Here is a 57,671-nt window from a genome sequence, read left to right on the forward strand (position 1 = left end):
ACTCCGACCACGCCGGTGACCACCGTCGATGCCGCCTTCGCCAAGAGCACTTGCACCGCCATCATCGCGCCTTTCTGTGGGTTTTCCCGACGTTAACATCCAAATATTGCGATATCAACATGTATTTGCCGGGCCCTGGCAACCCGCCCGTCGAAGGTCCACAAAATGCCAGTTCCGGCCGCGTGTCGCCGTACATTTGAGCACCCTCGCGGCGCCATACAGGGGTCGTCTGCGGAGGTAGATGCGCGGGATATACGGCCTGACCTCGCTGGCGGCACGCGGTGCGCGGTCGCTGTACAGTGGCTGTTCGGTGATTCCGTCGTCCCGGATCCCGCAGCACGAGCGGCGCGATGGGTTCACCGCGGCCACGTGTCTCGAGGAGGGGCGAGTCATGGATTTCGGGAGTTATCCCCCGGAGGTCAACTCGGCTCGGATGTTTGCCGGTGCCGGATCGGGACCGTTGTTGGCCGCGGCCGAGGCGTGGGCTGCGCTCGCCGCCGGACTGAACTCGGCGGCGGATTCGTACCGCACTGTGGTGTCGGGATTGACCGCCGGTCCCTGGTTGGGGCCGTCGTCGGCGTCGATGAGCGCTGCGGCCGCGTCGTATGCGGCGTGGTTGCGCGTCACCGCTGCACAGGCCGAAGAAACCTCCGCTCAGGCCAAGGCCGCGGCAGCTGCCTACCAGGCCGCGTTCTCGGCGACGGTTCCGCCGCCGATGGTGGCGGCCAACCGCAGTCAGCTGATGACCCTGATCGCGACCAATGTGTTCGGGTTGAACACCCAGGCGATCGCGGCCACCGAAGCACAGTATGGGGAGATGTGGGCCCAGGACGCGGCGGCGATGTACGGCTATGCAGGCTCGTCGGCCTCGGCGACCGAGCTGACGCCGTTCAACCCACCCCCGCCGACCACCAACCCGGACGGCGTGGCCAACCAAGCCGCCGCCGGCCAGGCCACCATCGCGGACGGTGCCGCCCAGCGAGCCTTCTCCGCGGTGCCCAGCGCGCTGCAGAGCGCTGCGGCGAGCCCGGCAGCGGCCGCGGAGGACCCGTTGCTCCTGCTGGGCGTGCTGGCCGATCTGTCCGCCATCACCTTGGGCGTATCGGCGGCCGCCGCTACCCTTGCTATCGGCGTGCCTGCCGGTGTGCTCGGGGTAGTGAACTTCGGGGTGGCCATCTACGCCACCCTGGTGGGTCTGCACACCGACGAGATCCTCAGCGGCTGGAATGGCGTGGAACCCTTTCCGAGCACTGAGCCGGCGCCAGTGAAGCCGTTCCCGGCGCCGCTGCTCAACTTGCCGGCGGGCACGGTGCCGCCGCCGAGGCTGTCGGCCGGTCTGGGTGAGGCGAACGCCGTCGGGGCGTTGTCGGTACCGCCGGCGTGGACCGTTGCCACCCCGTCGGTGCGTCCTGTCGCGTATACGCTGCCCTCGCTGAGTGAATCGGCGGTGAGCGCAGCACCGGCGGCGGGAGGCGCTTCGGCCGGCACGATGGCCCAGATGGCACTTGCGGGCATGGCCGGACGGGCCATGGCCGGAACCGTCGGCGCCGGTCGGCGCGGCGGCAAGGAGGCCAAGAACGCAGCCGGATCCGCTCGCGCCAGAACCGCTGGGACGGCTGGAGCCGCCGGTGACAAGGCGGCGATCGGCGAAACCCGCGATGGCCCCAACGACAAGCCGCGGGCTGTGGTCACCGGCGTCGCGGCCGAGCTACGCGAATTCACCAAGCTCCGCGACGAGGGGATCTTGACCGAGGAGGAATACACCGAGCAGAAGAACCGCCTGCTCGGTCGCTGAACCATCCGTCGGGCGACTCCGGTGGTCATCCAGAAGAGGTATGTGCAGCAGTGGATTTCGGCATCTATCCGCCGGAGATCAACTCCGGTCGGATGTATACCGGTCCGGGCCCGGGGCCGATGCTGTCAGCTGCGCAGGCCTGGGAAAGCGTGGCCGACGCTCTCTACACGACGATCTCCGGATACCAGTCGGCGGTGTCGGAACTCACCGAGGGGGCTTGGTCGGGTCCGTCGTCCGCGGCGATGAGCGCAGCGGCCGGGTCGTATCTGGACTGGCTGAGTACCACCGCTGAGCGGGCTGAGCAGACCGCCGCTCAAGCATGGACGGCGGTCGCCGCCTACGAGGCGGCGTTCGCAGCCACGGTGCCGCCACCGGAGATCGCCGCCAACCGCAGCCTGCTGGCAGCGCTGGTGGCGACCAATTTTCTGGGACAGAACACACCGGCGATCGCGGCCACCGAAGCGCTGTACGCGGAGATGTGGGTGCAGGACAGCCTGGCGATGTATAACTATGCAGCGTCGTCGGCAGCCGCGGTCGTGCTGACTCCGTTCACCCCTCCCCACCAGAACACCGACGCGGGCGCGACGGCCGGCCAAGCCGCCGCGATCAGCCAAATCGGCACCTCCGCCGGCAATGCGCCAGGTTCCATATCGGTTGTGCCGCAGGCGTTGTCCGCGATGGCGGTACCGGCCCAGTTCGAACAGTTAGAACTCCTCAGCCTGCTCGCGTTCCTTTTCACTGGGCCAACCGAAGCAATGTCCCTTTTCGGGGTCCTACCTACCGAGGTGCTCGGTTCCTTCGCGGAGTTACCTTTTGCCGCGTTCAGCGCCATTTCGAGTATCGATGACGATGAGACATTCAGCGGCTGGAACGGGGTGGAGCCCTATCCGGGTACCGGGCCGGCACCAGTGGAGCCGTTCCTGGCGCCCCTTCCGAACCCGCCCCCCGGCGGTCTCCCCACCCCGACCCTTTCAGCGGCGTTCGCGCGCGCGAACATGGTCGGGGGATTGACGGTACCGCCGAGCTGGACCCAGGTCGCCGCCGAAGTACGTCCGACCGCACTGATGACACCGCTGGCGAACGCGAACGCCGCAGCGGCGGCAGCAAGATTCGACATGGCAAACACGTTGAACCCGATGGGAATCGGCGCGATGGCCGGGCAGGCGATGGCCGGCCCGTCGGCTGTCGCCGACGGTCAGAAGAATGGCAGCGCGGCGCGGCTCACCGGTAGCGCCGAGGATGCACCGGCCGAGGACGTCGAGGTCTTGCCCGCTCCGCGGACCGTCATGACCGGCGTCGCCGCCGCGATCCGCGAGATCGCCGTGCAGCGCGCCGCTGGACTGTTGAGCGAACAGGAATACGCCGAGCAGAAGAAGAGCCTGCTGGAAATCTCGTTCGGCCAGTAGGTCCGCCGCTATGCCGTCCACCCCGCCCGTCGAGGGTGCACGAAATGTCGGTTGCACCGGGGGGTCGCGGCACATCTGCGCACCCTCGCCGAAAGGGCTAGAGGACCCGGGTGACCTTTTCGGTCTCGATGCGGCGGTCCCGCGCACCGGGGTCGGGGTTGGCCACCTGTACCAGCGACGCGCCCACGGCCAGCACCGCCAGCAGGCCGTCCACCAGCTGCTCGGGCCGTTCCCAGGACGCCGTCGACAGCACCCGGTCGGTCGCGGTGATGCCCTGCATCGCCGCCGATTGCGCGCATGCGGCCAGCAGTTGGGCGGCCGACTGCCCGGCCAGCGCCGGACCGGGGTCGGGTTCGGGCACGATCTGGTCGCCGTGCACCCGCACCGCGGTCGCGTAGTCGGTGACGCCGATCGGCAGGCCGGGGGCGGGCTGGCCGAACGGGTCCAGCGACAGCACCGCTACCTCACCGCCGGAAGCCGCCTCGTCGGCCTCCTCGAGCCGGTCGGACGTGCACAATGCGAGGTCGGCCGGTCCCTGCAACGCCACCTCGGCGCCGATCCACCACACCCCGAACACCACTGCCGCGGTCTGCCAGTGTGCGGGCAACAGCACCGCCACGCGGGAGTGCGGCCCCGCGCCCATCTCGTCGCGCAGCAGGTTGGCCGTCTTGGCGGCCCAGTTGGCCAGCGTCACCGCGGACAGCTCGATGCGCTCACCGCTGGCATCGTCGTAGTAGGTGATGCGCGGGCCGACCGGGTCGGCGCGCAGCATCGGGTCCAGGATCGCCGCGCTGAGCGTCAGTTGATGCACTCGGGGTTCTCCGAGCCCGCGGTCAGGATCGGCGACGGAGCCGGAACGGTGGAGTTCGGGGATCCGGCGTTGGACACGCGGGCCTGCTGAGTGACGGTTGCGCCGTCGAGTCCCGAGCCCGGCCCGGTGTAGTCGTTGGCCAGCACCACCCGGACCGATCCGGCCGGTAGCGACGAGTCGGCGACGACGGGCAACCCGCCCAGCAGTTTGGCGACCTCCTGGGCGCCCAGGTCGTCGGTCTTGGCCGCCCGCACCTGGCTGCCCTTGACGTGCCCGCCCTCGTTGTTGCCGACGGTGCCGGCGGTAAAGCCCTTGGCGCTCAACACATCCGACACCGCCGATGCCAGCCCGTTGATGTCGGTGTCGTTGACGACGTGGGCGGTGGTCTTGGCGGGGGTGTAGGCGATCTCCTCGGTCTTGCCCTGATCCTGTTCGTGCAGCAGGCCGGCGACCCAGTCCTGGACCTGGTGTGCGTCCACCCGCACCACGCTCTGCATGCCGTCGTCGCTCCACCCGGCGCCGTCGAGGACCGGGATGGTGGCGAACGCGACGTTGCCGCCGGCCAGCTTCTGCAGTTGCCGCACGAAATCCATGATGTCCCAACCCGAAGAAAGCACCACCGAACGCTGGACGGCGGCCTCCAGCCGCTTCAGCGTGGCCGGGCTGGACAGCGTCTTGCCGGAGATCACCCGGTGGGCCAGCGAGGCCATCACCGCCTGCTGGCGCACCACCCGGTCCAGGTCGCCGCGCGGCAGCTCGTGGCGCTGCCGGACGAAGCTGAGCGCTTGCGGGCCGTCCAGCCGTTGCCGGCCGGCCGGGAAGTCGGCGCCCGAAAGGGGTTCGTAGACAGGCTCTTTGAGGCACACCTCGACGCCGCCGAGCGCGTCGGCGATCAGCGCGAAGCCGAGCAGGCCGATCTCGGCGTAGTGGTCGACGGTGACGCCGGTCAGGTCGGCGACGGTCTTGATCAGTGCCTCCCGCCCGGCCTGGGTGCCGGCCGCCGCGGCTTCGGTGGGCGAGGCGCCGGCCTGCACCAGGCTGACCCGCTTGGTCTCGCGGGTCTGGCCGTAGACGCCGTTGATCTTGGTCTTGCCCAGGTTGGGCGCCTGGACGTAGGAGTCGCGGGGGATCGAGATCGCGGTGGCCGATTTCCCGTTGTTGGGGATCCGGATCAGGATGATGGTGTCGGTGTTGGTGGCTTCCTCGTCGCCGGCCCGCAAGGATGCCAGTTCCTCGGCCGAGAGCGGGTTGCCGTGTGCGTCGGTGCGGCTGTCCAGACCCACCAGCAGGATGTCGATCGCGCCGTCTTCGGCCCCGCTGCCCAGCGCGGGCGACGACATGTGAAAGATGCCGTCCTCGAAGGATCGGACGTTGCTCCAGGCCACCCCGGTGCCGAGCACGACGATCACGGCCATTGCCGTGCAAATCACACGAACCACACGAGCCACACTCTGCGCAGGCATCACTGTAGGTTACTTGCGCAACAGCCGCTTTCCGGTTAGCCGGACCCGGCGTGCCAGACTCGATCCCGTGGCGAGCAGGGTGGTGATCACCGGGGCAGGTGGGCAACTGGGCAGTCTGTTGACCGCGCATGCCACCGGCGACGGCCGCGACGTGCTGGCCAGGACGTCGTCGGAATGGGACATCACCGACCCCACCGCGGCCGACGAGATCATCCGGACCGGCGATGTCGTCGTCAACTGCGCGGCGTACACGAACGTCGACGGTGCCGAAACCGACGAAGCCACCGCGTACGCCGTCAACGCGACCGGACCCGAACATCTGGCCCGCGCCTGCGCGCGCACCGGCGCCCGGCTGATCCACGTCTCCACCGACTACGTGTTCGACGGCGATTTTCACGGTGCCGAGCCGCGACCCTACGAGCCCGCCGACCCGACCGCACCGCAAGGCGTCTACGCCCGCAGCAAGCTCGCCGGCGAACAGGCCGTGTTCGCCGCGCTGCCGGAGGCCGTCGTGGTGCGCACCGCGTGGGTCTACACCGGCGGCGTGCAACGCAGCGACTTCGTCGCGGTCATGCAGCGCCTGGCCGCCGGGGATGGCCCGATCAAGGTGGTCGACGACCAGGTCGGCACGCCGACCTATGCGGCCGACCTGGCCGGCGCATTGCTGGAACTGGCCGACAGCGAGGTGAGCGGCCGGCTGCTGCACATAGCCAACGAGGGGATCGTTTCCCGGTTCGAGCAGGCCAGGGCGGTGTTCGAGGAGTCCGGCGCCGACCCGCAGCGGGTCAATCCGTGCGGCACCGACGAATTCCCCCGGCCCGCGCCGCGGCCGCCCTACTCGGCGCTGTCCAGCCGGGAGTGGGCCGCGGCGGGACTGATGCCGTTACGGCCCTGGCGCACGGCGCTTGTCGCGGCTATCACAGCTGCTTCGGGCCTTGGTTCGACCGATCGACCGTTACCCTCGACGCGTGACTGACGTTCTGCCGGTCGTGGCGGTGACCTATTCCCCGGGTCCGCACCTGGAGCGGTTCCTGGCGTCGTTGTCGCTGGCCACCGAGCGTCCGGTCAGTGTGCTGCTGGCCGACAACGGCTCCACCGACGGCACCCCGCAGGCCGCCGTCATGCGCTATCCCAACGTGCGGTTGCTGCCCACCGGGTCCAACCTCGGCTACGGGACCGCGGTGAACCGCACCGTCGCCAAGCTCGCTCAGCGTGACGAAAACTGGGTCGACGAGTGGGTCATCGTCGCCAACCCCGACGTGCAATGGGGACCCGGCAGCATCGACGCGCTGCTGGAAGCCGCCACCCGGTGGCCGCGGGCCGGCGCGTTCGGTCCGCTGATCCGCGACCCGGACGGATCGGTCTACCCCTCGGCGCGTCACCTGCCCAGCCTGATCCGCGGCGGTATGCACGCGGTGCTCGGTCCGGTCTATCCGCGCAACAGGTGGACGCGGGCCTATCGCCAGGAGCACCTGGAGCCCAGTGAGCGGCCGGTGGGCTGGCTGTCGGGGTCGTGCCTGCTGGTGCGGCGCGCGGCGTTCGAACAGGTCGGCGGGTTCGACGAGCGCTACTTCATGTACATGGAGGACGTCGACCTCGGCGACCGGCTCGGCAAGGCCGGCTGGCAGTCGGTGTACGTGCCGTCGGCCGAGGTGTTGCACCACAAGGGTCACTCCACCGGCCGTGACCCGGCCAGCCATCTGGCCGCCCATCACCGCAGTACCTATATCTTCTTGGCGGATCGGCATTCCGGATGGTGGCGGGCTCCGCTGCGCTGGACGCTGCGCGGGTCGCTGGCGGTGCGTTCGCGCGTGATGGTGCGCAGCGCACTGCGCCGGTCGCGCAAGTCGTTGCGGCGGGAGCTGGCAGAAGGGCGGCGTTGAGATGGCGACCCATCAAGTCGACGCGGTGGTGCTGGTCGGCGGCAAAGGGACCCGGCTACGACCGTTGACGTTGTCGGCGCCCAAGCCGATGTTGCCGACGGCAGGGCTGCCGTTCCTGACCCATCTGCTGTCGCGGATCGCGGCCGCGGGCATCGAGCACGTGGTGCTGGGTACCTCCTATCGGGCCGAGGTGTTCGAGGCCGAGTTCGGCGACGGCTCCAAGCTGGGGTTGCAGATCGAGTACGTGACCGAGGAGAACGCGCTGGGCACCGGCGGTGGCATCGCCAACGTCGCCGGCAAGTTGCGCCACGACACCGTGATGGTGTTCAACGGCGACGTGCTGTCCGGTGCCGACCTGGGCCAGCTGCTGGAGTTCCATCACGGGCATCAGGCCGACGTGACGTTGCATCTGGTGCGGGTGGGCGACCCTCGCGCGTTCGGTTGCGTGCCCACGGACTCCGACGGCCGCGTCACCGCCTTTCTCGAGAAGACGCAGGATCCGCCGACCGACCAGATCAACGCCGGCTGTTATGTGTTCGGGCGCGACGTGATCGACCGGATTCCGCGGGGCCGGGAGGTCTCGGTGGAACGTGAGGTGTTCCCGTCCCTGCTCTCGGCCGACGACGTCAAGGTGTGCGGGTACGTCGACGCCACCTATTGGCGCGACATGGGCACGCCGGAGGACTTCGTGCGTGGTTCGGCGGACCTGGTGCGCGGGATCGCGCCGTCCCCGGCGCTGCACGGGCAGCGTGGTGAGTCGTTGGTGCACGACGGCGCCGCGGTGGCGCCGGGCGCGCTGCTGATCGGCGGCACCGTCGTCGGGCGGGGTGCGGAGATCGGCCCGGGGGCGCGGCTGGACGGCGCGGTGGTCTTCGACGGCGTCAAGGTCGAGGCCGGCAGTGTGATCGAGCGTTCGATCCTCGGCTTCGGCGCCCGCATCGGTCCGCGGGCGCTGATTCGCGACGGCGTGATCGGTGACGGTGCCGACATCGGCGCGCGCTGCGAACTGCTGCGCGGCGCGCGGGTGTGGCCGGGGGTCTCGATTCCCGACGGCGGAATCCGGTACTCGTCCGACGTCTAGTTGTTGTGGCGAGCAGACGCAAAAGCCCCCTGAAACGGCCGTTTCAGGGGGCTTTTGCGTCTGCTCGCCGCACTGACGTGCGGCGCGCTGAGGCGCGGTCCACCAGGTACTTCAGGGCGTGATCGGTGCCGTCCGGCAACGCCTCGGCCGGCCACCACTGCAGGTCGTCGGACTCGTCGCTGAGCACGATCTGAGCCCCGGCCGGTGCATGGGCCACGAACTGCAGATCCACGTGCCGGGTCGGCACGCCCAGTGAGCAGGTGACCGGATGCACGTGCAGCGCAACGAGTTCGGGGTCCACGCGCAACCCGTCGACGCCGGACTCTTCGGTGGCTTCGCGCAGTGCGGCGGCCAGGATGTCGGTGTCCTCGGGTTCGCAGTGCCCGCCCAGTTGCACCCAGCGGCCCAGCCTGGGGTGCAGGGTGAGCAGCACCCGTTCGCCGCTGTCGTCGAACACCAACGCCGAGGCGGTGACGTGGCCCGGTACACATTCGCGCACGCAGGAGTCTTCGCGGGCCAGCACGAAGGTCAGCACGGCCTGCCGAAGCGCATCCTGGGCGGGGTCAGGTGTCTCCCAACCGCCCAGCAGTTCGATCACCGAGTCCCGGAGGTTCATCGCGCGCCTCGTCTGTCAAAACCCGCGCCGGCGGAGGTCTTCACTTGCGGATCAGCAGGTCGTCGACCGGGACCGGGTCGCGCAACCCGGCGGGCTCGGCCGGGTACCCGATGGCGATCGCGCCCAACGGTTCCCAGTCGGCGGGCAGCCCCAACTCGGCGCGGACCAAATCGGCGGCGAAGATCGTCGACCCGATCCAACAACTGCCGACTCCACGCACCGCCAGCGCGACCAGCAGCCCCTGCACGGCAGCCCCGACCGCGACGGTGAACATGGTGTGCTCGGCCTCGGTGCGCGCGGCATCGGGATAGCTGTGGGCGCCGTCCGGCACCAGCATGGGAATCACGACTTCTGGTGCGTCATAGAGGATCTGGCCGCGCGAGACCCGGCGGTCCACCGCGTCGGCGGGTCTGCCGTCGGCGGTGAGGTCCGCGCGCCACTTGTCCTTCATCCGGTCCAGCAGCCGGGTTCGGACCGTGGCGGTCTGCAGCCAGACGAACCGCACCGGGCGGGTGTGGTGGGGCGCCGGGGCGGTCAACGCCTCGGCGACGGCGGCTTCGACGAGTTCGGGTGGCACCGGCTGGTCGCTGAACTGGCGGATCGAACGACGCGACAGCTGCGCCTGACGACGGCCGAGATCCAGCGCCTCGGCGGTGCCCAGCCAGAACAGGTCCTCGGAACCGGCGCGCACCAACTGCCGCGCGCTCGAACCGTCGTCCACCGGGTCCAACCCGCGCACCACCGCGACCGGCATCGCGGTCAGCTTGCCCTTGACCAGGTCGGCGGCGGCGGCCACCTCGTCGGCGACGGCGATCTCGGTCACCACCAGATCGTTGCCGTACCGGTCGGCAGCCCCCGAATAGTTATGCAGCACAGCAATTCCCGCGCTGCCGATGGCGGCGTCGATCTGACCGTTGCGCCAGGCGCGGCCCATGGTGTCGGTGATGACGACGGCGACGGTGACGCCGAGCCGCGCGCGTAACCCGGCCCGCAGCGCGGCCGCGCTGCCGTCCGGGTCGACGGGCAACAGCGCCAATTCCGAACGGCCGACGTTGGATCCGTCCACCCCGGCGGCGGCCTGCACCAGGCCCAGCCGGTTCTCGGTGATCAACGTACGCTCCTTGCGGGCCAGCACCCGCACCGCTTCGCCGTCGACGAGCTTGCGGCGCAAGGTGTCTCGGCGCTCCGGATCGAGGGGTGCCGGAACCAGCCGGCCCTCGCATTTGGACACGACCTTGCTGGTGACCGCCAACACGTCCCCGTCGCGCAGCCACGGCGCCGCCGCGGCCAGGGCGGCACTGAGGTCGTCACCCGGACGGAACTCGGGAAGCCCGGTGACAGGCAGTATTTCGATCGCAGTCGCGGTGCCGTGCTCACCCGCCGGCGGCAGCGCCGGTTCGAAATGAGGACCGGGCCCGCTCACACCGCCACGCCCGCCAGATCCAGCCCGGCACGCACCATCTCGGCCGTCGCTGCCGGATCGCTCATCAACAACGGTATGGAACGCACGGTCACACCGTCGATTTCGGCGGTGTCGCCGTCGTGCACCAACCAGTGATCCAAGATCCCGGTGCCTCGGCGGGCACCGTAATACCGACCCACCGCCTGCGCGGTGCTATCCACACCGATCACCGAAAGGCAGGCATCGGCCATGCCGCGCAACGGCTTTCCCCCGATGATCGGTGAGTATCCGACGACTGCGGCGCCGGTGGCCCGCAGCGCGGCCCGGATGCCCGGCACCGCCAGGATGGCGCCCACGCTGACCACCGGATTGGACGGTGCCAGCATGATTACGTCGGCCTCACCGATGGCCGCCGTCGCTTCGGTTGTGGCGCTGGCCTTTTCGGCTCCGACGAAAGCGAAGCTGTGGGTGGGTACCTGGGCACGGTAACGCACCCACCACTCCTGGAAGTGAATCGCCCGCCGGGTCCCGGCTTCGGGGTCGGTGATCACCACGTGCGTCTCGCAGCGGTCGTCGCTGGCCGGCAGCAACCGTGCGCCGGGTTGCCAGCGGTCGCACAGCGCCGCGGTGATCTGCGACAGCGGGTAGCCGGCGTTGAGCATCTGAGTGCGAACCAAATGGGTGGCCAGGTCCCGGTCACCCAGGCCGAACCAGTCGGGCTGCACGCCATAGCGCGCGAGTTCCTCTTTGGCATGCCAGGTTTCGTCACGGTGACCCCAGCCGCGCTCCGGGTCCACCCCGCCGCCCAGGGTGTACATGCAGGTGTCCAGGTCCGGACAGATGCGTACGCCATGGATCCAGGCGTCGTCACCGATGTTGACCACGGCGGTCAGTTCATGCTCGGTCTGATCCGATCGAGCAAACTGCCCAAGGCCGAGCAACTGCTGCACGCCGAGCAGGAATCGGGCGCCGCCGACCCCGCCGACCAGCACGGTGACCTTCACACCGCAGGACAGTACCCGCCCCCCGAAACCGGGATCTCCTCGGTAACCACTGTGGCACAAGGGACTTGTGATACTACTGTGTCCGACACGCCCATGTGGCCGAACAACAGAAACGCCGAAATTCGATCACGAGATGGTATGGAAATGCGGCGAAGTGCTTGACCAGGGTCACCCGCCCGTGTCTAATCACATCAGTGTCATTTCCCGGTTGGCCGGCCGGTTCCGGTGTCGCAGACCGAGATTCGATCACTTGTTCGAATTGGGCATCTGTACATCAGAACAGTGGGAAACCATTTCATTCTCTATGCGAGGAGGCGGGGTCATGTCCTATGAGCACCTTCGGGGCGTAATGGGAGGCGTGCCGCACACCAACTCCGGCTCGGCCGTGACACATCTGCCGATGCCGACGGCACCGGTCCGTCCTCATCTCAGCGTCGTCCCGGATGCGCCCGCCGTATTCGAGCCCGAGCCGCTGCCGGAAGTCCCTGCCGACCAATGGCAGGACAAGGCGCTGTGCGCGCAGACCGATCCCGAGGCCTTCTTCCCGGAGAAGGGCGGCTCGACCCGCGAGGCCAAGAAGATCTGCCTGGGGTGCGAGGTCCGTCATGAATGCCTGGAGTACGCGCTGGCGCACGACGAGCGCTTCGGCATCTGGGGCGGCCTGTCCGAACGGGAACGCCGCCGCCTCAAGCGCGGCATCATCTGAGCCGCCCAGGCCAAGATCAGTCGTCGATCGTCGGGTCGATGACCGAGGGCTCCACGTCCAGATAGATGGCCACCTGCGCCACCAGGATCTCGTGCAGCAGGTCGCCGAGTTCGATGGTGTCCTTGGCTCGTCGCTCAATTGGCTTGCGAAACAACACGATTCGGGCCCGCGTGGCGTTGCCGCGCACGTCGACTCCGGCGGGAATCAGACGGGCCAGCGCGATCGGCCCGTCGGCGATCACCTCGGGCGGCCACTGCACGCTGCCGGGATCCTTGGCGGCGATCCGTGGGATCTCGTCGACGGCGACGTCCAGTTCCGACACCCGGTCCTGCCAGCGCCGCTCGATGGGTTCGTAGGCCTCGAGCACCGCCATGTCGAACCGCTCGGCGCGGCTGCGCCAGCCCGGCACCGTGGGCGGGAGCAACGGACCGCGCAGCTCGCGACCCCGCCGTCGGGACCGGTGCCCGGACGTCCCGGTCCAGCCGCCCCCCGGCCGACCACTGCGGCCGGAGCCGCGGGAATCGCTCACGCGCCGATGGTAACGGTTACACATCGGACCCCGCGTGTCCGGCGCTTCAGCGACGTTTACCCGCGATAGCCTTTCGAGCGTGAACGTACCCCGTCGCTGCTGCCGGCCCGGGTGTCCGCACTACGCAGTGGCAACGCTGACGTTCGTCTACTCGGACTCCACTGCGGTGGTCGGACCACTCGCCACCGCGCGGGAACCCCATTCCTGGGACCTGTGCGTCGGCCATGCCGGTCGCATCACCGCCCCGCGTGGCTGGGACCTGGTGCGCCACGCCGGCCCGCTCAATTGCGAGCCCGCCAATCCCGACGAGGACGACCTGGTGGCGCTGGCCGACGCGGTACGCGAGGGTGCCGTGGCCCGCGGAACTGCGATCGTCAACGGGTTCAGCACGCGCACAGACGGATACGACGGATACGACGACGTCCCGCGCGCCAACGGCGATCATCTGCATCCGGCCGGAGCGCACGCCGCGCCGAGCGGGTCCGTGTTGGCCCCGCCGGAACACCGGTCCGGACGCCGGCGTGGACACTTGCGGGTGCTGCCCGACCCGGCTGACTAAGGCGTCCCGATAGGCTGGCGGCCAAGAGTTCACGTCGTCAGGAGCGCTGCAGAATGTCATGGCCCGCGGAGGCTGTCCACCGTGTCATCAAGGCCTACGACGTTCGCGGACTGGTGGGCGAAGAGATCAACGAGCCGTTCGTCGCCGACGTCGGCGCCGCGTTCGCCCGGCTGATGCGCGGTGAGGGCGCCGGCCAGGTGGTGATCGGCCACGACATGCGTGACAGTTCCCCGTCGCTGGCGGCCGCGTTCGCCGACGGCGTCACCGGCCAGGGCCTGGACGTGGTGCGGATCGGGCTGGCCTCCACCGACCAGCTGTACTTCGCGTCCGGCCTGCTGGACTGCCCCGGCGCGATGTTCACCGCCAGCCACAACCCGGCGGCCTACAACGGCATCAAACTGTGCCGCAACGGCGCCAAACCCGTCGGCAAGGACACCGGACTGACGTCCATCAGCGAGGACCTGATCGCCGGGGTGCCGAACGCGCAGGACCGGCCGCGCGGGTCGGTCAGCGACAAAGACGTGCTGGTCGAGTACGGGGTGTACCTGCGTTCGCTGGTCAACACCGCCGACCTGCGCCCGTTGCGGGTGGCGGTGGACGCCGGTAACGGCATGGCCGGGCACACCGCCCCGGCAGTGCTGGGCGCGATCGGCTCGATCACGTTGCTGCCCTTGTACTTTGAGCTCGACGGCACGTTCCCCAATCACGAAGCCAACCCGCTGGACCCGGCGAACCTGGTGGACCTGCAGGACTTCGTGCGCGAAACCGGCGCCGATATCGGGCTGGCGTTCGACGGCGACGCCGACCGTTGCTTCGTCGTCGACGAACGCGGCCTGCCGGTCTCGCCGTCCACGGTCACCAGCCTGGTGGCCGCCCGCGAACTGGGCCGCGAGATCGGCGCCACCGTGATCCACAACGTGATCACCTCCCGCGCCGTGCCCGAGCTGGTGGCCGAACGTGGCGGCACACCGCTGCGCTCGCGGGTCGGTCACTCCTATATCAAGGCGCTGATGGCCGAGACCGGCGCGATCTTCGGCGGCGAACATTCGGCGCACTACTACTTCCGCGACTTCTGGGGCGCCGACTCCGGCATGCTGGCCGCGCTGTACGTGCTGGCGGCCCTCGGCGAGCAGCACCGACCGCTCTCGGAGCTGACCGCGGACTATCAGCGCTACGAATCCTCCGGTGAGATCAACTTCAAGGTCGCCGACGCACCGGCCTGTGTGGACGCGGTGCTCAAGACGTTCGGCAGCCGGATCCACTCCATCGATCACCTGGACGGGGTGACGGTGGACCTGGGCGACGGCAGCTGGTTCAACTTGCGCAGTTCCAACACCGAACCGCTATTGCGGCTCAATGTGGAGGGGCGCAGCATCGAGGATGTGGACGCGGTGGTCGCACAGGTCAGCGAAAGGATCGCGGCCCAGGGCGCCCGGTCCGGGGCCGGTACGTGAACGCCGTCGGGGCGATCGACCTCGAGGACGCCGACGGCCTGCTCGCCGCCGACCGGGACGGCCTGTTGCGGGCGGCGTCGATGGCCGGCGCGCAGGTGCGCACCGTGGCCGCCGCGCTGGAGGAAGGTGACCTGGATCCGCTGCGCGGGAACGACCGTGCGCGCAGCGTGATCTGGGTGGCCGGCCGCGGTACCGCCGAGACGGCGGGCGTCCTGCTGGCTTCGACCCTGACCACCGCCGCCGCCTCGCCGATCGTGCTGGCGACCGAGGCGCCGCCGTGGGTCGGGCCGCTGGACGTGCTGATCGTGGCCGGGGACGACCCCGGTGATCCGGCGCTGGTCGGCGCGGCCGCGACCGGGGTGCGCCGGGGCGCGCGGGTGGTGGTGGCGGCGCCGTACGAGGGTCCGCTGCGGGACTCGACGGCCGGCCGGGTCGCGGTGCTGGCGCCGCGGCTGTGGACGCCGGACGGGTTCGGGCTGTGCCGGTACCTGGCCGCCGGTCTGGCGGTGCTGCAGACCGTGGACCCCAGGCTGGGATTCGACCTCGCCGCGCTGGCCGACGAACTGGACGCCGAGGCGCTACGCAACAGCGCCGCGCGCGAGTTGTTCACCAATCCGGCCAAGACGCTGGCCGCGCGGATGACCGATTGCCGGGTCGCGTTGACCGGAGACAATGCCGCGACGCTGGCGCTGGCCCGGCACGGCAGTTCGGTGCTGCTGCGCAACGCTCAGCAGGTCGTCGCGGCCACCGGGCTGGCGGACGCGGTGACCGCGCTGCGCCACGGACCCGACGCTTACGGCAGCGTGACGGACGCGCTGTTCCACGACGAGCAGATCGACGGGCCGCTGCCGCAGCGGCTGCGGGTGCTGGCGCTGACGCTGAGCGCCGAGCGCACGGTCGTGGCCGCCCGGGTGGCCGGGCTCGACGACGTGTATCTGGTGGGGGCGCAGGACGACTCGGGTGTCACGACCACGCCGACCGCCACCCAGCGCGTGGAGGAGCAACTGGCAGTATTGGCCGTTCGGCTGGAAATGGCCGCGGTTTACCTGCGACTGGCACGGGGATAGAAGACGGTGGACTTGCTACGCGGAGCCTTGCGCACCTACGCCTGGGGATCGCGCATCGCCCTCGCCGAGTTCACCGGGCGGCCGGTACCGGCCGCGCATCCCGAGGCCGAACTGTGGTTCGGCGCCCACCCCGGCGACCCGGCCTTCTTGGAGACCGCCGACGGTGAGACCTCGTTGCTGGTGGCACTGACCGCCGACCCGGACGGACAGCTGGGCGCGGCGTCGCGGGCGCGGTTCGGCGACGTGCTGCCGTTCCTGGTCAAGGTGTTGGCCGCCGACGAACCGCTGTCGTTGCAGGCTCATCCGAGCGCCGCGCAGGCGGTCGAGGGATATCTGCGCGAAGAGCGACTGGGCATCCCGGTGAACTCGCCGGTCCGCAACTACCGCGACACCAGCCACAAGCCGGAGTTGCTGGTGGCGTTGCAGCCGTTCGAGGCGCTGGCCGGTTTCCGGCAGGTGGCACGCACCCGCGCGCTGCTCCAGGCGCTGGCCGTCTCCGACCTCGACCCGTTCATCGACCTGCTCGGTGACGGATCCGGCGACGGATCCGACGACGGATCCGGCGACGGATCCGACGACCAGTCCGACGCTGACGGCCTGCGCGCGCTGTTCACCACCTGGATCACCGCACCCCAACCCGACCTCGACGTCCTGGTGCCCGCTGTGCTCGACGGCGCCATCCACTACGTCAGTTCCGGCGCAACCGAATTCGCCGCTGAAGCCCGGACGGTGCTGGAGCTGGGGGAGCGCTACCCCGGCGACGCCGGCGTGCTGGCCGCGCTGCTGCTCAACCGCATCAGCCTGGCCCCGGGTGAGGCGATCTTCCTGCCGGCCGGCAACCTGCACACCTACCTGCGCGGCTTCGCGCTGGAGGTAATGGCCAACTCCGACAACGTATTACGCGGCGGACTCACCCCCAAGCACGTCGACGTGCCGGAGTTGCTGCGGGTGCTGGACTTCACCCCCACCCCCGAGTCGCAACTGCGCCCGCCGGTCCGCCCCGACGGGCTGGCGCTGTGCTATGAAACCCCGGCCGAGGAGTTCGCGGTCGCTTTGTTGGTGCTCGACGGCGACCAGCTGGGCCATGAGGTCGACGCGCCGTCCCGGCATGACGGTCCGCAGATCCTGTTGTGCGCCGAGGGATCGGTGACAGTGCACGCCAAGTCCGACACCCTGATCCTCGATCGCGGCGCCGCCGCCTGGGTGGGCGCCGACGACGGTCCGATCCGGCTGTCCGCCGAGGCGCCGGCCCAGCTGTTCCGCGCTACCGTCGGGCTGTAGCCGGGCGCCGACGCTGCCGCTGTTCGCCCAGCCAGAGCCGCATGTTGTGCGCGATGGTACGACCCAGTATCGACGGCGACGGGATCATGTACAGGCTGTCGAGCAGGGAGAATCGACGCAGAAACCATTCTCCCAGAACGGGATTCGTCTCCGCGGCGCCGAGGAACTGCTCGAACAAGCCGCCCGCCGCGCGATACCACCGTGGTTCGGGGTCCATGACGGCGTGGTGGAACGTCACGTCACCGATGGCGTTCATCATCCACACCGGGAACGTGGTCTTGGCGGTGAGGCGACTCAGTTCGGTGGCCAGATCTTCCTCCGGTGATTCCAGTGCCCGGCGCAGATGCCCGGCCTGCAGCGACGTCATCGTCATGCCCTGGCCGAACGTCGGGTTGAAGCTGGCGACCGCGTCGCCGATCGGCACGATTCCGGCCGGGAAGCGCTCCAGCTTGTGATAGCGCCGCCACCGGCTGACCGGAAAAGCATGGAAGGCCGGTTCGCCGACGGGTTCGGACTGCGCCAGCGCGGCGTTGAAATGGTCGGGTAACAGCTCTTTGGCCAGCCCCAGCATCTCGGGAAAGGTCCGCGGCGGTTTGGCATGCCCCACCCCGAAGGTGGTCAGCACCCAGGTGCGGTCCTCGTAGAACAACATGCCCAGCCCGAGCGGTTGGTCGTGCGAGGCGCCGGCCACCACCACCTTCTCCTGGATCAGGCCCTCGGGCATCCGGAAGCGGTGAGTGGCGTAGTTGATGCCGATGTCCACGGTCGCCTCGGGTGCGCGCTCGTAGCCCCACTGGGTGAGCCACACCGGTAGCCGGGTGCCGCGTCCGGCCGCGTCGACGACGAGATCGGCCTCGACGAATTCGGGGTCCTCTCCCGGTTCCCGCGGATCCAGCAGCACGCCCGTCACCCGCTGTAACGGGGGCTCGAACCGTGGCTCGGCGACGGGGCGCTGCACGATCTGGACGTTGTCGATGGCCGCGGTGCGTTGCCGGATCTGCCATTCCAGGTGCGGGCGACTCGGCACGTAGGCGGTGAACTCGTCACGCAGCGTGTGGCCGGTGCCCAGCACGTGACCCGCCGCGCCCAGATGGATGCAGTCCGGGCGGTTCTCCAGCATCGGCACACCGGCGGCGACCATGTCCTGCAGCAGACCCGGATAGAGGCTTTCGAACTCGTTGGCGCCGCGGGCCATCAGCAGATGCAGGTGCTGGTCCTGGGGGACGGTGGCGCGGTTGGCGGGTTCGCTGGGCAGGTCGTCGCGTTCGAAGACCGTCACCCGCGAATAGAAGTCGGACAGCACCCGCGCCGCGCACAGCCCGGCGATGCTGGCGCCGATGACGACTGCGTGATTTCTGTTCCCTGCGCTCCCCACCATCTGGGCAGAGTACCCAGTACTGTCCGGTCACAGAACGCACCGCGGCGCTTTGAAGGGAACGGGTCGGATGGCGAATCGCTGGCGCACGAAAACGGTCGAGCAGTCGATCGCCGACACCGACGAGCCGAGCACCCGGCTCCGTAAGGACCTCACCTGGTGGGATCTGGTGGTCTTCGGCGTCTCGGTGGTGATCGGGGCCGGCATCTTCACCGTGACCGCCTCGACGACCGGCGACATCACCGGGCCGGCCATCTGGATCTCGTTCTTGATCGCCGCGGCCACCTGCGCGCTGGCAGCACTGTGTTACGCCGAGTTCGCCTCGACCCTGCCGGTGGCCGGCAGCGCCTACACCTTCTCCTATGCCACCTTCGGCGAACTGCTGGCCTGGGTGATCGGCTGGAACCTGGTGCTGGAACTGGCCATCGGTGCCGCCGTCGTCGCCAAGGGATGGTCGAGCTATCTCGGCACGGTGTTCGACTTCGCCGGGGCCACCGCCCATTTCCGCTGGTTCAACGTCGACTGGGGTGCCCTGCTGATCGTCACGCTGGTGGCGGTCCTGCTGGCGCTGGGCACCAAACTGTCCTCGCGCTTTTCCGCCGTGGTGACCGCGATCAAGGTCTCGGTGGTCATCCTGGTGGTCATAGTCGGGGCCTTCTACATCAAGGCGGCCAATTTCCAGCCGTTCATCCCCGAACCGGAAACCCAACACGGCGGGAGCGGTCTGGACCAGTCGGTGCTGTCGATGCTCACCGGCGCCGGAGGTAGCCATTACGGCTGGTACGGCGTGTTGGCAGGCGCGTCGATCGTGTTCTTCGCGTTCATCGGCTTCGACATCGTCGCCACCATGGCCGAGGAAACCAAGGAGCCGCAGCGCAACGTCCCCCGCGGCATCCTGGCGTCGCTCGGTGTGGTGACCGTGCTCTACGTGGCGGTGTCGATCGTGCTGTCGGGCATGGTCTCCTACACCGAACTCAAGACGGTGAACCATCATTCGGCGAACCTGGCCACCGCGTTCCAGGCCAACGGCATCTACTGGGCCAGCGGCATCATCTCGGTGGGCGCGCTGGCCGGGCTGACCACGGTGGTGATGGTGCTGATGCTCGGCCAGTGCCGGGTGCTGTTCGCGATGGCGCGCGACGGGCTGCTGCCGCGCGGCCTGGCCAAGACCGGCAAACGCGGCACGCCGGTGCGCATCACCGTGCTGGTCGCTGTCGTGATCGCCGCCACGGCCTCGGTTTTTCCCATCGACAAGCTCGAAGAGATGGTCAACGTGGGCACGTTGTTCGCGTTCGTGCTGGTGTCGGCCGGCGTGATCGTGCTGCGCAGGACGCGTCCCGACCTGGAACGCGGGTTCAAGGCGCCCTGGGTGCCGCTGCTGCCGATCGCGTCGGTGTGCGCGTGCCTGTGGCTGATGCTCAACCTGACCGCGCTGACCTGGGTGCGGTTCGGTGTGTGGCTGCTGATCGGGGTCGTCATCTACCTCGGCTACGGGCGCCGGCACTCGACTCAGGGGAGCCGCAGCTAGACAAATCCGATCAATTTGGACAGTTGCTTTACAAAACAGCGCTCTGTGTCTAGACAGGAGACGCAGACTGCCGTAATGTCCAATCTCAACGTGGGGTGACACACAAGGAGGTTTGGAATATGACCACACACATCGACGCCCTGAGCGCGGAAGCGCCGGCGACACAGTGGCGCGACAGGAAGCGCTATCTGTGGCTGATGGGGCTGATTCCGCCGACGATGCTGTTCGTGATGCTGCCGATCGTCTGGGGTCTCAACCAGCTGGGCTGGCACACCGCGGCGCAGGTGCCGTTGTGGATCGGGCCGATCCTGCTGTACATCCTGTTGCCGATTCTCGACCTGCGGTTCGGGCCGGACGGGCAGAACCCGCCCGACGAGGTGATGGAGCAACTGGAGAACGACAAGTACTACCGCTACTGCACCTACATCTTCATCCCGTTCCAGTACGCCAGCATGATCCTGGGTGCCTACCTGTTCACCGCGTCCGATCTCAGCTGGCTCGGCTTCCCTGGTTCTGAAGGCGGACTGGGCTGGCTGGGCAAGATCGGCGTCGCGCTATCGGTGGGTGTGCTCGGCGGCGTCGGGATCAACACCGCACACGAGATGGGGCACAAGAAGGACTCGCTGGAACGCTGGCTGTCCAAAATCACCCTGGCGCAGACCGCCTACGGGCACTTCTACATCGAGCACAACCGCGGCCACCACGTGCGCGTCTCCACCCCGGAGGACCCGGCGTCGTCACGGTTCGGCGAGACGTTCTGGGAGTTCCTGCCGCGTAGCGTCATCGGCAGCGCCCGCTCCTCGGTGCACCTCGAGGCGCAACGCATCCGCCGGCTCGGCAAGAGCCCCTGGGACCCCCGGACCTACCTGTCCAACGACGTGCTGAACGCCTGGGCGATGACCGCGGTGCTGTTCGGGGTATTGATCGCGGTGTTCGGTGTCAGCCTGGTCCCCTTCCTGATCATCCAGGCGATCTTCGGATTCTCCCTGCTCGAAGCCGTCAACTACCTCGAGCACTACGGCCTGCTGCGGCAGAAGAACCCGAACGGTCGCTACGAGCGGTGCGCACCGGTGCACAGCTGGAACTCCGACCACATCGTCACCAACCTGTTCCTCTACCACCTGCAACGGCACAGCGACCACCACGCCAACCCGACCCGGCGCTACCAGACGCTGCGCAGCATGGCAGGGTCACCCAACCTGCCCAGCGGGTACGCGTCGATGATCGGGCTGACCTACTTCCCGCCGCTGTGGCGCAAGGTGATGGACCACCGGGTGCTCGAGCACTACGACGGCGACATCACCAAGGTCAACGTGCAGCCGCGGCTGCGGGAGAAGTTGCTGGCCAAGTACGGAGCCCCGAAGGAACTCGCGGCATGACGGTTTCCAGCACCTACAAGTGTCCGGTGTGTGACTACGTCTACGACGAAGCCAAAGGCGATGCCAGGGAAGGGTTTCCGGCCGGCACGCCGTGGGACCAGGTTCCCGACGATTGGACCTGCCCGGACTGCGCCGTCCGAGAGAAGCCCGATTTCGAACCCGTCCAAGGTTAGGAGCAAGACCATGAACGACGACTACAAGCTCTACCAGTGCGTGCAGTGTGGTTTCGAATACGACGAGGCGCTGGGCTGGCCGGAGGACGGCATCGCTGCCGGCACCCGTTGGGACGACATCCCCGAGGACTGGAGCTGCCCGGACTGCGGCGCGGCGAAGTCGGACTTCGTGATGGTGGAGGTGGCTCGCCCATGATCGGCACCAACTTCGTGGCCAAAACAGCTATGGTCGCGCCTGTGAAGCGGATTCCGTACGCCGAGGCCTCCCGGGCCCTGTTGCGTGAGTCGGTGCTGGACGCGATGCGGGACCTGCTGCTGACCCGCGACTGGTCGGCCATCACGCTCTCGGACGTGGCCCGGGCCGCCGGCATCAGCCGGCAGACCATCTACAACGAGTTCGGCTCCCGTCAGGGCCTGGCCCAGGGTTACGCCCTGCGTCTGGCCGACCGACTGGTCGACACCGTCAAGGCGGCGCTGGAGGCCAACATCGGCAACATCTACGAGTCGTTCCTGCAGGGTTTCCGCGCCTTCTTCGTCGAGACGGCGGCCGACCCGCTGGTGATCTCGCTGTTGACCGGGGTCGCCAAGCCGGATCTGCTGCAGCTGATCACCACCGACAGTGCGCCCATCATCACCCGGGCGTCGGCGCGGTTGTCCACGGCGTTCACCCAGACCTGGCTGGCCACCAGCGACGACGACGCGAACGTGTTGTCCCGGGCGATCGTGCGGCTGTGCCTGAGCTACGTGTCGATGCCGCCGGAGTCCGACCACGACGTCGCGGCCGACCTGGCCCGGCTGATGACACCCTTCGCGGAGCGGCACGGGGTGAACCTGGAATCCTGACAGTCCCCCAGTTGGGTAGGGGTATACCGACGGGCGGCTACAGTGGCTGAGGATCAAACCTCGGCGCTGTAGCCGCCTGCCTTTTTCACAAGCCCGCACGAAGGATGAAACACGACCATGACCACGACCGAAAATTCGCTGACCCCCGACGTCGTCAACGGCATCGATTTCAAGGTCGCCGACCTGTCGCTGGCGGATTTCGGCCGCAAGGAACTCGACCTGGCCGAGTACGAGATGCCCGGCCTGATGTCGCTGCGCCGGGAGTACGCCGAGGTGCAGCCGCTGAAGGGGGCCCGCATCTCGGGGTCGCTGCACATGACGGTGCAGACCGCGGTGCTGATCGAGACCCTGACGTCGCTGGGCGCTGAGGTCCGGTGGGCGTCCTGCAACATCTTCTCCACCCAGGACCACGCGGCCGCGGCCGTCGTCGTCGGCCCACACGGCACGCCCGACGAGCCCAAGGGTGTCCCGGTGTTCGCCTGGAAGGGCGAGACGCTGGAGGAGTACTGGTGGTGCGCCGAGCAGATGCTCACCTGGGAGGGCGAGCCGGCCAACATGATCCTGGACGACGGCGGCGACGCGACCATGATGGTGCTGCGCGGCATGCAGTACGAGAAGGCCGGTGTGGTCCCGCCCGCCGAGGAGGACGACTCCGCGGAGTGGAAGGTCTTCCTGAACCTGCTGCGTAAGCGCTTCGAGACCGACAAGGAGAAGTGGACCAAGATCGCCGAGTCGGTCAAGGGCGTCACCGAGGAGACCACCACCGGCGTGCTGCGGCTCTACCAGTTCGCCGCCGCCGGCGACCTGGCCTTCCCGGCGATCAACGTCAACGACTCGGTGACCAAGTCCAAGTTCGACAACAAGTACGGCACCCGGCACTCGCTGCTCGACGGCATCAACCGCGGCACCGACGCGCTGATCGGCGGTAAGAACGTGCTGATCTGTGGCTTCGGCGACGTCGGCAAAGGCTGTGCGGAAGCCGCCAAGGGTCAGGGCGCGCGGGTGGCCGTCACCGAGATCGACCCGATCAACGCGCTGCAGGCGCTGATGGAGGGCTACGACGTGGTGACCGTCGAGGACGCGATCGCCAACGCCGACATCGTGGTGACCTCGACCGGCAACAAGGACATCATCACCCTCGAGCACATGAAGGCCATGAAGGACCACGCGATCCTGGGCAACATCGGCCACTTCGACAACGAGATCGACATGGCCGCGCTGGAGCGCTCGGGGGCGACCCGGCTCAACATCAAGCCGCAGGTCGACAAGTGGACCTTCGGCGAGACCGGCCGCTCGATCATCGTGCTCTCCGAGGGCCGGCTGCTGAACCTGGGCAACGCCACCGGGCACCCGTCGTTCGTGATGAGCAACAGCTTCGCCAACCAGACCATCGCGCAGATCGAGCTGTGGACCAAGAACGACGAGTACGACAACGAGGTGTACCGGCTGCCCAAGCACCTGGACGAGAAGGTGGCGCGGATCCACGTCGAGGCGCTCGGCGGGAAGCTGACCAAGCTGACCAAGGAGCAGGCCGAGTACCTCGGCGTCGACGTCGAGGGCCCGTACAAGCCCGACCACTACCGCTACTGAGCCCGGTCGCTCTATCGCGAGCGTCACGCCAGCGTGGCAACCGACACCGAGCGTCACGCCAGCGTGGCAACCGACACCGAGCGTCACGCCAGCGTGACGGCCGACACCGAGCGTCACGCTAGCGTGGCAACCGACACCGAGCGTCACGCCAGCGTGGCAACCGACACCGAGCGTCACGCCAGCGTGGCAACCGACACCGAGCGTCACGCCAGCGTGACGGCTGACCGGCGGGCGGCGCGGTGCTGATCGCGATCGAAGGCGTCGACGGCTCGGGCAAGCGGACGTTGACCGAGGGCCTACGCAGGTCCTTCGAGGCGGCCGGCAAGTCGGTGGCCACGTTGGCGTTCCCGCGCTACGGGCGCTCGATCACCGCCGACCTCGCGGCCGAGGCGCTACGCGGAGCCCACGGCGACCTGGCCGAGTCGGTATATGCGATGGCGACGCTGTTCGCGCTCGACCGCGCCGGGGCCGTCGGGGAGATCCAGGGGCTCACCGCCGAACACGACGTGCTGATCCTGGACCGCTACGTCGCCTCCAACGCCGCCTACAGCGCGGCGCGCCTGCATCAAGACGCGACCGGCGAGGCGGTGGCCTGGATTAGGCAGATCGAATACGAGCGCCTGGGGCTGCCGCGCCCGGACTGCCAGATCCTGCTCGCTGTACCCGCCGAACTCGCCGACCAGCGCGCCCGCAGCCGCGCCGAACAAGACCCGCAACGGGCCCGGGACAGCTACGAACGCGACGACGGACTGCAGCGGCGAACCGGCGCGGTGTACGGGGAGCTGGCCGCCGCGCAGTGGTGCGGACGCTGGCTGGTGGTGTACGCCGACGTCGATCCGGAGGCCTTGGCGGCCACTTTGACCGTCGTTTAGCACAAAATCGCCTCGATTTGTCCTCATCAATCACGAAACGCCCGTGTGGCGCGACAGTTTTGTCCTGATCTGGTGACACCATGGAGGCCATGAGGCAAAGGATTCTGGTCGTCGACGACGACGCTTCGCTGGCCGAGATGCTCACCATCGTGTTGCGTGGGGAGGGTTTCGACACCGCGGTGATCGGTGACGGTACTCAGGCCCTGACCGCGGTGCGTGAGTTGCGCCCCGATCTGGTGCTGCTGGACCTGATGCTGCCCGGCATGAACGGCATCGACGTGTGCCGGGTGCTGCGTGCCGATTCGGGGGTGCCGATCGTCATGCTGACCGCCAAGACCGACACCGTCGACGTGGTGCTGGGTCTGGAATCCGGCGCCGACGACTACATCATGAAGCCCTTCAAGCCCAAGGAGCTGGTGGCGCGGGTGCGGGCGCGGTTGCGCCGCAACGACGACGAGCCGGCCGAGATGCTGTCCATCGCCGATGTCGACATCGACGTGCCGGCCCACAAGGTCACCCGCAACGGCGAGCAGATCTCGCTCACCCCGCTGGAGTTCGACCTGCTGGTCGCGTTGGCGCGTAAACCGCGCCAGGTGTTTACTCGTGATGTGCTGCTCGAACAGGTGTGGGGATACCGGCACCCGGCGGACACCCGCCTGGTGAACGTGCACGTCCAGCGCCTGCGCGCGAAGGTCGAGAAGGACCCCGAGAACCCGACCGTGGTTCTGACCGTTCGAGGAGTGGGATACAAGGCCGGACCTCCGTGATCCCGGCTTGGAGAGCGCGGCGTAGGTGATCTGGCGCTCCCCGCGACGTAGTAGAGGCCGTTGGGGGCGTTCGGGACCCCTGCCCCGCGGTATGAGCGCGTTGAGTCGCGCCGTCGCCGTCGTCTGGCGTCGATCGCTGCAGCTGCGCGTGGTCGCCTTGACCATCGGTCTTTCGCTGGCGGTGATCCTGGCCCTGGGCTTCGTCCTCACCAGCCAGGTCACCAACCGGGTGCTCGACATCAAGGTCAAGGCCGCGATCGACCAGATCGAGCGGGCCCGCAACACCGTCACCGGGATCGTCAACGGCGAGGAAACCCGCTCCCTGGACAGCAGCCTGCAGCTGGCCCGCAACACGCTGACGTCCAAAACCGATCCGGCCTCCGGCGCCGGGCTGGCCGGCGCTTTCGACGCGGTGCTGATGGTGCCCGGCGACGGCCCGCGGGCCGCGTCCACCGCCGGGCCCGTCGATCAGGTGCCCAACGCGTTGCGCGGCTTCGTCAAGGCCGGTCAGGCCGCCTACCAGTACGCCACCGTGCAGACCGACGGCTTTTCCGGGCCAGCGCTGATCGTCGGGACGCCGACGTCGTCGCGGGTGGCCAACCTGGAGCTGTACCTGATCTTCCCGCTGGCCAACGAGCAGGCCACCATCTCGCTGGTGCGCAGCACGATGGCGACCGGCGGCGTCGTGCTGCTGGTACTGCTGGCCGGCATCGCACTGCTGGTCTCCCGTCAGGTGGTGAACCCGGTGCGCTCCGCGTCGCGGATCGCCGAGCGGTTCGCCGAAGGGCATCTGTCCGAGCGGATGCCGGTGCGCGGTGAGGACGACATGGCCCGGCTGGCGGTGTCGTTCAACGACATGGCCGAGAGCCTGTCCCGCCAGATCACCCAGCTCGAGGAGTTCGGCAACCTGCAACGCCGCTTCACCTCCGACGTCAGCCACGAACTGCGCACCCCGCTGACCACGGTGCGCATGGCTGCCGACCTGATCTACGACCACGCCGACGACCTGGACCCGACGCTGCGGCGCTCCACCGAGTTGATGGTCAACGAGCTCGACCGGTTCGAGAGCCTGCTCAACGACCTGCTGGAGATCTCCCGCCACGACGCCGGGGTGGCCGAGTTGTCCGTCGAGTCGGTCGATCTGCGCACCACCGTGAACAGCGCGTTGGGCAATGTCGGGCACCTGGCCGAGGACGCGGGCATCGAGTTGCTGGTGGACATGCCGACCGAGGAGGTGATCGCCGAGGTGGACGCGCGCCGGGTGGAACGCATCCTGCGCAACCTGATCGCCAACGCGATCGACCACGCCGAGCACAAGCCGGTGCGGATCCGGATGGCCGCCGACGAAGACACGGTCGCGGTCACCGTTCGCGACTACGGCGTCGGGTTGCGCCCCGGCGAGGAGAAGCTGGTGTTCAGCCGGTTCTGGCGCTCGGACCCGTCGCGGGTGCGCCGCTCCGGCGGCACCGGGCTGGGACTGGCGATCAGCATCGAGGACGCGCGGCTGCACCAGGGCCGGCTCGAGGCCTGGGGAGAGCCCGGCGAGGGCGCCTGCTTCCGGCTGACCCTGCCGTTGGTGCGCGGGCACAAGGTGACCACCAGTCCGCTGCCGATGAAACCGATCCCGCCCACCTCCGGGCAGCCCAGCCCCCAACCGTTGACCCCGACGGGCCCGCAACCGATCACCCGCCACCGCGAGCCCGCGGAGTGGAGCGTGTGATGCGTACGATCCTGGCCCTGCTGATGACCGCTGTGGTGCTGGCCGGATGCGCGAGCGTGCCCAGCTCCTCGGCCCCGCAGGCCATCGGCACCGTCGACCGCCCGGCGCCGTCGAACCTGCCCAAACCCACCCCGGGCATGGACCCCGACGTGTTGCTGCGCGAATTTCTCAAGGCCACCGCCGACCCGGCCAACCGGCACCTGGCGGCGCGCCAGTTCCTCACCCAGTCGGCCTCCAACGGCTGGGACGACGCCGGTAGCGCGCTGCTGATCGACCACGTCGTGTTCGTGGAAACCCGTGGCGCCGAACGGGTTTCGGCGACCATGCGGGCCGACATCCTGGGTTCACTGTCCGACGTCGGGGTCTTCGAGACCGCCGAGGGGCAGCTGCCGGACCCGGGCCCGATCGAACTGGTCAAGACCCCGGGAGGGTGGCGCATCGACAAGCTGCCCAACGGCGTCTTCCTGGACTGGCAACAGTTCCAGGCCACCTACAAACGCAACACGCTGTACTTCGCCGACCCCACCGGCAAGACGGTGGTGCCCGATCCGCGCTACGTGGCGGTCTCCGACCACGACCAGCTGGCCACCGAGCTGGTGTCCAAGCTGCTGGCCGGGCCGCGGCCGGAGATGGCGCACACGGTACGCAACCTGTTGGCGCCGCCGCTGCGGTTGCGCGGTCCGGTGACCCGCGCCGACGGCGGCAAGAACGGCATCGGCAAGGGTTACGGCGGCGCGCGCATCGACCTGGAGAAGCTGACCACCACCGACCCGCACAGCAGGGCATTGCTTGCCGCGCAGATCATCTGGACGCTGGCCCGCGCCGATATCCGCGGCCCGTACGTGATCAACGCCGACGGCGCCCCGCTCGACGACAGGTTCGCGCAGGGCTGGAACACCTCCGACGTCGCGGCCACCGACCCGGGGGTGGCCGACGGCGCCGGCGCGGGTCTGCACGCCTTGGTCAACGGGTCGTTGGTCGCGCTGGACGGACAGCAGGTCACCACGGTGCCCGGCGCGTTCGGGCGGATGGGCGACCAGACCGGGGCGGCGTTGTCGCGCAGTGGGCGGCAGGTGGCGTCGGTGGTGACGTTGCGCCGCGGCGCCCCGGACATGGCCGCGTCACTGTGGATCGGGGATCTCGGGGGTGAGGCGGTGCAGTCCGCCGACGGGCACAACCTGTCGCGGCCCAGCTGGTCACTGGACGACGCGGTGTGGGTGGTGGTCGACACCAACAACGTGCTGCGCGCGATCCAGGAACCGGCGTCGGGCCAGCCGGCGCGCATCCCGGTGGACTCCACCGCGGTGTCCAGCCGATTCCCGGGCCCGATCACCGACCTGCAGCTGTCCCGCGACGGCACCCGCGCGGCCATGGTGATCGGGGGACAGGTGATCCTGGCCGGTGTCGAGCAGACCCAGGCCGGCCAGTTCGCCCTGACCTATCCACGCCGGCTGGGCTTCGGTCTGGGTACCTCGGTGGTGTCGTTGTACTGGCGAACCGGCGACGACGTCGTCGTCACCCGCAACGACGCCACCCATCCGGTGTCCTACGTCAATCTCGACGGGGTGAACTCCGACGCCCCGTCCCGCGGCCTGCAGATCCCGTTGTTCGCGATCGCCGCGAACCCGTCCACGGTGTATGTGGGCGGCCCGCAGGGCGTGCTGATGTACTCGGCGTCGGCCGCTGAATCCCAGCAGGGCTGGTCGGAGGTGGCCGGCCTGATGATCGGGGGAGCGGCCCCGGTCTTACCGGGGTAATCACGGTAGATGCCGAAGGTTCCGTTCCTGCGTTGGGATGACCCGTTCCGCGCCCTGGAGGCGCTGGCGTCGCTGTGGTCGTCCACGGGGTTGCCGGCAGTGGGCGCGCAGGCCGCCGCCGTGCCCTACAAGACGTTGTTCGCCACGCTGCAGCAGCTACTCGTCGGCAAGGAACTGACGGTGCGCATCGGTGAGCACGACGTGGTGCTCACCGTGACCGAGCTGGAGTCCGACCTGGACCCGCAGGGTCTCCCCGTCGGTCAGCTGGGCGAGGTCCGGGTGGCCGCCCGCGACATCAAATGGGACGACAACCGGCTGCAGAGCGCCGTTGCCGTGCTGCACAACGTGCACATCCGGCCCGGGGTCCCGCCGATGGTGGTGGCGGCCCCGGCAAACCTGTCCTCCGAGCTCTCCGAAGAGGTCTTCGACGACGTGTTGCGCCAAGCGGCGCCGCAGTTGCGCAGTGAGTTGGGTGAGCACGGGACCGCGCGACTGCGCTGGGCGCGGCAACCGGCGCTGGGTGGTCTGGAGGTCGACGCCGACGTCACCGGGAACACGTTGTGGCTGCGCCCTCGTGCCGTCGTCGCCGGACACCGCAGGTGGAAGCTGCCGGTGCGGACCCCGTCCTACCGGGTGCCGTTGCCGGAACTGCCGCTCGGCCTGATGATCACCGGTGTCGAGCTGTCGCCGGACGGTCTGCGGGTGTCCGGACTACTGCCGGAATGGCGCATGGAGCTGCCGCTGCGGGCGCTGGAGGAGCTGATCACCCGGCTGAGCCAGGGCGCGCTGAGCTTCAGCTGGCCGTCGCTGTGGTGGGGTTCGGACTGATCGAAGTCACCGTTCGGCCAACCCGAGGTCACGGCACGGCGCGAGCTGCGTATCGGTTCGGCAACTGATGTTTGCCCAGGTCTGGGCGGTCGATACGGTTCGGGGACCATCGGGCACGAGCAAGGAGAAACAGGCATTGCGGAGCTTGGAGCGATTCAGCGTTGCGGTTGCGGTCAGCGCCGGGCTGTGCGGAGCCGCCTTGGCGCTGAGCCCGGACGGCTCGGCCACGCCGTTGCGGACCGGCGGTGCCGGGTGCGTCGACCAGCTGACGGGAGTGGTCCCCGCGGCGCCGATCGCGCCGATGGCCCTGCCCGGACCGGTGGCCGGGGCGGTCCCGGTGGTGCCGGTGGTGCCCGCCGCGCCCCCGGTCCTACCGCCGGTGCCGGTGGCGCCGGTGGTGCCCGCCGCGCCGATCGTGCCGGTCGCCGGGGCGGGCGCGCTGCCCGCCGACGGGGTGCCCGCCGCTCCGGTGACCAAAGCGGCCGGCACGGGCAAGGGTGCGCCGATGAGTGCGCCGCCGGCGCAGGCCGCCGCGCCCGTGGTGCTGCCCGGCCCGGCAGCGGAACCTCCGGCTGCGCCCATCCCCGCCACGCTGACCGGTTCGACCATGGCGGCCGCCGGTTGTGCGGCCATCCCCGGCCTGGCGCGCTAACGCGGGCTACGAAGGCGGCAGCTGACGCACCTTGTCGGCCTCCTTGTCTCCCGCTCTGCTCACCCCCTGTTCCACGATCACCGGGTCACCGACGTTGACCGTGTCGAAATACCACTCCGCGTCGGCGGGACTCAGGCTGATGCAACCGTGGCTGACGTTCTCCAGGCCCATCGCCGGAACCGCCCACGGAGCCGAGTGCACGAACAGCCCCCGGTTGGTGATGCGCACCGCGTAGTCCACCTTGAGCTGGTAGCCGTCCGGGTCGTCGACGGGGATGCCCACCGAACTCGAATCCATGATCACCGAGCGCTCTTTGGCGAGCACGCTGTAGGTGCCCACCGGGGTCGCGAACTCCGGCCGGCCCATCGACGCCGGCAGCACCCCTTCCTCACCGAAGTGCGGCCGGTGGTGCGGCGCCGGCCGCGGGCCCGCCGCTGCGTCGTCGATGCGCACGGTGAACGTGTGATTGGTGATGTCGGCCACGCCGACGACCTTCGGGCCGGTCTGGAACTCGGTGCGCAGGCCGCCCACCGACAGCATCACGGTGCTGTGGGCCGGCCAGTAGCGGTCCGGAACCCATTGCACGACGTTGCGGTCGAGCCACTCGAACCTGCCGGACATCGCCGGCACCGACTTCACCTCGATGGCACGCTCGGTCGCCTGCCGGTCGGTGACGGGACCGCCGAACGTCACCACCAGGGGATGCGCGACACCCACCACCGCCCCGCGCGCGGGTAGCACCGAGGCGATGTCGAGGTGGGCCTGCTCGTGCACTGCCGTCAGCGTCACGCCGGCTTGCCCGGTGCACACCGTCGCGGTGATCCCGAGGATCACGACCAGTGACCGTATTGCCGCCCGCATCGTGCTCTCCCAACATTCGAGTCTGTCGTCGCTCGGATCGTAGGGCGCGCCGCAACGGCGAATAGGTAAGCGCGCGTGCGCTTTCGGTCAGGGTTTGATTACAGCTCGGTCTCCGGTCGGGACATGTCAGACCCGGTGGCCAGACTGGCGTGGTGCTCGACCTCGTGTTGCCGCTGGAGTGCGGCGGCTGCGCAGCGCCCGGGACGCGCTGGTGTGCGGCGTGCGCCCGCGAGCTGTCGGTGGCCGCCGGGGAACCGCAGCTGGTCAGTCGGCGGGTGGATCCCGACGTGCCGATCTTCTCGCTGGGCCGCTACGCCGGCGCGCGGCGGCAGGCGATCCTCGCGCTCAAGGAGCGAGGCCGGGGTGACCTCGTCGCGCCGTTGGCGTACGCACTGGCCGTGGGGGTGCACCGGTTGCTGGTCTGGGGGATGGTCGGCACGCCGTTGACGCTGGTGCCCGCCCCGACCCGGTGGTCTGCGGCGCGGCGGCGCGGCGGCGATCCCGTCGCGCGGGTGGCCAGGGCCGCCGTCGCCGGCAATCCCGACATCCACGTCGTCACGGCACTGCGGATGCGGGCACTGGTGCGCGACTCGGTGGGCCTGGGCACCTCGGCGCGCGAACGCAACGTGGCCGGGCGGGTGCTGTTGCGCGCTCCGGTGCCGCGCGGTGAGGTGCTGGTCGTCGACGACGTCGTCACCACCGGCGCAACGGCCGCCGAATCGGTCCGCGTGCTGCAGGCCGCGGGCGTCGTGGTGGCAGGGGTGCTGACGCTGGCGGCAGCGTGAGCGGTAGCGGCGAGCGGTGAATTCAAAGAACTCGCAACAGGTTTGCGAATTGAGTGGCACGGTGAGGCGAACACGGGCTAACGTCGGAAGCAGATTCGACGACTTACGTCGCGATATTGCCCGAGTTCCGCGGTACCCGCGGTAGGAGGTGAGTATTCGATCTCTTGCTCCGGCGGGCAGCCTGCGACGGTGGCTTCCACAGACCCGTTCTTACCCCGTCGGCGCGTATTGCCATTGCCGGGCACGCATGGTGCGTGTGACGTGAAAAGAGAAACGAGTTGTCAACAATGTCAAGGCTTTCCGTTGATTCCCAGCAAGTGCTAGACACGGTGGACTCTGCAGGAACCGAAGACCAGACCGAACCGACGGCCGGCGCGGATATCGTGTTCAAGGGCCGCAACGTCGAGATCCCCGACCACTTCCGGGTCTACGTCTCACAGAAGCTCGCCCGTTGCGAGCGGTTCGACAAGACCATTTACCTTTTCGACGTCGAACTCGACCACGAACGCAATCGCCGTCAGCGCAAGGCCTGTCAACGCGTCGAGATCACCGCCCGCGGTCGCGGTCCGGTGGTCCGCGGCGAGGCCTGCGCCGACAGTTTCTACGCCGCACTGGAATCGGCCGTCGTCAAACTCGAGAGCCGGCTGCGCAGAGGCAAGGACCGCCGCAAGGTGCACTACGGCGACAAAACCCCGGTGTCGCTGGCCGAGGCCACCGCGGTGGTACCGCCGGAGAACGCGTTCAGCGCCGCGCCGACCGAGGCGCACGATCACGACGGTGTCGAGCCGGAACAGCACGACCACGCACCCGGACGGGTGGTGCGCACCAAGGACCACCCGGCCAAACCGATGTCGGTCGACGACGCGCTCTACGAGATGGAGCTGGTCGGGCACGACTTCTTCCTGTTTCTGGACAAGGAGACCGACCAGGCGTCCGTGGTGTACCGCCGGCGCGGCTACGACTACGGGTTGATCCGCTTGGCTTGAGGACCGGGGTCCGGCAGCGGGGCTTCACCTACGATGGGGATCGCTCGTAAAGAAGAAGACTCCTATCTACAGGGGAACACCCCAAAGGGGACAACACTGTGCTGTCGAGATTGCTGCGCCTCGGTGAAGGTCGCATGGTCAAGCGCCTCCAGAAGGTGGCCGACTATGTCAACACGTTGTCCGACGACGTCGAGAAACTCAGCGATGCCGAGCTCAAGGCCAAGACCGACGAGTTCAGGAAGCGCCTGAAAGAGGGCGAAGACCTCGAGGACCTGCTGCCCGAAGCGTTCGCCGTGGCCCGCGAGGCCGCCTGGCGGGTGCTCGACCAACGCCCGTTCGACGTGCAGGTCATGGGCGCGGCCGCCCTGCACCTGGGCAACGTCGCCGAGATGAAGACCGGTGAGGGCAAGACGCTGACCTGTGTGTTGCCGGCCTATCTCAACGCGCTCGCCGGCAAGGGCGTGCACGTCGTCACCGTCAACGACTACCTGGCCAAACGTGACAGCGAGTGGATGGGCCGGGTGCACCGCTTCCTGGGCCTGGAGGTCGGGGTGATTCTCGCGCAGATGACGCCCGAGGAGCGCCGCGTCGCCTACGGCGCCGACATCACCTACGGCACCAACAACGAGTTCGGCTTCGACTACCTGCGCGACAACATGGCGCATTCGCTGGACGATCTGGTGCAGCGCGGCCACAACTTCGCCATCGTCGACGAGGTCGACTCCATCCTGATCGACGAGGCCCGCACCCCGCTGATCATTTCCGGTCCGGCCGACGGCGCGTCCAACTGGTACACCGAGTTCGCCCGGATCGCGCCGTTGATGGAAAAGGACGTCCACTACGAGGTCGACCTGCGCAAACGCACCGTCGGCGTACACGAGAAGGGTGTGGAGTTCGTCGAGGACCAGCTCGGCATCGACAATCTGTACGAGGCCGCCAACTCGCCGCTGGTCAGCTACCTCAACAACGCGCTGAAGGCCAAGGAGCTGTTCAACCGCGACAAGGACTACATCGTCCGCGACGGCGAGGTGCTGATCGTCGACGAGTTCACCGGCCGGGTGCTGCTCGGCCGCCGCTACAACGAGGGCATGCACCAGGCCATCGAGGCCAAAGAGCACGTCGAGATCAAGGCCGAGAACCAGACGCTGGCCACCATCACCCTGCAGAACTACTTCCGGCTCTACGACAAGCTCGCCGGAATGACCGGCACCGCCCAGACCGAGGCGGCCGAGCTGCACGAGATCTACAAGCTGGGAGTGGTGTCGATCCCCACCAACAGGCCGATGGTCCGCACCGACCAGGGCGACCTGATCTACAAGACCGAAGAGGCCAAGTACATCGCGGTGGTCGACGACGTCTCCGAACGCTACGAGAAGGGCCAGCCGGTCCTGATCGGCACCACCAGCGTGGAGCGCTCGGAATACCTGTCCCGGCAGTTCACCAAGCGCCGGATCCCGCACAACGTGCTCAACGCCAAGTACCACGAGCAGGAGGCCGGCATCATCGCCGAGGCCGGCCGGCGCGGCGGCATCACCGTGGCCACCAACATGGCCGGCCGTGGCACCGACATCGTGCTCGGCGGCAACGTCGACTTCCTCACCGACAAGCGGCTGCGGGAGCGCGGCCTGGATCCGGTGGAGACGGCCGACGAGTACGAGGCGGCCTGGCACGAGGAACTGCCCAAGGTCAAGGACGAGGCCGCGGCGGAGGCCGAGGAAGTCGTCGAGGCCGGCGGGCTGTACGTGCTGGGCACCGAACGCCACGAGTCGCGGCGTATCGACAACCAGTTGCGGGGTCGCTCCGGACGGCAGGGTGACCCGGGGGAGTCGCGGTTCTACCTGTCGCTGGGCGACGAGCTGATGCGGCGGTTCAACGGGGCCGCGCTGGAGTCGATGCTCAACCGGCTGAACCTGCCCGACGACGTGCCGATCGAAGCCAAGATGGTCACCCGGGCGATCAAGAGCGCCCAGACCCAGGTCGAGCAGCAGAACTTCGAGATGCGCAAGAACGTCCTGAAGTACGACGAGGTGATGAACCAGCAGCGCAAGGTCATCTACGCCGAGCGCCGCCGGATCCTGGAGGGCGAGAACCTGGCCGAGCAGGCCAAGGAGATGCTGACCGACGTCATCACCGCCTACGTCGACGGCGCGACCAGCGAAGGCTACGCCGAGGACTGGGACCTGGACGCGCTGTGGACCGCGCTGAAGACGCTGTACCCGGTCGGCATCAGCCACGAGTCGCTCATCCACCACGACGAGGACTCCGAGCGCGACGACCTGACCCGCGAGGAATTGCTCGAGGCGCTCCTCGAGGACGCTGAAAAGTCTTACGCTGCAAGGGAAGCCGAACTGGAAGGCATTGCCGGCGAGGGCGCGATGCGCCAGCTGGAGCGCAACGTGCTGCTCAACGTGATCGACCGTAAGTGGCGCGAGCACCTCTACGAGATGGACTACCTCAAAGAGGGCATCGGGTTGCGGGCGATGGCCCAGCGCGACCCGCTGGTCGAGTATCAGCGCGAGGGCTACGACATGTTCATGGCCATGCTTGACGGCATGAAGGAGGAGTCGGTCGGCTTCCTGTTCAACGTCAGCGTGGAGGCGGTCCCAGCGCCGCAGGTCGAACTCGCCCCGGTCGAGACGCCCGAAGGTTTGGCGGAGCTGGATGCCGACGACAAGCCCGATACTCCGGCGCCCCAGCCGGCCCTCAAGGAGCCGGTCAGCACGTTGCGCGCCAAGGGAATTGACAACGAGGCTCCCGCGCTGACCTACACCGGACCGTCGGAGGACGGTTCGGCGCAGGTGCAGCGCAACGGCGGGGCGGCGGCCAAGACGTCGGCCGGCGCGGCGGCGGGAGGTACTCGCCGGGAGCGGCGTGCCGCGGCGCGGCAGCAGGGGCGTGGCGCCAAGCCGCCGAAGTCGGTCAAGAAGCGCTAGCGGCTCGCCTGCCGCCGCCACCCAGTGTGCGCCTGTCCGCGCACTCGCGGGGCGCTCGCCCGTCGTCGTTGCGGTCACGCTAGCGTGACGCTCGGCGCTCGGCGCCACGCTAGCGTGACGCTCGGCGCGCTCCGCTGCCGGCGAGTGTGCAGCCAGCCGCGCACTGGGCGTCGAGTGTCGGCAGGCCGCGCATTCGCGAGGCGCTCGCCCGTCGTCGTTGCGGTCACGCTAGCGTGACGCTCGGCGCTCGGCGCCACGCTGGCGTGACGCTCGGCGCGTCCACCAGCGCCCGAGCAAGTTGAGGCAGTCGCCTCATGTGCCGCGACGGCCCACGCGCGCACCCTGCTACCCATGACGCACACACCTTTCGATGCCGCCACGGCCGTCCTGCAAAACCCGACCCTGCCCGACGGAGACGACGAGCGATTCGTCGGCTTCGGAGTGATGGGCCTGCCATTCGCCAGCGGCCACTACCTGGCGCTGCGGCACTTCCCCAAAGCGACGTTCGCCCCGGCATACAAGTCGGTCTGGCACCGCGACCCCGCCGGCATCTGGACCTTCTACGCGACGACGTGCGGTGCGCAGAGCTGCGCGCGCTACTTCAGCTCGGCGACCCCGCAGGACGCGGTCCAGTGCGACATCACCGTCGAATGGCTCAGCCCCTGGTCGCTGCACGTCCGCATCCCCGGACTGCTGGAGTGGCAACTCGACATCCGCTCCACGCTGTCGACGCGGCTGATGAGCGCCGTCGGCTCCCGGCTGCCGGGCGGCACCTGGACGAACCGGCCGGCATTGGGCGCGTTGAGCCGGGCGGCCGGTCTGGCGCTGGGCGCCGGACAGGTGCGGCTGGCCGGCACCGCGCCCAACGGGCAACGATTCATGATCGCCCCGCGACAGCTGTGGGCGGTGTCGCGATCCCACGCCGTCCTGCAGGGCACCGACCTCGGCCCGGTGGGCCCGTTGCCAACTCAGGCGCGCCTGGCGGGTTTCCGGCCGCCGCAGCGGGGCCTGTTCGTCGTCGGCTCCGGGCACTTCGAACGCTTCGACGCCGACCGCCACCACGCCGTGCGGCGCACTGTCTTGATCGACTGACGCGCCCACAATAGGAGCCCACAATAGGAGCATGGTGCCCGCCACCGACCCGTCTTCGCTGCCGACCCGCGCCGAGTTGCTCGCGGCTTTGTCGGTGGCGATCGACCTCGGCCTGGGTCAGCCCGCCGAACACATGCTGCGGGCCGCCCTGATCGCCACCCGCCTCGCCGACAGACTGGGCCTGCCAGCGCAACAACGCGACAGCGCGTACTACACCACGCTGATCATGTGGATCGGCTGTCACGCCGACTCCCACGAGTACGCGCAGTGGTTCGGCGACGACATCGGTGTGCGCCATGACTCCTACCTGGTCGACTGGTCCGGCCTGCCCTATATGCGTTTCCTGATCGGCAACATCGGCCGCGGCCAGCCGCTGCTGCAGCGGGTCAGCATGATGGCGACACTGCTGGTCAATGCCCGCGGTCAGATATCGCGAATGATCCACTCGCACTGCGCATCCGCGGCGCTGCTGGCCGACCGGCTCGGTCTGGGTGCCGACGTGCAGACGGCCTTGGCGTGCGCGTTCGAACGCTACGACGGCGGCGGCCTGCCGACCGGCGCCCGCGGCGACGGAATCCCGATCCAGATGCGCGTCGCCCAGGTCGCGGAGATGGCCGAGGTGCACCATCGCACCTACGGCGTCCAGGGTGCGGTGGCGATGGTGCGGGCACGTCGCGGTGGCCAGTTCGATCCGCAGGTCGCCGACATGTTCCTGCAACACGCCGAGGAGATCCTGGACGGTCCGCCCACCGGGGACGTGTGGGAGACGGCGTTGCGGGCGGCGCCGGACCGTCATCACCGGCTCGATGACCAGACGTTGGACACGTTGCTGGTCGCACTGGGTGACTTCGTCGACCTCAAATGTCCGTTCACACTGGGGCATTCGCGGGCGGTGGCGCGGCTGGCCGGGGACGCCGCCGTCGCCGCCGGTCTCGACGACGACGCGGTGACGCTGACCCGCCGCGCCGGTCACGTCCACGACGTGGGCCGCATCGGGGTCTCGAATCAGCTCTGGTCGCGCCCGGGTTCCCTGACCTCGGCCGAGTTCGAGCGAGTCCGGCTGCATCCGTACTTCACCGTGCGGATCCTCAACCAGGTGCCCGGGCTGCGGCAGCTTGCCGAGGTCGCCGGCAACCACCACGAATGCCTGGACGGCTCGGGGTACCCCCGGGGTCTGCCCGGCAGCGCGCTGGGCCCGCCCGACCGTATCCTCGCCACCGCCGTCAGCTACCAATCCGCTTGCGAGCCAAGGCCGTACCGCAAGGAGATGCCGCCGGACGCGGCGGCCCGGCGGCTGCACGGACGGGTGCAGACCGGTGAGCTCGACCCAGTCGCCGTCGAAGCGGTGTTACACGCCGCGGGGCATCGCGCGCAACGGCCGCAGTTGCGTCCGGACGGCCTCACCCCACGCGAGGTCGAAGTGCTGTGCCTGGTCGCGCGCGGATCCTCCAACAAGGAGATCGCGGCGGAACTGGTGATCAGTGAGAAGACAGCCCGCAACCACGTCGAGCGCACCTACGCCAAGATCGGTGTGTCCAACCGCATCGGCGCAAGCATGTATGCGCTGCGGCACGGATTGGTGAACTCGTAATGATGGGGCAACCGCCTCATGCGCCGCGGCCCCCATCCGGCACACACTCGGGTTATGAAGCGATACTTGACAATTGGTTACGGCACGCTCAGTTATCTGATCTTTCTGGGCGCTTTCGGTTACGCGGTCGTCTTCGTGGGCGCAATCCTGGTGCCGCGCAACGTCGATCACGGAATCGCCGCGTCCCCGGGACAGGCGCTGGCAATAAATGTGGCGCTGCTGGGCGTCTTCGGCGTCCAGCACAGCGTGATGGCGCGGCCGGCATTCAAACGGTGGTGGACGCGCTGGGTGCCGCCGTCGATCGAACGCAGCACGTACGTGTTGCTGGCTAGTGCGGCCCTGGTGCTGTTGTTCTGGCAGTGGCGCACCCTGCCGGCGCTGGTGTGGGACGTGCGCTCACCGGCCGTGCGGTTGCTGCTGTGGGCGTTGTTCTGGCTGGGATGGGCACTGGTGTTGGCCTCGACCTTCATGATCAACCATTTCGACCTGTTCGGGTTGCGGCAGGTGTATCTGGCCTGGCGCGGAAAGCCTTACACCGAACTGGGTTTCCGCACCCACCTGCTTTACCGGCTGGTGCGACACCCGATTATGCTCGGATTCCTGGTCGCCTTCTGGGCGACGCCGACGATGACGGCCGGGCACCTGGTCTTCGCGATCGGCACCACCGCCTACATCCTGGTGGCGCTGCAACTGGAAGAGCGTGACCTGGTGGCCGCGCTGGGGGAGCAGTACCGTGACTACCGGCGCCGCGTGCCGATGCTGATCCCGCGCCCCGCTCACACCGAAACTGTTGTCCCGCAATAGGTTCAGCCGATGTGCAGCGCGACCACCAGCCAGCGGCCCGGCGTGGGCAGCTGTTCCACCCGGCAGGCGATCGCGTGCACCCGGTTGCCCCGGCTGTAAGTGCCGAACACCTCGGCGCTGGTGTCGCGTGAAGCGCTCGGCTGCAGCCGCATTCTGCGCAGTACCGCCGCACCGGACTGCCCGGCGATCCCTCCGCTCACTGCCAGGACGGAGTCGACGAGCTCCGGTGCCAACACCGTGCCCAGCTGGACGGCGGGGCGCCGGCGGTCGATGACTTCCAGCACGCGACGCAACGCAGCGTCGGCGAACATGGCCGCCTGACGCATCTGCGGGGACAGCGGCGTGGCGTCCGGTTGGTTGTGCGGGCGGGGACGGGCGGGGCGCATTGAGGCGTGCGATGATGATCCGCGCCGCGGGAGATTGCGCGTCGGGGGTTCGTACTCGATTACCGGCGTGACGGCGACAGTGGGCAACGGGCACACTCCAACTCGAACGGCAGACGAGCAGAGAGTGTCAGACAATCGGTGTCTTGGGTATTCAGTCGTCGGCCCTCATCCACAACACCGGCGGCGCGCACCCGGACAGTCGCGCACGCCCGTCGGTCGATACCGTGGCCGAGAGGTGTGTCCGATTTGCGAAATGCACGTCGACTCGAGCAGGGGGAGGTGGCCGTATGGTGACCAGGTTGTCCCCAGCCGACGCGTCCTTCTATCGGCGGGAGAACACCGCCACCCCGATGTACGTCGGCTCGCTGGCGATATTGCGCCGGCCTCGGTCCGGGCTCAGTTACGAGAAGTTGCTGGCCACCGTCGAACAACGGTTGCCGCAGATTCCGCGCTACCGCCAGAAGGTTCGCGAAGTCAAGGCCGGCATAGCCCGCCCGGTGTGGATCGACGACCGCGACTTCGACATCACCTATCATGTCCGGCGCTCGGCGCTACCGTCGCCGGGCAGTGACGAACAACTACACGAACTGATCGCGCGGCTGGCCGCCCGGCCGTTGGACAAGTCGCGGCCACTGTGGGAGATGTACCTGGTCGAAGGGTTGGCCAAGAACCGGATCGCGCTCTACACCAAGTCACATCAGGCCTTGATCAACGGCATGAGTGCGCTGGAGATCAATCACGTCATCGCCGATCGCAGCCGGCGGGCGCCGCCGTTCCCCGAGGACATCTGGATCCCCGAACGCGACCCGGGCACCACCCGGCTGGTGCTCGGGGCGATCGGCGACTGGATCGTCGGGCCCGGCGCCCAGTTGCAGGCCGTCGGGTCCGCGGTCGCGGGACTGATGACCAACTCGGCTCAGGTCGTCGATGCCGCCCGCCGCGTCGTCGACGTCGCACGCACCGTGGCGCGGGGCACCGCACCCAGCAGTCCGCTCAACGCCACCGTGTCCCGCAACAGGCGGTTCACCGTCGCGCGCGGCAAACTCGACGACTACCGCAGTGTGCGGGCGCGGTATGACTGCGACATCAACGACGTGGTGCTGGCGGTGATCGCCGGCGCGCTGAGCAACTGGCTGCTGTCGCGCGGCGAGGCCGTGCCCCAGACGGCGGTGGTGCGCGCGATGGCACCGCTATCGGTCTACCCCGACGACCAGCTCGATCCCTCCGGACCGGGTCAGGCGATGAGCGAGGTGACGCCGTTCCTGGTGGACCTGCCGGTCGGGGAGGGCAATGCGGTGGTCCGGTTGTCCCAGATCGCCCATGCCACCGAGTCGAATCCGACGGCGTCCAGCCTGGTGGACGCCAGAACCATCGTCACGTTGTCCGGTTTCGCGCCGCCGACACTGCACGCGATGGGCATCCGGGTGGCGACCAGCTTCCCGACGCTGTCCCGCCAGCCGTTCAACCTGCTGATCACCAATGCCCCCGGCGCGCAATCGCAGATGTACGTCGCCGGCACCAAGTTGCTCGAGACCTACGCCGTGCCGCCGTTGCTGCACAACCAGGCGTTGGCCATCAGCGTCACGTCCTACAACGGCACGCTCTATTTCGGGATCAATGCCGACCGCGACGCGATGAGCGACGTGGACCTGCTGCCGGGGCTGTTGCAGCAATCGCTGGACGAGTTGCTGGGAGCTTCGCGCTAGTAACATCCGTTGGGTGAGCACCCCGAGCAAGGCCGGCGCGCCGGCGAAGGCGAAGAAGAAGAAGTCGACCGCGCCCGATGTACGCAAGATCCCCAACGGCCTCTACGAAGCCGAATTGTTCAGGCTGCAAACAGAATTCGTGAAACTGCAGGAATGGGTGCGGCATACCGGTGCGCGGCTGGTGGTGATCTTCGAGGGTCGCGACGCGGCAGGCAAGGGCGGTGCCATCAAGCGGATCACCGAGTACCTCAGTCCCCGCATCGCCCATGTCGCGGCGTTGCCGGTGCCGACCGGCCGCGAACGTGGACAGTGGTACTACCAGCGCTACATCGCCCATCTGCCGACCAAGGGCGAGATCGTGCTGTTCGACCGGTCCTGGTACAACCGCGCCGGCATCGAGAAGGTGATGGGATTCTGCACGCCCCAGGAATATGCGCTGTTCTTGCGTCAGACCCCGCTCTTCGAGCAGATGCTGATCGACGACGGGATCCTGCTGCGCAAATACTGGTTCTCGGTGTCCGACGCCGAGCAGTTGCGCCGTTTCAAGGCGCGGCTCAATGATCCTGTGCGGCAATGGAAGTTGAGTCCGATGGATCTGGAGTCGGTGTACCGGTGGGAGGATTACTCGCGCGCCAAGGACGAGATGATGGTGCACACAGACACCCCGGTCAGCCCCTGGTACGTCGTGGAATCCGACATCAAGAAGCACGCGCGGTTGAACATGATGGCCCACTTGCTCTCCACCGTCGACTACACGGAGGTGGAGATCCCGAAGGTCAAGTTGCCCGCCCGCCCGGTCATCACCGGCAACTACCAGCGCCCGGCCCGTGAACTGCAGAAGTACGTCACCGATCACGTCGCGACGCTGATGCCATGACCCAGGTCTACATCCCGGCGACCCTGGCCATGCTGCAGCAACTCGTCGCCGAGGGTTCGTGGCGCCCGGTCAACGGAACCGCGTTCGCGGTCACGCCGGCCCTGCGGGAGTCCTACGCCGAGGGCGACGACGACGAGCTCGCCGAGGTGGCGCTGGGCGAGGCGGCGTTGGCGTCGCTGCGGTTGCTGGCCGACGAAGACGCGGGTTCGCTGCCGCGGCGCCGGGTGGTGCTGGCCGTCGAGGTCGACCTGGACGGCGAAGAGGCGGCCTACCGGCCCGATCTGGACGACGCCGTGGTCCGGATCGCCGGCCCGGTACAGCTGGACCGGGTGATCGCGGCGTACGTGGACAACGCGGCCGCCGAGCCGGCGGTGGCGGCGGCGATCGAGGTCATCGACGCCGCGGACCTGGGTGACGAGGATGCCGAACTGACCGTCGGCGACGCCCAGGATCACGATCTGGCCTGGTACGCCAACCAGGAACTGCCGTTCCTGCTCGAGTTCCTGTGACGCCTCGCTGGCTACGGAACCGTAACTTACGGTACCGTAGGTTGGGTGAGCCGGGACCGCAGGACCTATTCATGAGCACCAAACATGCGGCGCTGTCCGCCCGGGTGGTCAACACCAGTCGTCCAACGGTCGCCGGAGCCGACAAGCATCCCGGCTGGCACGCGCTGCGCAACCTCGCCGCACGGATCACCACCCCGCTGCTGCCCGACGACTATCTGCATCTGGCCAATCCACTGTGGTCGGCCCGCGAGCTGCGCGGCCGCGTCCTGGCGGTACACCGGGAGACCGAGGACTCCGCCACGCTGGTGATCCAGCCGGGCTGGGGCTTCAGCTTCGACTACCAGCCCGGCCAGTACATCGGCATCGGCCTGTTGGTCGACGGTCGCTGGCGCTGGCGCTCGTATTCGCTCACCTCGACTCCCGCCGCTACCGGCTCGAGTTCCCGACGAACCATCACCATCACCGTCAAGGCCATGCCGGAGGGCTTCCTGTCCACCCACCTGGTGGCCGGTGTCGAGCCGGGCACCATCGTGCGGTTGGCCGCGCCGCAGGGCGAATTCGTGCTTCCGGACCCGGCGCCGTCGTCGATCCTGTTCCTCACCGCGGGATCGGGGATCACGCCGGTGATGTCGATGCTGCGAACGTTGGCCCGCCGCAACCAGATTGGTGACATCGCGCACCTGCACTCAGCACCCAACCGATCCGGCGTGATGTTTGGCGCCGAGCTCGCTGCGCTGGCCGACGAGCATGCCGGCTATCGACTGTCGGTGCGCGAGACGCGCGTGCGGGGCCGACTGGACCTGTCCCGCCTCGACGACGAAGTGCCGGACTGGCGGGAACGCCATACCTGGGCATGTGGACCGGAAAGCATGCTCAACCAGGCCGAGAAGGTCTGGTCGGCGGCGGCGGTCGCGGATCGGCTGCACCTGGAGCGGTTCGCGGTGTCCAAAGCCGCCCCGGCGGGTGCGGGCGGGACGGTGACGTTCGCTCGCAGCGGTAAGAGCGTCGCCGCTGATGCCGCGACGTCGGTGATGGACGCCGGAGAAAACGCCGGCGTGCAGATGCCGTTCGGCTGCCGAATGGGTATCTGCCAATCATGCGTGGTGGAACTGGTCGACGGGCACGTCCGTGACCTGCGCACCGGACGCGAGCACGACCCGGGGTCGCGAGTGCAGACCTGTGTGTCGGCCGCTTCCGGCGACTGCGTGGTCGACATCTAGAGTTACCGGCAGGTAACCTACGGTTACGTAGCTTACGATAACGTAGGTCCGGGTCCGCCAGCACGAAACGAAACGACGCAGGGAGAAGACGATGGCGATCACCGACGTCGACGTGTTCGCGCACCTCACCGACGCCGACATCGAAAACCTGGCCGTCGAACTGGACGCGATCCGCCAAGACATCGAAGACTCGCGCGGGGCCCGCGATGCCCGCTACATCCGACGCACCATCGCCGGACAGCGTGCGCTCGAAGTGGCCGGCCGGCTGTTGCTGACCGCCGGCTCACGGCGTTGGGCGTGGTGGTCCGGAACCCTGACCCTCGGCGTGGCCAAGATCGTCGAGAACATGGAGATCGGCCACAACGTCATGCACGGCCAGTGGGACTGGATGAACGACCCCGAGATCCACTCCTCCACCTGGGAGTGGGACATGAGCGGTTCGTCGAAACACTGGCGCTACACCCATAACTTCGTGCACCACAAGTACACCAACATCCTGGGCATCGACGACGACGTGGGCTACGGCCTGCTGCGCGTGACCCGGGACCAGCGTTGGAAGCGCTTCAACGTATTCAATCTCGTCTGGAATACGTTGCTGGCGTTGCTGTTCGAATGGGGCGTCGGCCTGCAGCACGTGGAAATCGGCAAGATCGTCAAGAAGCGGATGGACCACGCCGAGGCCCGGCAACGCATCGACGAGTTCCTCGCCAAGGCGGGACGACAGGTGGTCAAGGACTACGTGGCCTTCCCGGCGCTGACGTCGTTGTCGCCGGGGGCGACGTACAAGTCCACGTTGAAGGCCAACGCGCTGGCCAACGTGATCCGCAACGTCTGGGCCAACGCCGTCATCTTCTGCGGCCATTTCCCCGACGGCGCAGAGAAATTCACCAAGACCGACATGGTCGGGGAGACCAAGGGCCAGTGGTACCTGCGGCAGATGCTGGGCAGCGCCAACTTCGAGGGCGGCTGGTTGTTGCGGTTCATGAGCGGCAATTTGTGCCACCAGATCGAGCACCATCTGTACCCGGACCTGCCCAGCAACCGGCTGCACGAGATCTCGCTGCGAGTGCGCGAAATCTGCGAGAAGTACGACTTGCCTTACACCACAGCTTCTTTCCTGGTGCAGTACGGCCGGACCTGGCGCACGCTGGCGAAGCTGTCGTTGCCGGACAAGTACCTGCGCGACGACGCCGACAACGCTCCCGAAACGCGCAGCGAGCGGATGTTCGCCGAGCTGGCACCGGATTTCGCGGGCACCGATCCGGCGACCGGCCGTCGGCGTGGCCTGAAGACGGCGATCGCCACCGTCCGTGGCTGGCGCCGTGGTAAGAGCGGCGCGGCCGACGTGGTCGACGACGACGTGGCGGCCTGACCGGTTCGATTTGCCGCGAGGGTCGCCCACGCTACCGTGGGATACGTGCAGGTGTTCGCCGGCAACCAGGTCTCGCACTGGGATTTCCCGCGGAACATTGCCAGCGTCGCGCTGATGACCGAATTCGGTTGCGCGCAAGGACTTGTCGCGGCGGACGTGCTCGAGGGATCCGGTTTGTCGGAAGCCGACCTGCACGACCACAACCGGATGATCGCCGGCCGCCAGGAGCTGGCGGTCGCCACGAACCTGGTCAACCTGCTCGGTGACGCCGCCGATCTCGGCGTGCGGGTGGGCAGCGGTTACCACGTCGGATCGTTCGGCATCTTCGGCTTTGCCTGCCTGACCAGCCTGACGCTGGGCGACGCGGTCCGGTTCGCCTTCCGCTACTACGAACTCAGCTACGGGTTCTGCCTGCCGACCGTCGGCGTCACAGACCAGCTTGCGACATTGCGGCTGGATCTACCCGACCTCGACGGCCCGGTCGCGGACTTCCTGGTCCGGCGTGACCTGGCCGCGATCGCTCAGGTGATGACCGAGTTGCTGGGCCGCCCGGTCCCGTTCACGGCCATCGAATTCGCGAGTGCCGCACCGGCATCGGGCGATGGCGAGGTGCGCAGGAAATTCGGCGTGACACCGCGCTATGACACGCCGGCCAACATGGTGAGCTGGCCGGCCGCACTGCTGGAGAACCGGTTGCCGCAGGCCAGCGAGATGAGCGTGGCCATCTGCGAGCAGCAATGCAACGCCCTGCTGGAACGCCGTCGACAACGCACCGGCGTCGCATTGCGGGTCCGGGAACGGCTGGCGTCGGTCGAGGGCAAGCCGCACACGATCGCCAGCGTCGCCCGGCATCTGGCGATGAGCGAGCGGACGCTGCGCCGCCGGCTGGCCGAGGAGAACACGACTTTTCGGGAGCTGGCCGAAGAGGTCCACCGGGTGCTGGCCGAGGAACTGCTGGCCACCGGCGCGCTCACGGTCGAGGACGTCGCGCTGCGCCTCGGCTATGCCGAGGCGACCAGCTTCATCGCCGCCTTCAAGCGGTGGACCGGCACCACCCCGGCGCGGTATCAGCGTTCGGTGGCGCCGCGCGCGCGGTTGTTAGCCGTCTGAGCGGGTCTTGATGGTCTTGGCTGTTGAGCTGACGACTTTGATTGTGACGTCACGGCTTTGCGAGTGAAGATGGGGCGGGAAAATCGACGAATCCTCGCCCTGGCTTCACTCGCAACGCCCAGGTTTCACTCGCAACGCCCTGGCTTCACCCGCAACGCCCAGGTTTCACCCGCAAAGCCCCGTGGCCGCACCCCCAACGCCCCGTGGCCGGAATTATTGATTTCTCGTCCGGTATCGGTTGACGGCCCGACCACACCGACTCGTAACGTCGAAGTATGACTTCGAACACACGTCCTCGCGTCCTGGTGATCGGTGCGGGTTTCGGTGGTCTCGGTGCCGCCTACGAGTTGTCCCGCGATGGTCTGGCCGACGTGACGGTGCTGGAGAAGGCCGACGACATCGGCGGGGTCTGGCGGGAGAACACCTACCCCGGTGCCGCCTGCGACGTCCCGTCGAACCTGTACTCGTACTCCTTCGCCCGCAAGAACGACTGGGGCCGGCGGTACGCCGAGCAGCCCGACATCCTCGGCTACATCCACGACACCGCCGACCGGTTCGGCCTGCGCAGACTGGTGCGGACCGGGGTGGAGGTCACGTCCGCCGAGTATGACGACAACACCGCGACCTGGCGGGTGACCACCGCAACCGGCGAGGTCTACGAGGCCGATGTGCTGGTACCGGCCGTCGGGCAGCTGTCCCGGCCGGCGCTGCCGGACATAGCCGGACTCGACACGTTCACCGGCCCGGCGTTCCATTCGGCGCAGTGGCGCCATGACGTCGACCTGACCGGCAAGCGGGTCGCCGTCCTGGGTACGGGCGCGTCGGCCATCCAGTTCGTCCCGCGCATCCGCCAGACGGCCGCGCACGTCACCGTCTTCCAGCGCTCGGCCCCCTACGTGGTGCCGAAGGTGGACCGCGCGTACACCGACAAGCATCACGAGGCGTTCGAGAAGGTGCCTGGCTTCGCCGCCGCCATGCGCGGCGCGATCTGGGAGACCACCGAATTGCTGTGCCTGGCGCTGACCAGAGCCGCCCCGCTCGGGCGGGCGCTGCGCGCGCTGGCGTTGGGAAATCTCAAGCGCCACATCAAGGATCCGGTGCTGCGGGCGAAGCTGACGCCCGACTATCCGATCGGCTGCAAGCGGGTGTTGTTCAGCAGCGACTGGTATCCCGCCCTGGCCTGTGCCAACGTCTCGGTCGAGACCGAGGCGATCACCGAGGTGACCCCGACGGGGGTGCGCACCGCGGACGGCCGGCTGCACGAGGTCGACGTCGTCATCTACGGCACCGGGTTCAAGGCCACCGAATTCCTGGCCCCGATGACGATCACCGGACGCGACGGCCGCGACCTGCACGCCGAATGGGCGCAGGGTGCCCGCGCGCACCTCGGCATGGCCGTGCCCGGTTTCCCGAACATGTTCCTGATCTACGGTCCTAACACCAATCTCGGCAGCAGCTCGATCATCCTGATGATGGAGCAGCAGTCCCGCTACATCCGCCAGGTCGTCGAGGAACTCGTACGCGGCGGCGTGCCCCGTGCGTTCGAGGTCCGGCGCGGTGTCGAGCAGGCCTACGACGACGAGATCCAGGCCCGTCTGGACAGCGGGGTATGGACCAGCTGCGACTCCTGGTACCGAACCGCCAATGGCCGGGTCACCACCAACTGGCCGGGTCTGGTCCACGAGTATCAGCGCCGCACTCAGACCGCGGTCCTCGACGATTACCAGGAAGTGTTGCCGCGCAGGGAAATCGAGGAGGTCGGCGCGTGACCGATTTCGACTATGACGTGCTGGTGATCGGATCCGGTTTCGGTGGCAGCGTCACCGCGCTGCGGCTGACCGAAAAGGGTTACCGCGTTGGCGTTTTGGAAGCGGGCCGTCGGTTCCGGGACGAGGACTTCGCCGACAACAGCTGGCACGTCCGCGATTATCTGTTCCGCCCGTCGATCGGTTGCTACGGCATCCAGCGCATCGACCTGCTCACCGACGCCGTCGTGCTCAGCGGCGCCGGCGTGGGCGGCGGCTCGCTGGTCTACGCGAACACGCTGTACCAACCCGGCGACGACTTCTTCGCCGACCCGCGGTGGAGCCGCATCACCGACTGGAAGGACGAGCTGACTCCCTGGTACGACCAGGCCCAGCGGATGCTGGGCGTCGAAACCTACCCTCGCACAACGCCTTCGGACAAGGTGATGTTGCAGATCGCCACCGACCTCGGTGTCGCGGACTCCTTTCACGCCACCCGCGTAGGGGTGTGCTTCACCGACAGCGACGGCAAGCTGGCCGAACCCGGCGCCCCGGTCGGCGACCCGTACTTCGGCGGCGCCGGCCCGGACCGCAACGCCTGCCGACACTGCGGGGAATGCATGACCGGGTGCCGGCACAACGCCAAGAACACGCTGGTCAAGAATTACCTCTACCTCGCCGAGAACCTCGGGGCGAAGGTGCACCCGCTGACCACGGTCGTCGACGTCCGGCCCCGCACCGGTGGCGGGTACGACGTGATCACCCGTCGTACCGGTGCCAAGTTGCGGCGACGTCGTCGTACCTTCACCGCCGAACACGTGGTGTTCTCCGCTGCCGCCCTCGGCACCCAGCGGTTGCTGCACCGGCTGCGCGACGGTGGCAGCCTGCCGCGCATCTCACCCAAGCTCGGGGAGCTGTCCCGCACCAACTCCGAGGCGATCCTGGCGGTGCGGGCGCGCCGCGACGACGTGGACTACTCCGAGGGTGTCGCGATCACGTCGTCCATCCATCCCGACGACCACACCCACGTCGAGCCCTGCCGCTACGGCCACGACTCCAACTTGATGGGGTTGATGGGCACCGTGCTGGTCGACGGGCTGGACGGAGGGAGGCGCTGGCGTACCGGGCTGAAAGAGCTTGTGCGACAACGTCGGGACCTGCGCCGGCTACTCAACCCGAAGCGGTGGTCGGAGCAGACCATCCCGCTGCTGGTGATGCAGACCCATGACAACTCGCTGACCACCTACACCCGGCGCGGGGTGTTCGGGCGGCGCATGAAGACCCGGCAGGGTGTGGGGGAGCCGAACCCGACCTGGATCCCGGTCGGTCACGAGGTGGCCCGGCGGGCGGCCGATCATCTGGACGGGATCGCCGGCGGCGCCTGGGCCGACCTGGCGGACATCCCGATGACGGGGCACTTCATCGGCGGCTGTGTGATCGGCGAAACCGCCGACGACGGCGTCGTCGACCCCTACCACCGCATGCACGGATACCCGGGGCTGCACGTCATCGACGGGTCCACGATCACCGCGAATCTGGGCGTCAACCCGTCGCTGACCATCACCGCGCTGGCCGAGCGGGCGACGTCACTGTGGCCGAACAAGGGTGAGCCGGACGCGCGTCCGCCGTTGGGGTCGTCCTACGTCCGCATTCCGCCGGTGGCGCCGGACCGGCCCGCCGTTCCGGCCAGCGCACCGGGCGCTCTGCCCTTCGATCGGGACTACGCTCTATAACGTGCTCGCAGCGTTCGGATTCGAAACCCTGGGTGTCGTCGTCGGGGACATGTTCTTCGTCGACCCCAACCCCCGCACCGGTCAGGAAACCCCGGAACGGGGTGTCAGATTGGAACTGCGCCTGGTCGACCGGGCCGCGCCGCAGGGTTCGATCTACGCCGGCATCCCGATCACCTTCACCCGCCCGGTGTGGCGGGTGGATTTGTTCGGCTCCACCGAAAGCCCGCCGGAGACGCTGGACCGGGCCCATCATCACCCCCGGTTCGACGGCTGGGAACCCGGACAGCGGCATTTCGTGCCCGAGCTGTCCGCCGACCCGGTCGGCTGGCTGGCCGAACAACTGGCCGATCCGGCCGCGGTGCTTGCCCGCGCCGGTGTCGGTGCCGACGAGGTCACCGAAGCCGATCTGGCCGGATTAGCCGGGGCCGCACCGGAGATCGTCGCGTCGGTGCAGCGGATGCTGGACGGGGTGCGCGACGGGACGTTGGCGCCGGCGCCCCCCGAGCCGGTGGCCGCCGCGCGCACCGGCTGGCTGTAGATCATCAGTCCCTTCGCCGAACGTGTTGCTACTGCGAAATTTTGGCCGATTTTTCGCAGTGGTTACACGCTCGGCGCAGTCTAAGTTGACGTCACCTTTGCGGCCAGCGCGGCCAACTTCGCGTCCAGTTCTTGGGCGGCGCTGAGCAGTTCGGGGTTGTCGTCGATCACCATGAGCGACGACGGCTGCACATAGGTCAGGCTGCTCCGGTCCCCGGGCTCGTCGAGGATCAGCAGCTCGACGGGTGCGAACAGGCCCGCGGTCACGTCGTGGCGGATCATGGTGATCGCGATCAGCGGGTTGCCCAAGATGACGCGCAACGCCTTGCGCTCGATGGCGGCCTTGGCGATCCAGCCACCGTGGTCGACGAGGCCGAACAGCATGAATCCGCTTGGCCCGACGTGTGATTCGACCTCTTTGCGATAGGATTCCCAGTCGCCACGGGCCACCGCGACATCGTTGATCGGCACCGGCGCGGTGCCGATGTCGGCCAGCAAGGCGGCGACCAGGGCGTCGTAATCCTTGGTGCTGGTGAACCGCACCCGCACACCGTCGAACCGGATCTCCCTGCCCATCACAGCCGTCCGGTTCTCCGGTCTTCGCCGATCTTGAGTATCGGCGTGCGGTTCTGCGGTTGCACCCGCTCCAACAGACCGTCTTGTCCCGCCGATCTGGCACCGAGTTCCAGAAGTTCTTTCGCGCGCCGCGAGGTGGGGTCGCGGCTGAGCACCCGAACCGAGTACCTCCCGTCGGCGACCAGGGCCCGGACGACCGGGATGCCCTGCGCGCCAGTGCCGCCGATGACGAAGATCTGGGAAGCGGACATGATCACAGCCGCTCGATGATCGTGGCGTTGGCCATGCCGCCGCCTTCGCACATCGTCTGCAGGCCATACCGGCCGCCGCGCTGTTCGAGCGCATTGACCAGCGTGGTCATAATCCGGGCGCCGCTGGCGCCCAACGGATGTCCAATGGCGATGGCCCCGCCGTTGACGTTCGTCTTGGCCAGATCGGCGCCGACGTCGTGCGCCCACGCCAGCACCACCGGCGCGAACGCCTCGTTCACCTCGAACACGTCGATGTCGGCCAGCGTGAGACTCGCACGCTGCAGCACCTTTTCGGTGGCGGGAATGACGCCGGTCAGCATGTAGAGCGGGTCGGACCCGACCGCCGTCGCGGTGTGGATGCGGGCCAGCGGGCGCAGTCCGTGGGTGCGGGCGTAGTCGCCACTGGTGATCAATACCGCTGCGCTGCCGTCGGACAGCGGCGACGAGTTACCCGGAGTGATATGCCAATTGATCTGGGGGAAGCGCGCGGCCGTAGCCTCGCTGTAAAACGCCGGCTTGAGCCCCGCCATCGTCTCCACCGTCGTCCCGGGCCGGATGATCTCGTCCGTGGACAGGCCCGCGATCGGGATCAGCTCGTTGTCGAACAACCCGTCCTTGGTGGCGCGCGCGGCCTTCTCATGGCTGGCCGCGGAGAACTCGTCCAGCTGGGCGCGCGAGAAGCCCCACTTGGCGGCGATCAGTTCGGCGCTGATGCCCTGCGGCACCAAACCGTCCGGATAACGGCGGGCCATGTCCGCGCCGAACGGATTGCTGCCGGGCAGCACCGAGGTCCCCATCGGAACGCGACTCATCGACTCCACACCGGCGGCAATCACCACGTCGTAGGCGCCGGCGATCACGCCCTGTGCGGCGAAGCTGATCGCCTGCTGGCTGCTGCCGCACTGCCGGTCGACGGTGGTGCCGGGCACCGACTCCGGAAATCCCGCCCCCAGCAACGCATTACGGGCGATGTTGACACCCTGGTCCCCGACCTGGGTGACGGCGCCCGCGATGACATCGTCGATCTCCACCGGGTCGATTCCGGTGCGGGCGACCACCTCGCGCAGGCTGTGCGCCAGCAGGTCGGCGGGCAGAACGTCGTGCAGGGCGCCGTTGGGCTTGCCTTTGCCGACGGGCGTGCGCACTGCGCCGACGATGACGGCCTCACGAGACATGGCTCCTCCTCGAGTCATGACAGCTGAGTATTGCTGTCTATACCCAGCTATAACACCTAGGTATACTGAAAGCAACCCAGACAGGGAGGTGATGTAGGTGACAATGCTGCAAGGCGGGCTGGCCGATCGCGATGCGTGGTCGGCGGTCGGGGAGTGTGCCATCGAGAAGACGATGGCCGTCGTCGGCACCAAATCGGCGATGCTGATCATGCGCGAGGCCTATTACGGCACCACCCGCTTCGACGACTTCGCCCGTCGCGTCGGCATCACCAAGGCCGCGACCTCGGCACGGCTGGCCGAACTCGTCGACCTCGGGTTGTTGGCCCGCCGGCCCTACCGGGAACCGGGTCAGCGCAGCCGCGACGAGTACGTGCTCACCGAAGCCGGAATCGATTTCATGCCGGTGGTGTGGTCGATGTTCCAGTGGGGCCAGCGTCACCTACCCGGCCGGCACCGGCTGCGGCTCACCCATCTCGGGTGCGGCGCGGAAGCGGGCGTGGAAATACGTTGCGTCGAGGGACATCTGGTGCCTTTTGAGGAACTGGGCGTGCGAGTCGTCAAGGCGAAGGGCTGATCCAGCCGCGAGGGTGCAGAAAATGCCGGGAAGCCCGGCGCGTCTGCGCACGCTCGCGCCCGCCGTCAACCCTCCCGCAGCGTGGCCAACAGTCGTCGCGCCGCCGCGACCCGACGCTCCGCCGTACCGGTGAGCCCGTCCAGCGCACATTCCGGATCTGCGGGCGGTCCCATGTGCCCGCACCCGCGCGGGCAATCCTCAACGGCCTCAGCCAGATCCGAGAAGGCCATCAGCACGTCGTCGGGCGAGATGTGGGCCAAGCCGAACGAGCGGATGCCCGGTGTGTCGATCACCCAAGCCCCGTGCTGATCCAACGGAAAGGCGACCGACTGCGTAGAGGTGTGCCGTCCCCGGCCGATGTCGGTCACCTCGCCGACCGCCCGATCCGCTTCCGGGACAAGTCGATTCACCAGCGTCGACTTCCCGACCCCGGAATGCCCGAGCAACACGGTGATCTTGTCGTCGAGCAGATCGGCCACCGCAAGTAGCGGATCGTCGACACCGGCGGCCACCACCGTCAGGTCCAGATCCACGAACTGCTCGGCGAACGGGCCGGGCGGGGCCAGATCGGTCTTGGTCAGGCACAGGATCGGCGTCAACCCGCCGGCGTAGGCGGCGATCAGCGCGCGGTCCACCAATCCGGTCCGCGGTGGCGGGTCGGCCAATGCCACCACGATCAGCAACTGGTCGGCGTTGGCGACCACCACCCGCTCGGTGGGGTCGGTGTCATCGGCGGTGCGCCGCAACACCGTTCGCCGCGGACCCCGCCGCACGATGCGGGCCAGCGTGTCGGTGCGCCCGGACAGGTCTCCGACGATGTCCACGTCGTCGCCGACCACGATCGGGGTGCGGCCCAGTTCGCGCGCCCGCATGGCGGTGACCCGACGGTCGGGTTGCCCGTCCAGCACGCAACCCCAGCGGCCGCGGTCGACGCTGACCACCATGGCGGCCTCGGCGTCGGCGTGCTGCGGACGAGTCTTGGTCCGGGGCCGCGACCCCTTTCCGGAGCGGACCTTGACGTCGGACTCGTCGTAGTCGCCAGGTCTCAAGTGCCGGAGACCATTTCGGCCCACAGCTGCGGAAACTCCGGCAGCGTCTTGGTGGTGGCGGCGATGTCGTCGACCTCGACGCCGGGCACCCGCAGCCCGACGATCGCGCCCGCCATCGCCATCCGGTGATCGGCGTAGGCGCGCCACAGACCGCCGTGCAGCGACGTCGCCCGGATCACCAGGCCGTCCTCGGTTTCCCGGCAGTCACCGCCCAGCCGGTTGATCTCGGCGCTCAGCGCGGCCAGCCGGTCGGTTTCGTGGCCGCGCAGGTGGGCGATGCCGCTCAGCCGCGACACCGATCCCGGTGCCGCCAGGGCCGCCAGCGCCGCCACCGACGGGGTCAGCTCGCCGACCGCGCCCAGATCGACGTCGAACCCTTCGTAGCCGATCGAGCCCTGCACCTCCAGGCACGAATCGGAATGTCGCACAGCGGCATTCGTGTTCTTCAAGACATCCAGGATGTGCTGCGCGGGTTGCACGCTCGCTTCCGGCCACCCGGTGATGCGCACTGCGCCGTCGGTGACCACGGCCGCGGCCAGGAAGGCGACCGCATTGGTCAGATCCGGTTCGACCTCCCAGTGCCGGGCCGCGACGTTGCCCGGCCGCACGTGCCATCGGTGGGGCACCGAGTCGTCGACGTCGACGCCGGCCTGGCGCAGCATCGCCACGGTCATCTCGATGTGCGGTGCCGAGGGTAGTGACGCGCCGGTGTGCTGCACGGTCAGACCATCGGTGAACGACGCGCCGGACAGCAGCAGACCGGACACGAACTGCGAGGACGCCGACGCGTCGATGGCCACGGTCCCGCCGGCAACCGACCCGCTGCCGCGGACCCGAAACGGCAGCCCGGTTCCTTCGACCGGCACACCGAGGCCGCGCAGCGCGTCCAGCAGGGGGGCGATGGGGCGGGTGCGGGCCTGCTCGTCGCCGTCGAAGGTGACCGGGACGTCGCTCAGCGCTGCCAGCGGCGGCACGAAGCGCAGCACGGTGCCGGCCAGCCCGCAGTCCACCCGGGCATCCGGCCCCGGCGCGATGCGACCGCTGACGGTCAGATCCGAGCCGGACCCGTCCACGTGGAGCCCCAGCGTGACCAACGCGCCGATCATCAGATCGGTGTCGCGGCTGCGGAGCGCCCCGGTGATGGTGGACGTGCCACTGCCCAGCGCGGCCAGCACCAGCGTGCGGTTGGTCTGCGATTTCGAGCCCGGCACGGTCACGGTCGCGTGCACCGGGGTCGGCGCGGACGGGGCCTGCCATGCGTTCACCGGTCCATCATGGCCTGTCTGCGTGTTCTGCGAACATGGAGATATGTGTGGGCGTTTCGCAGTCACTACCGACCCGGCCCTGTTGGCCGAGAAGATCAAGGCCATCGACGAGGCCACCGGCACCACCGACCGGGCTGCCGAACCCAACTACAACGTCGCTCCGACCACCACCATCGCGACCGTGGTGACCCGTCACAGCGAGCCCGACGACGAGGCCACCCGCCGGGTGCGGCTGATGCGATGGGGGCTGATCCCGCCGTGGGTCAAGGCCGGCGCCGACGGCGCACCGGACAACAAGGGCCCGTTGCTGATCAACGCCCGCGCGGACAAGGTCGCGACCTCACCAGCATTTCGAGGCAGCGCGAAGTCCAAACGCTGCCTGGTGCCGATGGACGGCTACTACGAATGGCGCGTCAACGCCGAACCCGGCTCCGGCAAGAAGGCCGGCAAGACGCCGTTCTTCATGTATCGCGGTGACGGCGAGCCGTTGTTCGCGGCCGGGCTGTGGTCGGTGTGGCGAGCCGACAAAGAAGCGCACCCGCTGTTGAGCTGCACCATCATCACCACCGACGCCGTGGGCGAACTGGCCGAGATCCACGACCGGATGCCGCTGATGCTGGGCGAGGCCGACTGGGATGCGTGGCTGAACCCGGACGCGCCGCTGGATCAGGAACTGCTGGCCCGCGCGCCGGACGTGCACGACATCGAGCTGTGCGAGGTGTCGAAGCTGGTGAACAGCATCCGCAACAACGGGCCCGAGCTCCTCGAGCCGGCCAAGCCGGAGGCCGAGCAGATCACCCTGCTGTGATCCGCCCGCGTCGGAAGCTCGCGATGGGACCGCGCGGCGGCCCGAGATCAGACCGAAGGGGTCAGATTCGCCCACACCTGCTGGGTGTTGTACTGACCCCACGGGGTCCACTGACTGACCAGGACGCTCACCCTGTCCAGGTGCGGCATGTTGCCGTCGGCATCGGGGACGATGAAGCCGCCGTAGGGATACGGCACGTGCGCCGGTCCGGGCGCAAACCCGCCGACCACGATCGGCTTGCTGCGGAAGATGTCTTCGGGGCGTCCGGGCGCGCCGACGCGGATTTCGACGCCCCCGCCGCCCAGGTTCAGCCCCGACAGCACCGGGCGGCCGTCGATCTCCCGGAAACAGAGCTCACCGAACCGCTGCCCGGAGGGTGATATCGGCGTGCGGGCACGACGTCCCCGGCGTCCGTAGCTGCCGTCCGCCTTCAGGGGCCGCCAACTGCCGGGATCTGCGACGTGGGCGGGATCGTCGACCCGGTACAGGGTGACCCCGCAGCTGCGGTCGAAGGCGTCGGCCGCGATATGTACCGCGCCGTCCGAGCCCAGGTAGCCGCTGACCTGTGTGGGGGCAGGGGCCCGGCGCCCGGTGAGGCGCCACGGCTCCTCCAGCGTCGGCGTCTGATCGTATTTCCAGTCCCGGTAGGACCCGTCGATCGCTGTCCATCCTCGGCCCGGGTCATTGGTGACCTCGACCAGCCAGGAACCTCCGGTGGGCTGCAGATGCCCGTCGGTCGCAACGACTTTGAGGTAGGTCTTGGCGCCGGCGGTGATCGTGCCCGCGGGCAGGGTGAAGGTCGCGGCCGGATGCGATTTATATGCCTGCGGCGGTATCGGGAACAACTCGCGGCCGCTGCCCGCGGGCCCGCTCAGGACTTGGCCGTAGCCGACTTGCCCGGTGCTCGGGTGGAGGAGCGCCTCGACGGCCACCGAGGGGTAATGCTGTCCGCGACAGACGCCTTCGGTGAACGAGTCGCCGAAAACCGCCACCAGTCGCCCGTCCGGCAACTGGACGATCTCACCCAGATCGGTGGCGTTGATGTCCCCGATCGGCGGTGCACCGGTCCCTGCGACAGGTCCGATGTTGTGCGTTTGCCCCGGCTTGAGGGTCTTGACCGCCCGCATCGTTCGATTCTCGCGCACGATCGTCGGCGTAGTGCTCGGCATCGACAACCATTACGCC

Annotated in this window: 56 protein-coding genes (1 of these 56 only partly in view); 40 read left to right on the plus strand and 16 right to left on the minus strand. The window is 68.4% G+C overall.

The genetic code is table 11. The features are described from left to right. Positions 1–62, minus strand: the 5' end (the start) of a protein-coding gene (locus AC5Y46_RS18220; RefSeq protein WP_499941731.1) for a DUF1490 family protein. Its footprint begins 220 nt before the window's first position; only the first 62 of its 282 coding nucleotides appear in the window; it begins with the start codon at positions 60–62; the stop codon falls past the left edge of the window. Between the two features lie 329 nt (positions 63–391). On the opposite strand from AC5Y46_RS18220, the gene AC5Y46_RS18225 reads away from it, so the two are divergent. Together AC5Y46_RS18225 and AC5Y46_RS18230 are read left to right on the plus strand one after the other, a co-directional pair. Continuing rightward, complete coding sequence (locus AC5Y46_RS18225; RefSeq protein WP_499941910.1) at positions 392–1,795, plus strand: PPE family protein, SVP subgroup; 1,404 nt, start codon at positions 392–394, stop codon at positions 1,793–1,795. Between the two features lie 50 nt (positions 1,796–1,845). Further along, entirely contained in the window at positions 1,846–3,201 is a 1,356-nt protein-coding gene (locus tag AC5Y46_RS18230; protein WP_499941732.1) for a PPE family protein, read from the plus strand. 97 nt (positions 3,202–3,298) lie between these two features. Here AC5Y46_RS18230 and AC5Y46_RS18235 read toward each other — a convergent pair whose 3' ends face one another. Then, entirely contained in the window at positions 3,299–4,012 is a 714-nt protein-coding gene (locus AC5Y46_RS18235; protein WP_499941734.1) for a TIGR03089 family protein, read from the minus strand. Next, positions 4,000–5,478 carry an LCP family protein gene (locus tag AC5Y46_RS18240; protein ID WP_499941735.1) on the minus strand — a complete coding sequence of 493 codons (1,479 nt, stop codon included), beginning with the start codon at positions 5,476–5,478 and terminating at the stop codon, positions 4,000–4,002. Before AC5Y46_RS18240 ends, AC5Y46_RS18235 begins: the two co-directional genes overlap by 13 nt. 64 nt (positions 5,479–5,542) lie before the next feature. Here AC5Y46_RS18240 and rfbD point away from each other — a divergent pair, with 64 nt between their 5' ends. From rfbD to manB, 3 genes are read left to right on the plus strand one after another with little or no spacing between them, the layout of a single operon-like run. Next, positions 5,543–6,451, plus strand: a complete 909-nt coding sequence (gene rfbD / locus AC5Y46_RS18245) for a dTDP-4-dehydrorhamnose reductase (protein ID WP_499941737.1) — start codon at positions 5,543–5,545, stop codon at positions 6,449–6,451. Beyond that, positions 6,444–7,358: a glycosyltransferase family 2 protein gene (locus tag AC5Y46_RS18250; protein ID WP_499941739.1), complete on the plus strand. Its 915-nt coding sequence runs from the start codon at positions 6,444–6,446 to the stop codon at positions 7,356–7,358. The genes rfbD and AC5Y46_RS18250 overlap by 8 nt, the downstream gene beginning before the upstream one ends. Before the next feature lies 1 nt (position 7,359). Continuing rightward, entirely contained in the window at positions 7,360–8,439 is a 1,080-nt protein-coding gene (gene manB / locus AC5Y46_RS18255) for a mannose-1-phosphate guanylyltransferase (RefSeq protein ID WP_499941741.1), read from the plus strand. Between the two features lie 43 nt (positions 8,440–8,482). Here manB and AC5Y46_RS18260 read toward each other — a convergent pair whose 3' ends face one another. The 3 genes from AC5Y46_RS18260 to cofD are packed head-to-tail and all read right to left on the minus strand — an operon-like array spanning position 8,483 to position 11,461. Further along, positions 8,483–9,055 carry an NUDIX hydrolase gene (locus tag AC5Y46_RS18260; protein WP_499941743.1) on the minus strand — a complete coding sequence of 191 codons (573 nt, stop codon included), beginning with the start codon at positions 9,053–9,055 and terminating at the stop codon, positions 8,483–8,485. A 40-nt stretch (positions 9,056–9,095) separates the two neighbouring features. Continuing rightward, entirely contained in the window at positions 9,096–10,445 is a 1,350-nt protein-coding gene (locus AC5Y46_RS18265) for a coenzyme F420-0:L-glutamate ligase (RefSeq protein ID WP_499941911.1), read from the minus strand. 29 nt (positions 10,446–10,474) lie between these two features. Next, positions 10,475–11,461: a 2-phospho-L-lactate transferase gene (cofD, locus tag AC5Y46_RS18270; protein WP_499941744.1), complete on the minus strand. Its 987-nt coding sequence runs from the start codon at positions 11,459–11,461 to the stop codon at positions 10,475–10,477. Positions 11,462–11,810: 349 nt separating this feature from the next. Here cofD and AC5Y46_RS18275 point away from each other — a divergent pair, with 349 nt between their 5' ends. Beyond that, a complete protein-coding gene (locus AC5Y46_RS18275; RefSeq protein WP_499941913.1) occupies positions 11,811–12,167 on the plus strand; it encodes a WhiB family transcriptional regulator in 357 nt (118 codons plus the stop codon). Positions 12,168–12,183: 16 nt separating this feature from the next. Here AC5Y46_RS18275 and AC5Y46_RS18280 read toward each other — a convergent pair whose 3' ends face one another. Beyond that, positions 12,184–12,603: a metallopeptidase family protein gene (locus AC5Y46_RS18280; protein WP_499941915.1), complete on the minus strand. Its 420-nt coding sequence runs from the start codon at positions 12,601–12,603 to the stop codon at positions 12,184–12,186. Between the two features lie 172 nt (positions 12,604–12,775). On the opposite strand from AC5Y46_RS18280, the gene AC5Y46_RS18285 reads away from it, so the two are divergent. Genes AC5Y46_RS18285 through manA form a run of 4 tightly spaced genes read left to right on the plus strand, consistent with a single transcriptional unit; the run spans position 12,776 to position 17,057 of the window. After that, the gene (locus AC5Y46_RS18285) at positions 12,776–13,255 is read left to right on the plus strand and encodes a DUF3499 domain-containing protein (RefSeq protein ID WP_499941746.1); all 480 of its coding nucleotides are present in this window, start codon (positions 12,776–12,778) and stop codon (positions 13,253–13,255) included. Positions 13,256–13,308: 53 nt separating this feature from the next. Continuing rightward, positions 13,309–14,709 (plus strand): phosphomannomutase/phosphoglucomutase, encoded by a 1,401-nt coding sequence (locus tag AC5Y46_RS18290; RefSeq protein WP_499941748.1) that lies wholly within the window; start codon positions 13,309–13,311, stop codon positions 14,707–14,709. Beyond that, positions 14,706–15,776, plus strand: coding sequence for a TobH protein (locus AC5Y46_RS18295; protein WP_499941750.1), 1,071 nt, complete (start codon positions 14,706–14,708; stop codon positions 15,774–15,776). The genes AC5Y46_RS18290 and AC5Y46_RS18295 overlap by 4 nt, the downstream gene beginning before the upstream one ends. Positions 15,777–15,782: 6 nt before the next feature. After that, a complete protein-coding gene (gene manA, locus AC5Y46_RS18300) occupies positions 15,783–17,057 on the plus strand; it encodes a mannose-6-phosphate isomerase, class I (protein WP_499941751.1) in 1,275 nt (424 codons plus the stop codon). Here the strand turns inward: manA and AC5Y46_RS18305 are convergent. Further along, a complete protein-coding gene (locus AC5Y46_RS18305) occupies positions 17,041–18,435 on the minus strand; it encodes an FAD-dependent oxidoreductase (RefSeq protein ID WP_499941753.1) in 1,395 nt (464 codons plus the stop codon). The genes manA and AC5Y46_RS18305 overlap by 17 nt on opposite strands. A 67-nt stretch (positions 18,436–18,502) precedes the next feature. Here AC5Y46_RS18305 and AC5Y46_RS18310 point away from each other — a divergent pair, with 67 nt between their 5' ends. The 13 genes from AC5Y46_RS18310 to AC5Y46_RS18370 all read left to right on the plus strand — a co-directional run bounded on the left by AC5Y46_RS18310 (position 18,503) and on the right by AC5Y46_RS18370 (position 30,541). Further along, complete coding sequence (locus tag AC5Y46_RS18310; protein ID WP_499941755.1) at positions 18,503–19,960, plus strand: amino acid permease; 1,458 nt, start codon at positions 18,503–18,505, stop codon at positions 19,958–19,960. A 119-nt stretch (positions 19,961–20,079) separates the two neighbouring features. Further along, positions 20,080–21,339, plus strand: coding sequence for an alkane 1-monooxygenase (locus tag AC5Y46_RS18315; protein ID WP_499941757.1), 1,260 nt, complete (start codon positions 20,080–20,082; stop codon positions 21,337–21,339). Then, positions 21,336–21,512, plus strand: coding sequence for a rubredoxin (locus AC5Y46_RS18320; protein ID WP_499941759.1), 177 nt, complete (start codon positions 21,336–21,338; stop codon positions 21,510–21,512). The genes AC5Y46_RS18315 and AC5Y46_RS18320 overlap by 4 nt, the downstream gene beginning before the upstream one ends. Positions 21,513–21,522: 10 nt before the next feature. After that, entirely contained in the window at positions 21,523–21,708 is a 186-nt protein-coding gene (locus AC5Y46_RS18325; protein ID WP_499941761.1) for a rubredoxin, read from the plus strand. Beyond that, positions 21,705–22,355 (plus strand): TetR family transcriptional regulator AlkX, encoded by a 651-nt coding sequence (gene alkX / locus AC5Y46_RS18330; RefSeq protein ID WP_499941763.1) that lies wholly within the window; start codon positions 21,705–21,707, stop codon positions 22,353–22,355. The genes AC5Y46_RS18325 and alkX overlap by 4 nt, the downstream gene beginning before the upstream one ends. Before the next feature lie 117 nt (positions 22,356–22,472). Continuing rightward, the gene (ahcY, locus tag AC5Y46_RS18335) at positions 22,473–23,945 is read left to right on the plus strand and encodes an adenosylhomocysteinase (RefSeq protein WP_499992428.1); all 1,473 of its coding nucleotides are present in this window, start codon (positions 22,473–22,475) and stop codon (positions 23,943–23,945) included. Positions 23,946–23,978: 33 nt separating this feature from the next. Further along, positions 23,979–24,191: a hypothetical protein gene (locus tag AC5Y46_RS18340; protein WP_499992429.1), complete on the plus strand. Its 213-nt coding sequence runs from the start codon at positions 23,979–23,981 to the stop codon at positions 24,189–24,191. Continuing rightward, entirely contained in the window at positions 24,185–24,817 is a 633-nt protein-coding gene (locus AC5Y46_RS18345) for a dTMP kinase (RefSeq protein ID WP_499992430.1), read from the plus strand. Before AC5Y46_RS18340 ends, AC5Y46_RS18345 begins: the two co-directional genes overlap by 7 nt. A gap of 80 nt (positions 24,818–24,897) precedes the next feature. After that, positions 24,898–25,584, plus strand: a complete 687-nt coding sequence (gene mtrA / locus AC5Y46_RS18350; protein ID WP_065160645.1) for a two-component system response regulator MtrA — start codon at positions 24,898–24,900, stop codon at positions 25,582–25,584. A 25-nt stretch (positions 25,585–25,609) separates the two neighbouring features. After that, a complete protein-coding gene (mtrB, locus tag AC5Y46_RS18355; protein WP_499941771.1) occupies positions 25,610–27,304 on the plus strand; it encodes an MtrAB system histidine kinase MtrB in 1,695 nt (564 codons plus the stop codon). Then, positions 27,304–29,061, plus strand: coding sequence for an MtrAB system accessory lipoprotein LpqB (gene lpqB / locus AC5Y46_RS18360; RefSeq protein ID WP_499941773.1), 1,758 nt, complete (start codon positions 27,304–27,306; stop codon positions 29,059–29,061). The genes mtrB and lpqB overlap by 1 nt, the downstream gene beginning before the upstream one ends. Positions 29,062–29,070: 9 nt before the next feature. Next, a complete protein-coding gene (locus tag AC5Y46_RS18365) occupies positions 29,071–29,889 on the plus strand; it encodes an LmeA family phospholipid-binding protein (RefSeq protein ID WP_499992431.1) in 819 nt (272 codons plus the stop codon). Between the two features lie 136 nt (positions 29,890–30,025). Next, positions 30,026–30,541: a hypothetical protein gene (locus AC5Y46_RS18370; protein WP_499992432.1), complete on the plus strand. Its 516-nt coding sequence runs from the start codon at positions 30,026–30,028 to the stop codon at positions 30,539–30,541. Between the two features lie 6 nt (positions 30,542–30,547). Here the strand turns inward: AC5Y46_RS18370 and AC5Y46_RS18375 are convergent, their stop codons facing one another. After that, a complete protein-coding gene (locus tag AC5Y46_RS18375; protein ID WP_499992433.1) occupies positions 30,548–31,402 on the minus strand; it encodes a L,D-transpeptidase in 855 nt (284 codons plus the stop codon). Between the two features lie 152 nt (positions 31,403–31,554). Here AC5Y46_RS18375 and AC5Y46_RS18380 point away from each other — a divergent pair, with 152 nt between their 5' ends. The 6 genes from AC5Y46_RS18380 to mddA all read left to right on the plus strand — a co-directional run bounded on the left by AC5Y46_RS18380 (position 31,555) and on the right by mddA (position 39,593). Further along, entirely contained in the window at positions 31,555–32,187 is a 633-nt protein-coding gene (locus AC5Y46_RS18380) for a ComF family protein (protein WP_499992434.1), read from the plus strand. Between the two features lie 287 nt (positions 32,188–32,474). Then, the gene (gene hpf / locus AC5Y46_RS18385; protein WP_499992435.1) at positions 32,475–33,173 is read left to right on the plus strand and encodes a ribosome hibernation-promoting factor, HPF/YfiA family; all 699 of its coding nucleotides are present in this window, start codon (positions 32,475–32,477) and stop codon (positions 33,171–33,173) included. A 98-nt stretch (positions 33,174–33,271) separates the two neighbouring features. Continuing rightward, positions 33,272–36,106, plus strand: a complete 2,835-nt coding sequence (secA, locus tag AC5Y46_RS18390) for a preprotein translocase subunit SecA (RefSeq protein ID WP_499992436.1) — start codon at positions 33,272–33,274, stop codon at positions 36,104–36,106. 351 nt (positions 36,107–36,457) lie between these two features. Further along, positions 36,458–37,198, plus strand: a complete 741-nt coding sequence (locus tag AC5Y46_RS18395) for a hypothetical protein (protein WP_499941786.1) — start codon at positions 36,458–36,460, stop codon at positions 37,196–37,198. Between the two features lie 31 nt (positions 37,199–37,229). Beyond that, positions 37,230–38,789: an HD domain-containing phosphohydrolase gene (locus tag AC5Y46_RS18400; RefSeq protein ID WP_499941788.1), complete on the plus strand. Its 1,560-nt coding sequence runs from the start codon at positions 37,230–37,232 to the stop codon at positions 38,787–38,789. 54 nt (positions 38,790–38,843) lie between these two features. Further along, positions 38,844–39,593, plus strand: a complete 750-nt coding sequence (gene mddA / locus AC5Y46_RS18405) for a methanethiol S-methyltransferase (protein ID WP_499941789.1) — start codon at positions 38,844–38,846, stop codon at positions 39,591–39,593. A gap of 2 nt (positions 39,594–39,595) precedes the next feature. Here the strand turns inward: mddA and AC5Y46_RS18410 are convergent, their stop codons facing one another. Further along, positions 39,596–40,075: an Rv3235 family protein gene (locus AC5Y46_RS18410; RefSeq protein ID WP_499941791.1), complete on the minus strand. Its 480-nt coding sequence runs from the start codon at positions 40,073–40,075 to the stop codon at positions 39,596–39,598. 191 nt (positions 40,076–40,266) lie between these two features. Between AC5Y46_RS18410 and AC5Y46_RS18415 the strand changes: the two genes are divergently transcribed. The 9 genes from AC5Y46_RS18415 to AC5Y46_RS18455 all read left to right on the plus strand — a co-directional run bounded on the left by AC5Y46_RS18415 (position 40,267) and on the right by AC5Y46_RS18455 (position 50,789). After that, positions 40,267–41,685, plus strand: a complete 1,419-nt coding sequence (locus AC5Y46_RS18415; RefSeq protein WP_499941793.1) for a WS/DGAT/MGAT family O-acyltransferase — start codon at positions 40,267–40,269, stop codon at positions 41,683–41,685. A gap of 13 nt (positions 41,686–41,698) precedes the next feature. Then, positions 41,699–42,562 (plus strand): polyphosphate kinase 2, encoded by an 864-nt coding sequence (gene ppk2 / locus AC5Y46_RS18420; RefSeq protein WP_499941795.1) that lies wholly within the window; start codon positions 41,699–41,701, stop codon positions 42,560–42,562. Beyond that, the gene (locus tag AC5Y46_RS18425) at positions 42,559–43,071 is read left to right on the plus strand and encodes a DUF6912 family protein (protein ID WP_499992437.1); all 513 of its coding nucleotides are present in this window, start codon (positions 42,559–42,561) and stop codon (positions 43,069–43,071) included. Before ppk2 ends, AC5Y46_RS18425 begins: the two co-directional genes overlap by 4 nt. Positions 43,072–43,142: 71 nt before the next feature. Next, a complete protein-coding gene (locus AC5Y46_RS18430; RefSeq protein ID WP_499992438.1) occupies positions 43,143–44,291 on the plus strand; it encodes a ferredoxin reductase in 1,149 nt (382 codons plus the stop codon). A 91-nt stretch (positions 44,292–44,382) separates the two neighbouring features. Beyond that, complete coding sequence (locus AC5Y46_RS18435; protein WP_499992439.1) at positions 44,383–45,663, plus strand: fatty acid desaturase family protein; 1,281 nt, start codon at positions 44,383–44,385, stop codon at positions 45,661–45,663. Positions 45,664–45,708: 45 nt separating this feature from the next. Beyond that, positions 45,709–46,773 carry an AraC family transcriptional regulator gene (locus tag AC5Y46_RS18440; protein ID WP_499992440.1) on the plus strand — a complete coding sequence of 355 codons (1,065 nt, stop codon included), beginning with the start codon at positions 45,709–45,711 and terminating at the stop codon, positions 46,771–46,773. Positions 46,774–47,048: 275 nt separating this feature from the next. After that, positions 47,049–48,542 (plus strand): flavin-containing monooxygenase, encoded by a 1,494-nt coding sequence (locus AC5Y46_RS18445; RefSeq protein ID WP_499941804.1) that lies wholly within the window; start codon positions 47,049–47,051, stop codon positions 48,540–48,542. Continuing rightward, positions 48,539–50,251 (plus strand): GMC oxidoreductase, encoded by a 1,713-nt coding sequence (locus AC5Y46_RS18450; RefSeq protein ID WP_499941805.1) that lies wholly within the window; start codon positions 48,539–48,541, stop codon positions 50,249–50,251. The genes AC5Y46_RS18445 and AC5Y46_RS18450 overlap by 4 nt, the downstream gene beginning before the upstream one ends. A gap of 1 nt (position 50,252) precedes the next feature. Beyond that, positions 50,253–50,789 carry a hypothetical protein gene (locus AC5Y46_RS18455; protein WP_499941807.1) on the plus strand — a complete coding sequence of 179 codons (537 nt, stop codon included), beginning with the start codon at positions 50,253–50,255 and terminating at the stop codon, positions 50,787–50,789. Positions 50,790–50,869: 80 nt separating this feature from the next. On the opposite strand, the gene AC5Y46_RS18460 is transcribed toward AC5Y46_RS18455, so the two are convergent. Genes AC5Y46_RS18460 through AC5Y46_RS18470 form a run of 3 tightly spaced genes read right to left on the minus strand, consistent with a single transcriptional unit; the run spans position 50,870 to position 52,790 of the window. After that, positions 50,870–51,364, minus strand: a complete 495-nt coding sequence (locus AC5Y46_RS18460) for a DUF302 domain-containing protein (RefSeq protein ID WP_499941809.1) — start codon at positions 51,362–51,364, stop codon at positions 50,870–50,872. Further along, positions 51,364–51,615, minus strand: coding sequence for an NmrA family NAD(P)-binding protein (locus AC5Y46_RS18465; protein ID WP_499941810.1), 252 nt, complete (start codon positions 51,613–51,615; stop codon positions 51,364–51,366). The genes AC5Y46_RS18460 and AC5Y46_RS18465 overlap by 1 nt, the downstream gene beginning before the upstream one ends. 2 nt (positions 51,616–51,617) lie before the next feature. Further along, positions 51,618–52,790 carry a thiolase family protein gene (locus AC5Y46_RS18470; protein WP_499941812.1) on the minus strand — a complete coding sequence of 391 codons (1,173 nt, stop codon included), beginning with the start codon at positions 52,788–52,790 and terminating at the stop codon, positions 51,618–51,620. 97 nt (positions 52,791–52,887) lie between these two features. Here AC5Y46_RS18470 and AC5Y46_RS18475 point away from each other — a divergent pair, with 97 nt between their 5' ends. Continuing rightward, on the plus strand, positions 52,888–53,364 hold the full coding sequence (locus tag AC5Y46_RS18475) for a winged helix-turn-helix transcriptional regulator (protein WP_499941813.1): 477 nt from the start codon (positions 52,888–52,890) through the stop codon (positions 53,362–53,364). 65 nt (positions 53,365–53,429) lie between these two features. On the opposite strand, the gene rsgA is transcribed toward AC5Y46_RS18475, so the two are convergent. Together rsgA and aroA are read right to left on the minus strand one after the other, a co-directional pair. Continuing rightward, positions 53,430–54,413: a ribosome small subunit-dependent GTPase A gene (rsgA, locus tag AC5Y46_RS18480; protein WP_499941815.1), complete on the minus strand. Its 984-nt coding sequence runs from the start codon at positions 54,411–54,413 to the stop codon at positions 53,430–53,432. Further along, positions 54,410–55,678, minus strand: coding sequence for a 3-phosphoshikimate 1-carboxyvinyltransferase (gene aroA, locus AC5Y46_RS18485; protein WP_499992441.1), 1,269 nt, complete (start codon positions 55,676–55,678; stop codon positions 54,410–54,412). The genes rsgA and aroA overlap by 4 nt, the downstream gene beginning before the upstream one ends. A gap of 43 nt (positions 55,679–55,721) precedes the next feature. Between aroA and AC5Y46_RS18490 the strand changes: the two genes are divergently transcribed. Then, positions 55,722–56,486 carry an SOS response-associated peptidase gene (locus AC5Y46_RS18490; RefSeq protein ID WP_499941819.1) on the plus strand — a complete coding sequence of 255 codons (765 nt, stop codon included), beginning with the start codon at positions 55,722–55,724 and terminating at the stop codon, positions 56,484–56,486. Positions 56,487–56,533: 47 nt separating this feature from the next. On the opposite strand, the gene AC5Y46_RS18495 is transcribed toward AC5Y46_RS18490, so the two are convergent. Next, the gene (locus AC5Y46_RS18495) at positions 56,534–57,613 is read right to left on the minus strand and encodes a DUF4185 domain-containing protein (protein WP_499941821.1); all 1,080 of its coding nucleotides are present in this window, start codon (positions 57,611–57,613) and stop codon (positions 56,534–56,536) included. Positions 57,614–57,671 lie beyond the last annotated feature (58 nt).

Source organism: Mycobacterium sp. NGS59 (genome assembly GCF_059812345.1).

Excerpts from the sequence above, each read along its gene's own strand:
- AC5Y46_RS18225 (WP_499941910.1), top strand. The coding sequence starts at position 392 with ATGGATTTCGGGAGTTATCCCCCGGAGGTCAACTCGGCTCGGATGTTT.
- manB (WP_499941741.1), top strand. The coding sequence starts at position 7,360 with ATGGCGACCCATCAAGTCGACGCGGTGGTGCTGGTCGGCGGCAAAGGG.
- AC5Y46_RS18260 (WP_499941743.1), bottom strand. The coding sequence starts at position 9,055 with ATGAACCTCCGGGACTCGGTGATCGAACTGCTGGGCGGTTGGGAGACA.
- AC5Y46_RS18275 (WP_499941913.1), top strand. The coding sequence starts at position 11,811 with ATGGGAGGCGTGCCGCACACCAACTCCGGCTCGGCCGTGACACATCTG.
- AC5Y46_RS18290 (WP_499941748.1), top strand. The coding sequence starts at position 13,309 with ATGTCATGGCCCGCGGAGGCTGTCCACCGTGTCATCAAGGCCTACGAC.
- AC5Y46_RS18305 (WP_499941753.1), bottom strand. The coding sequence starts at position 18,435 with ATGGTGGGGAGCGCAGGGAACAGAAATCACGCAGTCGTCATCGGCGCC.
- AC5Y46_RS18310 (WP_499941755.1), top strand. The coding sequence starts at position 18,503 with ATGGCGAATCGCTGGCGCACGAAAACGGTCGAGCAGTCGATCGCCGAC.
- AC5Y46_RS18315 (WP_499941757.1), top strand. The coding sequence starts at position 20,080 with ATGACCACACACATCGACGCCCTGAGCGCGGAAGCGCCGGCGACACAG.
- AC5Y46_RS18320 (WP_499941759.1), top strand. The coding sequence starts at position 21,336 with ATGACGGTTTCCAGCACCTACAAGTGTCCGGTGTGTGACTACGTCTAC.
- AC5Y46_RS18325 (WP_499941761.1), top strand. The coding sequence starts at position 21,523 with ATGAACGACGACTACAAGCTCTACCAGTGCGTGCAGTGTGGTTTCGAA.
- alkX (WP_499941763.1), top strand. The coding sequence starts at position 21,705 with ATGATCGGCACCAACTTCGTGGCCAAAACAGCTATGGTCGCGCCTGTG.
- ahcY (WP_499992428.1), top strand. The coding sequence starts at position 22,473 with ATGACCACGACCGAAAATTCGCTGACCCCCGACGTCGTCAACGGCATC.
- mtrA (WP_065160645.1), top strand. The coding sequence starts at position 24,898 with ATGGAGGCCATGAGGCAAAGGATTCTGGTCGTCGACGACGACGCTTCG.
- lpqB (WP_499941773.1), top strand. The coding sequence starts at position 27,304 with ATGCGTACGATCCTGGCCCTGCTGATGACCGCTGTGGTGCTGGCCGGA.
- AC5Y46_RS18365 (WP_499992431.1), top strand. The coding sequence starts at position 29,071 with ATGCCGAAGGTTCCGTTCCTGCGTTGGGATGACCCGTTCCGCGCCCTG.
- AC5Y46_RS18375 (WP_499992433.1), bottom strand. The coding sequence starts at position 31,402 with ATGCGGGCGGCAATACGGTCACTGGTCGTGATCCTCGGGATCACCGCG.
- hpf (WP_499992435.1), top strand. The coding sequence starts at position 32,475 with ATGTCAAGGCTTTCCGTTGATTCCCAGCAAGTGCTAGACACGGTGGAC.
- AC5Y46_RS18395 (WP_499941786.1), top strand. The coding sequence starts at position 36,458 with ATGACGCACACACCTTTCGATGCCGCCACGGCCGTCCTGCAAAACCCG.
- AC5Y46_RS18400 (WP_499941788.1), top strand. The coding sequence starts at position 37,230 with ATGGTGCCCGCCACCGACCCGTCTTCGCTGCCGACCCGCGCCGAGTTG.
- mddA (WP_499941789.1), top strand. The coding sequence starts at position 38,844 with ATGAAGCGATACTTGACAATTGGTTACGGCACGCTCAGTTATCTGATC.
- AC5Y46_RS18415 (WP_499941793.1), top strand. The coding sequence starts at position 40,267 with ATGGTGACCAGGTTGTCCCCAGCCGACGCGTCCTTCTATCGGCGGGAG.
- AC5Y46_RS18425 (WP_499992437.1), top strand. The coding sequence starts at position 42,559 with ATGACCCAGGTCTACATCCCGGCGACCCTGGCCATGCTGCAGCAACTC.
- AC5Y46_RS18430 (WP_499992438.1), top strand. The coding sequence starts at position 43,143 with ATGAGCACCAAACATGCGGCGCTGTCCGCCCGGGTGGTCAACACCAGT.
- AC5Y46_RS18435 (WP_499992439.1), top strand. The coding sequence starts at position 44,383 with ATGGCGATCACCGACGTCGACGTGTTCGCGCACCTCACCGACGCCGAC.
- AC5Y46_RS18445 (WP_499941804.1), top strand. The coding sequence starts at position 47,049 with ATGACTTCGAACACACGTCCTCGCGTCCTGGTGATCGGTGCGGGTTTC.
- AC5Y46_RS18460 (WP_499941809.1), bottom strand. The coding sequence starts at position 51,364 with ATGGGCAGGGAGATCCGGTTCGACGGTGTGCGGGTGCGGTTCACCAGC.
- AC5Y46_RS18465 (WP_499941810.1), bottom strand. The coding sequence starts at position 51,615 with ATGTCCGCTTCCCAGATCTTCGTCATCGGCGGCACTGGCGCGCAGGGC.
- AC5Y46_RS18470 (WP_499941812.1), bottom strand. The coding sequence starts at position 52,790 with ATGTCTCGTGAGGCCGTCATCGTCGGCGCAGTGCGCACGCCCGTCGGC.
- AC5Y46_RS18490 (WP_499941819.1), top strand. The coding sequence starts at position 55,722 with ATGTGTGGGCGTTTCGCAGTCACTACCGACCCGGCCCTGTTGGCCGAG.
- AC5Y46_RS18495 (WP_499941821.1), bottom strand. The coding sequence starts at position 57,613 with ATGCGGGCGGTCAAGACCCTCAAGCCGGGGCAAACGCACAACATCGGA.